The organism is Streptomyces sp. NPDC000151 (assembly GCF_040301705.1).
In the GTDB taxonomy this organism is placed as follows: Bacteria; Actinomycetota; Actinomycetes; order Streptomycetales; family Streptomycetaceae; genus Streptomyces.
Map to the genome: position 1 here is coordinate 1 of NZ_JBEPFC010000004.1, position 56,909 is coordinate 56,909.

The 56,909-nt window shown below is 72.0% G+C and carries 48 protein-coding genes (1 of these 48 running past the window's edge); 20 read left to right on the forward strand and 28 right to left on the reverse strand.

Going from position 1 to position 56,909, the window contains the following annotated elements; all coding sequences use genetic code 11:
* Positions 1-137 precede the first annotated feature (137 nt).
* On the reverse strand, positions 138-1,079 hold the full coding sequence (locus tag ABT381_RS02375) for an NADP-dependent oxidoreductase (RefSeq protein WP_351586724.1): 942 nt from the start codon (positions 1,077-1,079) through the stop codon (positions 138-140).
* 197 nt (positions 1,080-1,276) lie between these two features.
* On the opposite strand from ABT381_RS02375, the gene ligD reads away from it, so the two are divergent.
* Together ligD and ABT381_RS02385 are read left to right on the forward strand one after the other, a co-directional pair.
* Complete coding sequence (gene ligD, locus ABT381_RS02380) at positions 1,277-2,251, forward strand: non-homologous end-joining DNA ligase (protein WP_351586726.1); 975 nt, start codon at positions 1,277-1,279, stop codon at positions 2,249-2,251.
* Positions 2,252-2,529: 278 nt separating this feature from the next.
* On the forward strand, positions 2,530-4,230 hold the full coding sequence (locus ABT381_RS02385) for a vWA domain-containing protein (protein ID WP_351586728.1): 1,701 nt from the start codon (positions 2,530-2,532) through the stop codon (positions 4,228-4,230).
* Positions 4,231-4,310: 80 nt separating this feature from the next.
* On the opposite strand, the gene ABT381_RS02390 is transcribed toward ABT381_RS02385, so the two are convergent.
* Positions 4,311-4,499: a DUF397 domain-containing protein gene (locus tag ABT381_RS02390; RefSeq protein WP_351586730.1), complete on the reverse strand. Its 189-nt coding sequence runs from the start codon at positions 4,497-4,499 to the stop codon at positions 4,311-4,313.
* A 193-nt stretch (positions 4,500-4,692) separates the two neighbouring features.
* Here ABT381_RS02390 and metG point away from each other — a divergent pair, with 193 nt between their 5' ends.
* Positions 4,693-6,402 carry a methionine--tRNA ligase gene (metG, locus tag ABT381_RS02395; protein WP_351586732.1) on the forward strand — a complete coding sequence of 570 codons (1,710 nt, stop codon included), beginning with the start codon at positions 4,693-4,695 and terminating at the stop codon, positions 6,400-6,402.
* 67 nt (positions 6,403-6,469) lie between these two features.
* Here the strand turns inward: metG and aspS are convergent, their stop codons facing one another.
* On the reverse strand, positions 6,470-8,233 hold the full coding sequence (aspS, locus tag ABT381_RS02400; RefSeq protein ID WP_351586734.1) for an aspartate--tRNA ligase: 1,764 nt from the start codon (positions 8,231-8,233) through the stop codon (positions 6,470-6,472).
* A 249-nt stretch (positions 8,234-8,482) separates the two neighbouring features.
* Between aspS and ABT381_RS02405 the strand changes: the two genes are divergently transcribed.
* A complete protein-coding gene (locus tag ABT381_RS02405) occupies positions 8,483-10,675 on the forward strand; it encodes an ATP-binding SpoIIE family protein phosphatase (protein ID WP_351586736.1) in 2,193 nt (730 codons plus the stop codon).
* Here ABT381_RS02405 and ABT381_RS02410 read toward each other — a convergent pair.
* From ABT381_RS02410 to ABT381_RS02420, 3 genes are all read right to left on the reverse strand, one after another.
* Entirely contained in the window at positions 10,582-11,721 is a 1,140-nt protein-coding gene (locus tag ABT381_RS02410) for an AI-2E family transporter (protein ID WP_351586738.1), read from the reverse strand. The two genes, ABT381_RS02405 and ABT381_RS02410, sit on opposite strands and share 94 nt — an antisense overlap.
* Positions 11,722-11,881: 160 nt before the next feature.
* Complete coding sequence (locus ABT381_RS02415; protein WP_351586740.1) at positions 11,882-12,835, reverse strand: pirin family protein; 954 nt, start codon at positions 12,833-12,835, stop codon at positions 11,882-11,884.
* A 189-nt stretch (positions 12,836-13,024) separates the two neighbouring features.
* Positions 13,025-13,498, reverse strand: coding sequence for an SseB family protein (locus ABT381_RS02420; protein ID WP_031050204.1), 474 nt, complete (start codon positions 13,496-13,498; stop codon positions 13,025-13,027).
* Positions 13,499-13,630: 132 nt separating this feature from the next.
* Between ABT381_RS02420 and ABT381_RS02425 the strand changes: the two genes are divergently transcribed.
* The 6 genes from ABT381_RS02425 (at position 13,631) to ABT381_RS02450 (ending at position 21,574) form a co-directional block, all read left to right on the forward strand.
* The gene (locus ABT381_RS02425; protein ID WP_351586742.1) at positions 13,631-15,457 is read left to right on the forward strand and encodes an acyl-CoA dehydrogenase; all 1,827 of its coding nucleotides are present in this window, start codon (positions 13,631-13,633) and stop codon (positions 15,455-15,457) included.
* Positions 15,458-15,749: 292 nt separating this feature from the next.
* Positions 15,750-17,066 (forward strand): M18 family aminopeptidase, encoded by a 1,317-nt coding sequence (locus ABT381_RS02430; protein WP_351586744.1) that lies wholly within the window; start codon positions 15,750-15,752, stop codon positions 17,064-17,066.
* Position 17,067: 1 nt separating this feature from the next.
* Positions 17,068-18,999: an AfsR/SARP family transcriptional regulator gene (locus ABT381_RS02435; RefSeq protein ID WP_351586746.1), complete on the forward strand. Its 1,932-nt coding sequence runs from the start codon at positions 17,068-17,070 to the stop codon at positions 18,997-18,999.
* Between the two features lie 103 nt (positions 19,000-19,102).
* Positions 19,103-19,330: a DUF6458 family protein gene (locus ABT381_RS02440; RefSeq protein ID WP_031050192.1), complete on the forward strand. Its 228-nt coding sequence runs from the start codon at positions 19,103-19,105 to the stop codon at positions 19,328-19,330.
* A 344-nt stretch (positions 19,331-19,674) separates the two neighbouring features.
* Positions 19,675-20,658 (forward strand): hypothetical protein, encoded by a 984-nt coding sequence (locus tag ABT381_RS02445; RefSeq protein ID WP_351586748.1) that lies wholly within the window; start codon positions 19,675-19,677, stop codon positions 20,656-20,658.
* Between the two features lie 91 nt (positions 20,659-20,749).
* The gene (locus ABT381_RS02450) at positions 20,750-21,574 is read left to right on the forward strand and encodes a helix-turn-helix domain-containing protein (RefSeq protein WP_467754740.1); all 825 of its coding nucleotides are present in this window, start codon (positions 20,750-20,752) and stop codon (positions 21,572-21,574) included.
* A gap of 18 nt (positions 21,575-21,592) precedes the next feature.
* Here ABT381_RS02450 and ABT381_RS02455 read toward each other — a convergent pair whose 3' ends face one another.
* Complete coding sequence (locus ABT381_RS02455) at positions 21,593-23,419, reverse strand: NHL domain-containing thioredoxin family protein (protein ID WP_351586752.1); 1,827 nt, start codon at positions 23,417-23,419, stop codon at positions 21,593-21,595.
* A 97-nt stretch (positions 23,420-23,516) separates the two neighbouring features.
* Here ABT381_RS02455 and ABT381_RS02460 point away from each other — a divergent pair, with 97 nt between their 5' ends.
* Positions 23,517-24,008: an LURP-one-related/scramblase family protein gene (locus tag ABT381_RS02460; RefSeq protein WP_351586754.1), complete on the forward strand. Its 492-nt coding sequence runs from the start codon at positions 23,517-23,519 to the stop codon at positions 24,006-24,008.
* A gap of 45 nt (positions 24,009-24,053) precedes the next feature.
* Here the strand turns inward: ABT381_RS02460 and ABT381_RS02465 are convergent, their stop codons facing one another.
* Positions 24,054-24,842 carry a carbon-nitrogen family hydrolase gene (locus tag ABT381_RS02465; RefSeq protein ID WP_351586756.1) on the reverse strand — a complete coding sequence of 263 codons (789 nt, stop codon included), beginning with the start codon at positions 24,840-24,842 and terminating at the stop codon, positions 24,054-24,056.
* 144 nt (positions 24,843-24,986) lie between these two features.
* Between ABT381_RS02465 and ABT381_RS02470 the strand changes: the two genes are divergently transcribed.
* Positions 24,987-25,811: a maleylpyruvate isomerase family mycothiol-dependent enzyme gene (locus ABT381_RS02470; RefSeq protein WP_351586758.1), complete on the forward strand. Its 825-nt coding sequence runs from the start codon at positions 24,987-24,989 to the stop codon at positions 25,809-25,811.
* Between the two features lie 43 nt (positions 25,812-25,854).
* Here the strand turns inward: ABT381_RS02470 and ABT381_RS02475 are convergent, their stop codons facing one another.
* The 6 genes from ABT381_RS02475 to pdhA (ABT381_RS02500) all read right to left on the reverse strand — a co-directional run bounded on the left by ABT381_RS02475 (position 25,855) and on the right by pdhA (ABT381_RS02500) (position 32,119).
* On the reverse strand, positions 25,855-27,168 hold the full coding sequence (locus tag ABT381_RS02475) for an MFS transporter (RefSeq protein WP_351586760.1): 1,314 nt from the start codon (positions 27,166-27,168) through the stop codon (positions 25,855-25,857).
* The gene (locus ABT381_RS02480) at positions 27,165-27,833 is read right to left on the reverse strand and encodes a GntR family transcriptional regulator (protein WP_351586762.1); all 669 of its coding nucleotides are present in this window, start codon (positions 27,831-27,833) and stop codon (positions 27,165-27,167) included. Before ABT381_RS02480 ends, ABT381_RS02475 begins: the two co-directional genes overlap by 4 nt.
* Before the next feature lie 80 nt (positions 27,834-27,913).
* Positions 27,914-28,354 carry an NUDIX hydrolase gene (locus tag ABT381_RS02485; RefSeq protein ID WP_351586764.1) on the reverse strand — a complete coding sequence of 147 codons (441 nt, stop codon included), beginning with the start codon at positions 28,352-28,354 and terminating at the stop codon, positions 27,914-27,916.
* 81 nt (positions 28,355-28,435) lie between these two features.
* On the reverse strand, positions 28,436-29,935 hold the full coding sequence (locus ABT381_RS02490) for a dihydrolipoamide acetyltransferase family protein (protein WP_351586766.1): 1,500 nt from the start codon (positions 29,933-29,935) through the stop codon (positions 28,436-28,438).
* 23 nt (positions 29,936-29,958) lie between these two features.
* Positions 29,959-30,942, reverse strand: coding sequence for an alpha-ketoacid dehydrogenase subunit beta (locus ABT381_RS02495; RefSeq protein WP_351586768.1), 984 nt, complete (start codon positions 30,940-30,942; stop codon positions 29,959-29,961).
* A gap of 1 nt (position 30,943) precedes the next feature.
* Complete coding sequence (pdhA, locus tag ABT381_RS02500; RefSeq protein WP_351586770.1) at positions 30,944-32,119, reverse strand: pyruvate dehydrogenase (acetyl-transferring) E1 component subunit alpha; 1,176 nt, start codon at positions 32,117-32,119, stop codon at positions 30,944-30,946.
* A 327-nt stretch (positions 32,120-32,446) separates the two neighbouring features.
* Between pdhA (ABT381_RS02500) and ABT381_RS02505 the strand changes: the two genes are divergently transcribed.
* The 3 genes from ABT381_RS02505 to ABT381_RS02515 all read left to right on the forward strand — a co-directional run bounded on the left by ABT381_RS02505 (position 32,447) and on the right by ABT381_RS02515 (position 34,745).
* Positions 32,447-33,106 (forward strand): response regulator, encoded by a 660-nt coding sequence (locus ABT381_RS02505; RefSeq protein ID WP_351586771.1) that lies wholly within the window; start codon positions 32,447-32,449, stop codon positions 33,104-33,106.
* Positions 33,107-33,233: 127 nt separating this feature from the next.
* Positions 33,234-33,647 carry a pyridoxamine 5'-phosphate oxidase family protein gene (locus ABT381_RS02510; RefSeq protein WP_351586772.1) on the forward strand — a complete coding sequence of 138 codons (414 nt, stop codon included), beginning with the start codon at positions 33,234-33,236 and terminating at the stop codon, positions 33,645-33,647.
* Positions 33,648-33,704: 57 nt separating this feature from the next.
* Positions 33,705-34,745: a phosphotransferase gene (locus ABT381_RS02515; protein WP_351586774.1), complete on the forward strand. Its 1,041-nt coding sequence runs from the start codon at positions 33,705-33,707 to the stop codon at positions 34,743-34,745.
* Positions 34,746-34,795: 50 nt separating this feature from the next.
* Here the strand turns inward: ABT381_RS02515 and ABT381_RS02520 are convergent, their stop codons facing one another.
* Complete coding sequence (locus tag ABT381_RS02520) at positions 34,796-36,343, reverse strand: protein kinase domain-containing protein (RefSeq protein WP_351586776.1); 1,548 nt, start codon at positions 36,341-36,343, stop codon at positions 34,796-34,798.
* 451 nt (positions 36,344-36,794) lie between these two features.
* On the opposite strand from ABT381_RS02520, the gene ABT381_RS02525 reads away from it, so the two are divergent.
* The gene (locus ABT381_RS02525) at positions 36,795-38,441 is read left to right on the forward strand and encodes a protein kinase domain-containing protein (RefSeq protein ID WP_351586778.1); all 1,647 of its coding nucleotides are present in this window, start codon (positions 36,795-36,797) and stop codon (positions 38,439-38,441) included.
* A gap of 123 nt (positions 38,442-38,564) precedes the next feature.
* On the opposite strand, the gene ABT381_RS02530 is transcribed toward ABT381_RS02525, so the two are convergent.
* Positions 38,565-39,125: a bacterial proteasome activator family protein gene (locus tag ABT381_RS02530; protein ID WP_351586780.1), complete on the reverse strand. Its 561-nt coding sequence runs from the start codon at positions 39,123-39,125 to the stop codon at positions 38,565-38,567.
* A gap of 203 nt (positions 39,126-39,328) precedes the next feature.
* Here ABT381_RS02530 and ABT381_RS02535 point away from each other — a divergent pair, with 203 nt between their 5' ends.
* Positions 39,329-40,186, forward strand: a complete 858-nt coding sequence (locus ABT381_RS02535; protein ID WP_351586782.1) for a hypothetical protein — start codon at positions 39,329-39,331, stop codon at positions 40,184-40,186.
* 60 nt (positions 40,187-40,246) lie between these two features.
* On the opposite strand, the gene ABT381_RS02540 is transcribed toward ABT381_RS02535, so the two are convergent.
* The 7 genes from ABT381_RS02540 to pdhA (ABT381_RS02570) all read right to left on the reverse strand — a co-directional run bounded on the left by ABT381_RS02540 (position 40,247) and on the right by pdhA (ABT381_RS02570) (position 48,991).
* A complete protein-coding gene (locus ABT381_RS02540) occupies positions 40,247-41,227 on the reverse strand; it encodes an NAD(P)H-quinone oxidoreductase (RefSeq protein ID WP_351586784.1) in 981 nt (326 codons plus the stop codon).
* Positions 41,228-41,327: 100 nt separating this feature from the next.
* Positions 41,328-42,512 (reverse strand): potassium channel family protein, encoded by a 1,185-nt coding sequence (locus ABT381_RS02545; protein WP_351586786.1) that lies wholly within the window; start codon positions 42,510-42,512, stop codon positions 41,328-41,330.
* Positions 42,509-44,383: a molybdopterin molybdotransferase MoeA gene (locus ABT381_RS02550; RefSeq protein WP_351586788.1), complete on the reverse strand. Its 1,875-nt coding sequence runs from the start codon at positions 44,381-44,383 to the stop codon at positions 42,509-42,511. The genes ABT381_RS02545 and ABT381_RS02550 overlap by 4 nt, the downstream gene beginning before the upstream one ends.
* Positions 44,383-45,252 (reverse strand): NTP transferase domain-containing protein, encoded by an 870-nt coding sequence (locus ABT381_RS02555; RefSeq protein ID WP_351586790.1) that lies wholly within the window; start codon positions 45,250-45,252, stop codon positions 44,383-44,385. The genes ABT381_RS02550 and ABT381_RS02555 overlap by 1 nt, the downstream gene beginning before the upstream one ends.
* A 108-nt stretch (positions 45,253-45,360) precedes the next feature.
* Entirely contained in the window at positions 45,361-46,761 is a 1,401-nt protein-coding gene (locus ABT381_RS02560) for a dihydrolipoamide acetyltransferase family protein (protein WP_351586792.1), read from the reverse strand.
* Positions 46,761-47,837 (reverse strand): alpha-ketoacid dehydrogenase subunit beta, encoded by a 1,077-nt coding sequence (locus tag ABT381_RS02565; protein ID WP_351586794.1) that lies wholly within the window; start codon positions 47,835-47,837, stop codon positions 46,761-46,763. Before ABT381_RS02565 ends, ABT381_RS02560 begins: the two co-directional genes overlap by 1 nt.
* A complete protein-coding gene (gene pdhA / locus ABT381_RS02570; protein WP_351586796.1) occupies positions 47,834-48,991 on the reverse strand; it encodes a pyruvate dehydrogenase (acetyl-transferring) E1 component subunit alpha in 1,158 nt (385 codons plus the stop codon). The genes ABT381_RS02565 and pdhA (ABT381_RS02570) overlap by 4 nt, the downstream gene beginning before the upstream one ends.
* A gap of 233 nt (positions 48,992-49,224) precedes the next feature.
* Here pdhA (ABT381_RS02570) and ABT381_RS02575 point away from each other — a divergent pair, with 233 nt between their 5' ends.
* Positions 49,225-49,713 carry an Lrp/AsnC family transcriptional regulator gene (locus ABT381_RS02575; protein WP_031050119.1) on the forward strand — a complete coding sequence of 163 codons (489 nt, stop codon included), beginning with the start codon at positions 49,225-49,227 and terminating at the stop codon, positions 49,711-49,713.
* A 46-nt stretch (positions 49,714-49,759) separates the two neighbouring features.
* On the opposite strand, the gene ABT381_RS02580 is transcribed toward ABT381_RS02575, so the two are convergent.
* Positions 49,760-50,353, reverse strand: a complete 594-nt coding sequence (locus ABT381_RS02580) for a TetR/AcrR family transcriptional regulator (protein ID WP_351586798.1) — start codon at positions 50,351-50,353, stop codon at positions 49,760-49,762.
* Between the two features lie 232 nt (positions 50,354-50,585).
* Here ABT381_RS02580 and paaN point away from each other — a divergent pair, with 232 nt between their 5' ends.
* Complete coding sequence (gene paaN, locus ABT381_RS02585) at positions 50,586-52,283, forward strand: phenylacetic acid degradation protein PaaN (protein WP_351586800.1); 1,698 nt, start codon at positions 50,586-50,588, stop codon at positions 52,281-52,283.
* 43 nt (positions 52,284-52,326) lie between these two features.
* Here the strand turns inward: paaN and ABT381_RS02590 are convergent, their stop codons facing one another.
* The 3 genes from ABT381_RS02590 to ABT381_RS02600 all read right to left on the reverse strand — a co-directional run bounded on the left by ABT381_RS02590 (position 52,327) and on the right by ABT381_RS02600 (position 55,201).
* The gene (locus ABT381_RS02590; protein ID WP_351586917.1) at positions 52,327-52,998 is read right to left on the reverse strand and encodes a TrmH family RNA methyltransferase; all 672 of its coding nucleotides are present in this window, start codon (positions 52,996-52,998) and stop codon (positions 52,327-52,329) included.
* A 68-nt stretch (positions 52,999-53,066) separates the two neighbouring features.
* A complete protein-coding gene (locus tag ABT381_RS02595) occupies positions 53,067-54,350 on the reverse strand; it encodes an HTTM domain-containing protein (protein WP_351586919.1) in 1,284 nt (427 codons plus the stop codon).
* Between the two features lie 161 nt (positions 54,351-54,511).
* A complete protein-coding gene (locus ABT381_RS02600) occupies positions 54,512-55,201 on the reverse strand; it encodes a DUF5819 family protein (RefSeq protein WP_351586802.1) in 690 nt (229 codons plus the stop codon).
* A gap of 231 nt (positions 55,202-55,432) precedes the next feature.
* On the opposite strand from ABT381_RS02600, the gene ABT381_RS02605 reads away from it, so the two are divergent.
* On the forward strand, positions 55,433-56,566 hold the full coding sequence (locus tag ABT381_RS02605) for an acyl-CoA dehydrogenase family protein (RefSeq protein ID WP_351586804.1): 1,134 nt from the start codon (positions 55,433-55,435) through the stop codon (positions 56,564-56,566).
* 86 nt (positions 56,567-56,652) lie between these two features.
* On the opposite strand, the gene ABT381_RS02610 is transcribed toward ABT381_RS02605, so the two are convergent.
* Positions 56,653-56,909 carry the 3' portion of a rhodanese-like domain-containing protein gene (locus ABT381_RS02610; protein WP_351586806.1) on the reverse strand. 88 nt of this gene lie beyond the right edge of the window, so 257 of the gene's 345 nt are visible here — the last part of the coding sequence; the start codon falls outside the window, past its right edge — the gene reads right to left on this strand; it ends in the stop codon at positions 56,653-56,655.

A 56,909-nucleotide genomic window follows, 5' to 3' on the forward strand; every position in this document is an offset into this window, starting at 1 on the left:
GGGCTCGGCGGTGTACGACACGCTCACCGCGCGCGCCCGGCTCGGCGGCGGGGCGCTGCTCGCCACGGGGCTCACCGCGGGGCTCGCCGCCGTCCTGTCGGGAATCCTGGCGAGGCGCGTGCGGGTCCGCCGGGCGCTCAGAGACCGATGACGGTCTTGCCCTGTGCCCGGCCCGTGCGGCTGCGGGCGAGGGCCGCCGGGGCGTCCTCCAGCTGCACCTCACTGGTGATCAGGACGGTGAGCCGGCCCGCGTCGAGCTGGTCGGCGAGGATGGACAGCAGCTGCGGCGAGGGCCGGTTGAGGAAGTTGAAGCCGCGCAGGTTGTGCTCGATGAGCATGTCCGTGTCGGCCGCGCCGACGGTGGACACGACCGTGCCCCCGTCCCGTACGACCTGCGTCATGTCCGCGAACGCTTCCGGGCCGCTGACCAGGTCGATCAGGATGTCCACGCCGTCCGGGTGAGCCGCCCGCACCTGCTGGGCCACCGGCCCCTCCGTGTGGTCCACCGTGACCGCCGCGCCGAACTGCCCCATCAGCTCCGCGCTGCCCGCCCGGGCCGTGGCGATCACCTCGGCGCCGCGCTGCGCCGCGAGCTGCGTGACGAACGTGCCGACGCCGCCGGTCGCGCCCACGACCAGCACCCGCTTGCCCTCCGCGACCCGGGTCTCCTCCACGAGGTTGTACGCGGACATGCCGGCCGTCGGCACCGCCGCCGAGGTCGCGTACGTGACGTTGCGCGGCGCGGGGGCGACCGCGTCCTCCGAGGCGACGGCGTAGTCCGCGTACGAACCACCGCCCCTGCCGACCAGCTGGAACTGCCCGAAGACCTGGTCGCCGACCGTGCAGCGGCGCACGTCGGGGCCGACCGCGACCACCTCGCCCGCCCCGTCGGTCCCGAGGATCAGCGGGAAGGAGTGCGGCACGGCGTCCTTCAGCATGCCGTCGGCGATCTTCCAGTCGACCGGATTCAGCCCGGCGACCGCCATCGCGACCAGCACCTCGCCGGGTCCCGGCTCGGGCTGCGGCAGGTCCATCAGCTCGGGCTCGGCCCCGAAGGCACTGACTGCTACGGCTCTCATCGTGGTGTTCCTTCCACCTCTCCGTACCCCGGCCCCTGTCCGGCCCCTGCCGGGGATCGTAAGCACGCCGGTGCCGCCCGGCGCGGCAGGCGAAAGGGCCATGCCCCGGAAGCAACTCGTACGGCCGTCCCCAAGGGCGGCCGCGGCGCGGCGGCGGTGGGTTTGGCACACGGCCGGTGCGGTTACTCCTCCCCCTCATGAAGGGCGACAAGGGCGACAAGAACGACGGGCGCCCCGGCAGCGGGCGCGCGAAGGGCGAGGAGACCGTACGGGCGGGCCGGCGCACCGTCGCGATCAGCCGCCCGGACAAGGTGCTCTTCCCCGACGACGGCATCACGAAGCTGGACGTGGCCGAGCACTACCGGGCGGTCGCCCCGCGCGCGCTGCCCCATCTGCGCGGCCGCCCCCTGATGATGGAGCGACACCCGGACGGCATCGGCGGCCGCCCGCTGATGCAGAAGAACGCGCCGGACTACTTCCCCGACTGGGTGCGCACCTCCGTCCAGGAGAAGGCCGGCGGCAAGGTGACGCACGTCGTCTGCGACGACGCCGCCACGCTCGTGTACCTCGCCGGGCAGGCATCGCTGACCCAGCACCGCTGGCTGTCCCGCGAGGACACCCCCAACGACCCCGACCTCCTGATCGTCGACCTGGACCCGTCGGAGGGCGCGGACTTCGAGGACGTGCGCTGGGCGGCGGCGCGGGTCTGCGAGCTGTGGGACGAAGTCCGGCTGCCCGTCCGGCTGATGACCACCGGCTCGCGCGGCCTGCACGTCATCGCGCCGCTGGACGCCAAGTCCGACTACGACGCGGTACGGGACTTCGCGCACCGCGCCGCGGAGCTGCTCGCCGACCGCCACCCGGACCGGCTCACCACCGAGCAGCGCAAGGCCGACCGCCCCACGAAGGGCGGCCGCGGCCGCATCTACCTCGACGTGCAGCGCAACGCCTACGCGCAGACCGCGGTCGCGCCCTACAGCGTCCGCGCCAAGCCGGGCGCGCCGGTGGCCATGCCGATCACCCGCGAGGAACTGGACGACCCGGAGCTGAACGCCCGGCGCTGGACGCTGCGTACCGCGCCCGAACGGCTGGCGGCGGCCGACCCGTGGTCCGGTGACGGCTGGCGCGGCCGGTCGGTGAGCGCGGCGGCGAAGCGGCTGCCCTCGGAGTAGGACACCACGCCCGCCCGGAGCGGGGTGGTGACGGTGCGTCGGGTGATCGGCCGCGACGGTACGGGGACAGGCCCGACACGCGGCGACAAAAAGATGAACCGACGGCGAATCCGGGTGGCTTCGGCTCGTACCGGCACACGGCACGCGGGGTCCCACGATGCGACAGGGGCAGGCCGCTACCCTTTGGTGTCCGTCCTGGTCAGCACGCGCCTCGCTCAAACGGACATTCGCCGCACCCAGCACATACGCACGCCACCACACGCACGAGAGGTACGCCGATGGGCATTCGGAGTCTGCTGCGCAACGCTTTCGGTCGCTCCAAGGCGGCCAGTAAGGAACCGGATGCCGTCGCGGCGACGGAGGCCACCGACGAGGCGGCCATCCCGGAGGCCCGCGAGGAGTCGGCCCCCTCGGCGGACGCGGTGACGGAGGCCGCGCCGACCGCGGAGACGGAGGTCCCGGCGGCCCGTACGGAACAGGCACCGGCCCGTCCGGAGCCGGCGTACGCGGAGACCGCGCCCGCGGCGGGCGCCGCGGTACTCGCGGCTTCGGCCGCCTCTTCGGATGCCGCCGACATCTCGGACCTGGTGAGAGAGGCCTTCGACCGCCCGTCGGCGGTGAAGCCGGAGGTGACGGAGCAGCGCTCCGCCGAGCCGACGCCCGCGGAAGCGGCACCTGCGGAAGCGGCGCCTGCGGAGGAGCCGCCTGCGGAGGCCAAGGCCGCGGCCACGACCGAGGTCGAGGCCGAGGTCGAGGTCGAGGAGCCGAAGGCCGCGACGAGCGCTGAGGTCGAGGCCAAGGACGAGGTCGAGGTCGAGCCTGAGATCAAGACGGAGCCCGAGGCGGCCGAGCCGGTGGCCGCTGAGCCGGTGGCCGCCGAGCCCGAGCCGGTGACCGCCGACGCCGAGCAGGTCACGGCCGAGGCCCCGGCCGACCAGCCGAAGGCCGAAGAGCCGAAGACCGAGGCCCCGGCCGAGGAGCCGAAGGCGGCGGAACCGCAGGCCGACGAGCCGAAGGCCGAGGCCCAGCCGGAGGCCGAGCCCGAGGTCGTCGCCGAGCCCGAGCCCGAGCCCACCCCCGCGGCCACCATCCCCGCCGCCCGCACAGAATCCCCCGCCGAGGCCACGACCGAGGCCCCCGCCGAGCCGGTCCCCGCGCCCGCAGAGGCAGCGGCGCCCGCAGCCGCAGACGCAGCCGCGCCCGCCGACGGCGAAGCCCGTCCCGCCCTCTCCCTCGCCAAGGTCGAGGACGTCGCGCCCGGGCTGGTCAGCCTGTACAAGGACGCCGGTGCGGCGCTGGAGAAGCAGGGCCTGACCGCTCAGCGCGCCGCCGTCTACCTCGCGCTCGACCGCTCCGGTTCGATGCGCAACTACTACAAGGACGGCACCGTCCAGCACCTCGCCGAGCAGGCCCTCGGCCTCTCCGCGCACCTCGACGACGACGGCACCGTCCCCGTCGTCTTCTTCTCCACCGACATCGACGGCACCGCCGACCTCGACCTGACCGGCTACGAGGGCCGCATCGAGGAACTGCACGCGGGCCTCGGCCACATGGGTCGGACCAACTACCACTGGGCGATCAAGGCCGTCGTCGACCACTACAAGAAGTCGAAGACGACCGCTCCCGCGTTCGTGATCTTCCAGACCGACGGCGCCCCCACCTCCAAGCCCGCCGCCGAGAAGGCGCTGTGCGAGGCGGCCGGGCTGCCGATCTTCTGGCAGTTCGTCGGCTTCGGCGACCCCGAGGCCAAGGGCTTCGACTTCCTGCGCAAGCTGGACGACCTCGCCGTACCGGAGAAGCGGAAGGTCGACAACGCCGGCTTCTTCCACGCCGGCCGCGACCCGCGCGCCCTGGCCGACGCCGACCTCTACGCGCAGCTGATGATCGAGTTCCCCGAGTGGCTCACCGAGGCCCGCGCCGCGGGCGTACTCAAGGACCGCAAGAACCGGAAGAACGGCAAGAACAGCAAGACCGGCTGACCCGGCACGACCGGCACACGGCCCGGCGGCTCCCACGCGGAGCGGCCGGGCCGTCGCGCTTCATACTTCAGCCCCGCGCCTCAGTCCGCCGTCGTGTACGCGATGAACAGCGACCATGCCGCCGACGAGAACGTCAGCCGCGGCGTCTCCGCGTCCACCCGCTTCGAATCCCGCACATGCACCGATCCAGCCGCGGCCGCGACCTCCACACAGGCGGCGTCCTCGTACTCGCTGTAGCTCGACGTGAACCACGTCAGCCCGTCACCCATGGCCCCTCCGCCACCCCTCGATGCCGCGCATCGCTTCCCCAGGTACTCACAGCATCCCCGGTCGCCTGCACACCATGCGTACAGGAGTCCACGAGCCGAAATGGGGCGCGGTGGCCCCCGTCCGGGCGAGTACGATATTGGCGTTCCGTAGTGCAAAAAATCACTCACCGTAGCGACTTGGGAGCAGCCGGCAATGGCTCGACACCTCATCACCAGCGCCCTTCCGTACATCAACGGGATCAAGCACCTGGGCAACATGGTGGGGTCCATGCTCCCGGCCGATGTGTACTCCCGGTATCTGCGCCAGCGCGGGCACGACGTGCTGTACATCTGCGCGACCGACGAGCACGGCACCCCCGCCGAGCTGGCCGCGAAGGACGCCGGCCTGCCCGTCGACGCGTTCTGCGCCGAGCAGCACGACGCCCAGAAGGCGATCTACGACGGCTTCGGCCTCGCCTTCGACCACTTCGGGCGCAGCTCCTCGCCGGAGAACGTCGAGCTGACCCAGCACTTCGCGCGCAAGCTGCACGAGAACGGCTTCATCGAGGAGCGGGCGATCCGCCAGGTCTACTCGAACGCCGACGAGCGCTTCCTGCCCGACCGGTACATCGTCGGCACGTGCCCGCACTGCGGTTACGACAAGGCCCGCGGCGACCAGTGCGAGAACTGCACCCGCGTGCTGGACCCGACCGACCTGATCGACGCCCGCTCGGCGATCAGCGGCAGCAGCGACCTGGAGGTGCGGGACACCAAGCACCTCTTCCTGCTCCAGTCCAAGCTGCAGGGCGAGGTCGAGAAGTTCATCGACGAGGCCGGTGAGGACTGGCCGACGCTGGCCTCCTCCATCGCCCGCAAGTGGCTGACCGAGGGCCTGCACGACCGCGCGATCACCCGCGACCTGGACTGGGGCGTGCCGGTGCCGGCCGACGTCTGGCCGGACCTGGCCGCCGAGGGCAAGGTCTTCTACGTCTGGTTCGACGCGCCGATCGAGTACATCGGCTCGACGAAGGAGTGGGCGGACGTCGACCCGGAGAACCGCGACTGGAAGTCGTGGTGGTACGAGGCCGACGACGTCCGGTACACGGAGTTCATGGCCAAGGACAACGTGCCGTTCCACAGCGTGATGTTCCCGGCGACCCAGCTGGGCACCCGTGAGCCGTGGAAGAAGGTCGACTTCCTCAAGGCGTTCAACTGGCTGAACTACTACGGCGGCAAGTTCTCCACCTCGCAGCGGCGCGGCATCTTCACCGACGCGGCGCTGGAGCTGCTGCCCGCCGACTACTGGCGCTACTTCCTGATGGCGAACGCGCCGGAGTCCGACGACACCTCCTTCACCTGGGAGCTGTTCTCCTCCTCGGTCAACAAGGACCTGGCCGACACCCTCGGCAACTTCGTCAACCGCGTGCTCTCCTTCTCGCGGAAGCGCTTCGGTGACGAGGTCCCGGCGGGCGCCGAGGCCGGCGAGGCCGAGGCGAAGCTCGGCGAGGAGATCGCCCGCCTCCTCGCCGAGTACGAGGAGCACATGGAGGCCATGCAGTTCCGCAAGGCCGCGGCGGCACTGCGCGCCCTGTGGAGCACGGGCAACTCCTACCTGGAGGAGAAGGCCCCCTGGCTGGAGATCAAGACCGACCAGGACGCGGCCGCGCTCACCCTCCGTACGGCGATGAACCTCATCCACCTGTACTCGGTGATCTCCGAGCCGTTCATCCCGTCCTCGGCGAAGGCCATGCGCGCCGCGTTCGCGCTCGCCGACGACACGGCCCTGTGGATCACCGCCGACGAGGCCCGCGCCCTGTCCACGGTCCCGGCCGGCACCTCCTTCACCGTCCCCCCGGTCCTCTTCGCCAAGATCACCGAAGACGACCTGACCTCCTACAAGGAGCGCTTCGGCGGCGAGGAGTAAACGCACACAGCACACGCCGAGGGGCCCGGAACCGTTTGGTTCCGGGCCCCTCGGGCGTATGTGCCGCCTACTTCGCCTGCGGCTTGCGCAGCGAGAGGTGGAGTTCCTTCAGGCGGGACTCGTCGACCTCGCTGGGGGCGCCCATGAGGAGGTCCTGGGCGTTGCCGTTGAGGGGGAAGGCGATCGTCTCGCGGATGTTCGGCTCGTCGGCGAGGAGCATGACGATGCGGTCGACGCCGGGGGCGATGCCGCCGTGCGGCGGGGCGCCGAACTTGAACGCGCGGAGCATGCCGCCGAACTCGGCCTCGACGGTGTCCTTGTCGTAACCGGCGATCGAGAAGGCCTTGTACATGACCTCGGGCTCGTGGTTACGGATCGCGCCGGAGGACAGCTCGACGCCGTTGCAGACGATGTCGTACTGCCAGGCCAGGATGTCCAGCGGGTCCTTGGTCTCGAGGGCTTCGAGACCGCCCTGCGGCATCGAGAAGGGGTTGTGGGAGAACTCGATCTTGCCGGTCTCCTCGTCCTTCTCGAACATCGGGAAGTCGACGATCCAGCAGAAGCGGAAGACGCCCTCTTCGAAGTGGCCCGCGCGCTTGGCGGCCTCGACGCGGACCGCGCCCATGATCTTGGAGACCTCGTCGAACTCGCCCGCGCCGAAGAAGACGGCGTGGCCGGGCTTCAGGTCCAGGGCCGTGACCAGCGCCTTGACGTCGTCCTCGGTGAGGAACTTGGCGATCGGGCCGGTGAGGGTGTTCTCCTCGCCGACGCGGACCCAGGCCAGGCCCTTCGCGCCCTGCTCGACGGCGTACTCACCGAGCCCGTCGAAGAACTTCCGCGACTGGTCGGCGGTGTCCGGCACGGCGAGCGCGCGGACGTGCTTGCCGGCGAACGCCTTGAAACCGGAGCCCGCGAAGACGTCGGAGACGTCCACCAGCTCCAGCTTGGCGCGCAGGTCCGGCTTGTCGTTGCCGTACTTGAGCATCGCCTCGCGGAACGGGATGCGCGGGAACGGCGAGGTGACCTCGCGGCCGCCGCCGAACTCCGTGAAGAGCTCGGTCATCAGCTTCTCGACGGGCTGGAAGACGTCCTCCTGCTCGACGAAGCTCATCTCGATGTCGAGCTGGTAGAACTCGCCGGGCGAGCGGTCCGCGCGGGCGTCCTCGTCGCGGAAGCACGGCGCGATCTGGAAGTACCGGTCGAAGCCCGCGATCATCAGCAGCTGCTTGAACTGCTGCGGGGCCTGCGGCAGTGCGTAGAACTTGCCGGCGTGCAGGCGGGAGGGGACCAGGAAGTCGCGCGCGCCCTCGGGGGAGGTCGCGGACAGGATCGGCGTCGCCATCTCGTTGAAGCCAAGCGTCACCATCTTCTGGCGGATGGCGGAGATGACGGCCGTGCGCAGCATGATGTTGCGGTGCATGCGCTCGCGGCGGAGGTCGAGGAAGCGGTACTCCAGGCGCTTCTCCTCGTTCACCCCGTCCTCGGCGTTGATCGTGAAGGGGATCTGCTCGGCGGCGCCGAGCACCTCGACCGCGGAGACCTCGATCTCGACCTCGCCGGTGGGCAGGTCGGGGTTGATGTTGTCCGCGCCGCGGGCGCTGACCTTGCCGTCGATGCGGACGACGGACTCCTTGGTCAGGGAGCCGAGCGCCTCGTTGGCGGGGGTGCCGGGGCGGGCGACGAGCTGCGTGATGCCGTGGTGGTCGCGCAGATCGATGAAGAGGATGCCGCCCAGGTCACGTCGATTGTGCAGCCAGCCGCTGAGGCGGACGTCCGTGTCGACGTCCGCGGCCCGGAGCTCGCCGCAGTTATGGGACCGGTACCGATGCATCGCTCATCCAAGTCGTCGCGAGTCGAGGTGGGGCAACGGGGGAAGGGAGGCCGGGTCGTCGGCTCCCGGTCGGCACCCGATGATCACCCCAGGATTGGCATAACCGCTCCAGGTTACCGCTCCGCCCCGCCGCTCCGGGTCGCCATATCCACGACAAGACCCTCGTGAGCCCCTCGTACGAACACCATGGGACCAGGGTCACGTCCTTCGCACTGGTGAGCCTCCGTGAAACCCACATAAAGTGATGCAATGCGCACCAAGGACGTCCTGGCCGCCATCGGCACCGGCCTGTGGCACTGGGACCACGCAGTGGGCAAGGTGAGGCTGGACGCCGAGGCGGCCAGGCTCCTCGGGCTGCCCGAGGAGCCCGCCGACTTCAGCGAAGCCTTCATCCGCTCCCGTTTCCACGCCGTCGACTTCGCAGAGATCAACGGCGTCGTCCACCTCGCGCTGACCGAGGGCACCCTCGCCGAGGGCCGGCTGCGGGTCATGGACACCGACGGCAAGGTCCTGCGCGTCGTCCGCTGCCGGGCGCGCGTCACGCCGCTGGACAACAGTTACGAGCTGGTCGGCACCCTCCAGGAGGTCCCCGAGGCGCAGCCGGGCACGTCCGCGGCGCGCACCCCCGTCACCGGCGACTGGCGCCGCTCCCGCGAGGCATTCCTGCTGGACGCGGGCCGCGCGCTGGCCGAGGCGCGCTCCACCGAGGAGGTGCTGCGGGTGGCGGCCGGCCTGTCCATGCCCGGGTTCATGCCCGACGGACTGGCCGTCTTCGGCATCAAGGGCGACCGCATATCGGTCATCGGGCACCACGGACACCGCCCCGGGGACGAGCAGCCGTTCGTCGACATGTCCCTGAACACCGAATACCCGGCCGCCGAGGTGATACAGACCGGACGCGCCATCTACCTCCCCTCCCCGGAGGAGTACCGCCGCCGGTTCCCCGCGACCTGGCCGATGGCCGCGCACTTCGACCGCCAGTCCTGGGCCTTCCTGCCGCTGATCAGCGCCGGCCGGACGGTCGGCGCCTGGATGGCCGCCTTCGCCCACCGCGTCGCCTTCACACCCGACGAGCGCTCCGTGCTCACCACCGTCGCCCGGATGCTCGCCCAGGCGCTGCACCGGGCCGGCGACCAGGAGTCGCAGCTGGAGCTGACGACGGGCCTGCAGCGCAGCATGATGCCGACGGTGCAGCCGGACATCCCCGGCATGGCGGTGGCCGCGCGGTACGTCCCCACCGGCGGCGGCCTGGAGGTCGGCGGCGACTGGTACGACATGATCACGCTGCCCTCCGGCCGGATCGCCCTGGTCATCGGGGACGTACAGGGGCACGACGTACGGGCGGCGGGGCTGATGGGCCAGCTGCGGATCGCGCTGCGTGCCTACGCCTCGGAGGGCCACCACCCCGACGCCGTGCTCTCCCGCGCCTCCCGCTTCCTCTCGGGCCTGAACGACGCCGAGGCCGAGGGGCTGGACCCGCGCTTCGCCACCTGCCTCTACATCGAGGTCGACCCGGCCACGGGGCTGCTGGACATCGCCCGCGCCGGCCACCCCGACCCCGCCATCCGGATGACCGACGGCACGATGCTGGTACGGCCGACCGCCGGCGGGCTCCCGCTGGGCATCCATCCGGACACCGACTACCCCACCACCCGGCTGGTCCTGGAGCCCGGCGAAACGATGCTGGTCTGCACGGACGGGCTCATCGAGACCGGCGGGCACGACCTGGAGAGCGGCTGGGCGCGGCTGCGGGACATCATCGAGAGCCACGAGGAACCGGAGTCCGGTGACAGCCTCGAAAAGCTCGCCGACGCGCTGGTACAGGCCGTGCACGGGCCGTCCTCGCACCACACCACCGGGCGGCTGGCCGACCGCCGCGAGGGCGGCAGCTGCGCCATCGGCACCGGCGGGCTGGAGCCGCGCGCGCCCGTGCGCCGCACGGTCCTGACCATCGCGCAGGCCGAGCCGGAGCGGATCTCCGAGGCCCGCGGCCAGATCCGCGACGTGCTGCACGACTGGGCCGACGAGGACCAGATCGACTCGGCAGCGCTGATGGTCTCCGAGATGGTCACCAACGTCCTGCTGCACACCGACGGCGACGCTCTGCTGATCGCCGAGATCTCCGGCGTGAAGGGCTCCCGGTGCGTCCGGGTGGACGTGGCCGACAGCAGCGACGAGCTGCCGCACCGCCGCCGCCCCGGCGAGCTGGCCTCCTCCGGGCGCGGCCTGGTGCTGATGGAGCTGCTGGCCGGCGCGTGGGGCGTGAATCCGCGCGGGGACGGCAAGTCCATCTGGTTCGAGCTGTACGAGGACGCGCAGGACCGGGCCGGCGCGGCAGCGGACGCGGCTCAGGCCGGGGCGCCGCCGGACGTGTCCCCGGAGGAACCGCCGGACGGCGGCCCCTCGCTGCCCGGCTCCTCGCTCTCCGAACCAGCCGCGTAGTGCTCGTGCAGCTCTGACAGGATGCCGGTCGCCGCCGCCGTCAGCGGCACGGCCAGCAGCATCCCGAGGATGCCCGCCACGCTCGCGCCCGCGGTGATCGCCAGCAGCACCACGGCCGGGTGCATGTGCACGGTACGGCTCTGGATCATCGGCTGCAGGACGTGCCCTTCGAGCACCTGCACGGCCAGTACGACGCCCAGCGCCCACAGCGCGATCACGAACCCGCGGTCGGCCAGCGCGACCAGTACCGAGACCGCGCCGGAGATGAACGCGCCGAGGTACGGGATGTACGCGCCGACGAAGACCAGCGCGCCCAGCCCGACCGCGCCCGGCACCCCCAGGATCAGCAGCCCGACCGTGATGCAGATGGCGTCGATCAGCGCGATGACCGTGGTCCCGCGCATGAAGCCCTCCACGGCCTCGAAGCCGCGCCGCGCCATCCGCTCCAGCTGCGGCCCGGACCCGCCCGGCGCCCAGGACCGCAAGACGCCCACCGCCCGCTCCGCGTCCCGCAGGAAGAAGAACGTCAGCAGCAGCGCCAGCACGCCGGCGGCCACCGTCTGGCCGACCAGGCTGAGACCGGAGAGCAGCCCGGTCGCGGCCCGGCCGCCGAACTTCTGCACCAGTTGCTTGGCGTTCGCCGTCAGGTCGCCCAGCGAGGTGCCGGTGGCGCCCAGGTGCTTGGTGAGCTCCCGGGTCGCCCGCTGCACCGAGGACACGATCTGGTCGCCGGTGTCGACCAGCGCCGACACCACGATGTACCCGGCGCCGCCGACGACCACCAGCAGTACGACGCAGGTCAGCCCGGACGCCAGCGACCGGTTGAGCTTCATCGCGACCAGCCGCCGGTACACCGGCCCGAGCAGGGCGCTGCCCAGCAGGGCCAGCAGGACGGGCGTCACGGCCGCCTTCAGGGTCACGGTCAGCCATACGGCGACCGCGACCACCGCCGCGACCAGCAGCAGCAGTCCGCACCAGGCCGCGGCCCGGCGAGCTCCAAGGGGAAGCAGCGCTTCCCGTTCATCCGTCTTCGTCCGCTTCTGCACGGGACCAGTCCACCACGTGCCCCGCAGGGGCGCGGGGAACTGCGCGCCCGGCCGGACACGGCCGGCACTCGACCGGCGGCCGGATCCCGGCGCCCGCACAGCACGAAGCCGTGCCCGGCGTTTCACGTGAAACGCCGGGCACGGCCGTGGGTGAGTCGGATCAGCCGGCGGCAGCCGGGATCGTGCCGAGGCGGCCGGCCTGGAAGTCCTCGAACGCCTGGGCAAGCTCGGCGTGCGTGTTCATCACGAACGGGCCGTAGTGCATCATCGGCTCGCGGATGGGCTGCCCGCCGAGCAGCACGACCTCGAAGTTCGGGCTGCGGGACTCCTGGGTCGCGTCCGCCTTGATGGTGAGCGAGTCACCGGCGCCGAAGACGACCGTCTGGCCCATGCGGAACGGACGGCCCTCGGGGCCCGCCGTGCCGCGCCCGGCCAGCCCGTACGCCAGCGCGTTGAAGTCGGCGCGCCAGGGCAGCGTCAGCTCGGCGCCCGGGTTGAGCGAGACGTGCATCATCGTGATCGGCGTGTGCGTGATGCCGGGGCCCTCGTGCCCGCCGATGTCGCCCGCGATCAGCCGCAGCAGCGCACCGCCGTCGGACGAGGTCAGCAGCTTGACCTGGCCGCCACCGATGTCCTGGTAGCGGGGGGCCATCATCTTGTCGCGCTTCGGCAGGTTCACCCACAGCTGCAGGCCGTGGAAGAGACCGCCGGACATCACCAGCGACTCCGGCGGCGCCTCGATGTGCAGCAGGCCGGAGCCCGCCGTCATCCACTGGGTGTCGCCGTCGTTGATGGTGCCGCCGCCACCGTGCGAGTCCTGGTGCACGAAGGTGCCGTCGATCAGGTACGTGACCGTCTCGAAGCCGCGGTGCGGGTGCCAGGGCGTGCCCTTCGGCTCGCCCGGCGCGTACTCCACCTCGCCCATCTGGTCCATCATGATGAACGGGTCGAGGTGCTTGTAGTCGATGCCGGCGAAGGCACGACGCACGGGAAAGCCCTCGCCCTCGAAACCGCTGGGCGCGGTCGATACGGCGAGTGCGGAGCGCTGCCGCCCCTCGGCGGGCGCCGCGACGCGCGGCAGGGTCAGCGGGTTCTCAACGGTCACTGCGGGCATGACGGCCTCCTCGGTCGTTCCACGTTCAATTTAGTTGAACACTGAACAACCCGCAAGCCGCACTTCATTCCCGAAGGTGTCTCCGCAGGTCAGCGAGGTGAACAAACCGGTGGGCCGGTCGCGTACCCACGCGACCGGCCCACCGGATCAAGTACTGGACGGGATCAGCCGTACACAGAGCGACGGCGGTCAGCCATACATCCGCCGCATCGCGAAGTCGACCATCTGCTCCACCGCCTTGGCGTCGAACACCATGCGGTGCTCGCCCTCCATGTCGAGCACGAAGCCGTACCCCGTCGGCAGCAGGTCGAGGACCTCGGCGCCGGTGATCACGAAGTACTTCGACTCCTTGCCGGCGTAGGCGCGCAGCTCCTTGAGCGAGGTGAACATCGGGATCACCGGCTGCTGGGTGTTGTGCAGCGCCAGGAATCCCGGGTTGTCACCCCGCGGGCAGTACACCTTGGACGTCGAGAAGATCCCCTGGAAGTCCTCGGCCGACATCGAACCCGTGGTGAAGGCGCGCACCGCGTCGGCGAGGGAGGGAGGGGACGGCTCCGGATACAGCGGCTGCCCGCCGTAACCGCCAGGAGCCTGCTGCGGCGGGGGCGGCGCAGCGCCGTAACCCTGCTGACCCGCGCCCACGTTCTGGTCGTAGCCGTACATAGCTGCAAAGCGTACTGAGTCACAGATGGGCCGTTAGGGGTTGCTTCTTATTACCGACGGGTAGCATCCTAGATGCTACTACCTGGTATGTGTTTGAGGATCTCCTCACGAAGGATTACGGGAGCCGTCGCCATGGGGCACTACAAGTCGAATCTCCGCGACATCGAGTTCAACCTCTTCGAGGTGCTCGGCCGCGACAGCGTGTACGGCACCGGCCCGTTCGCGGACATGGACGTCGACACCGCCAAGAGCGTGCTGTCCGAGATCGCCCGGCTCGCGGAGAACGAGCTGGCCGAGTCGTACACCGACGCCGACCGCAACCCGCCGGTCTTCGACCCCGAGACCAACACCGCGCCGGTCCCGGCGTCCTTCAAGAAGAGCTACCAGGCGTACATGGACGCCGAGTGGTGGCGGCTGGGCGTCCCGGAGGAGATCGGCGGCACCACGACGCCGCGCTCCCTGCTGTGGGCCTTCGCCGAGTCCATCCTGGGCTCGAACCCGGCCGTGTGGATGTACGCCTCCGGCCCGGCCTTCGCCGGCGTCCTCTTCGAGGAGGGCACCGAGCAGCAGAAGCACATCGCCAAGGTCGCCACCGAGAAGGGCTGGGGCTCCACGATGGTGCTGACCGAGCCCGACGCGGGTTCGGACGTCGGCGCCGGGCGCACCAAGGCGGTCAAGCAGGAGGACGGCTCCTGGCACATCGAGGGTGTGAAGCGCTTCATCACCTCCGGTGAGCACGACATGTCGGAGAACATCCTTCACTACGTGCTCGCGCGCCCCGAGGGCCACGGCCCGGGCACCAAGGGCCTCTCGCTCTTCCTCGTCCCGAAGTACGAGTTCGACTTCGAGACCGGCGAGCTGGGCGCCCGTAACGGCGTCTACGCCACCAACGTCGAGCACAAGATGGGCCTCAAGGCGTCCAACACCTGCGAGATGACCTTCGGCGACAAGCACCCTGCCAAGGGCTGGCTCATCGGCGAGAAGCACGACGGCATCCGCCAGATGTTCCGCATCATCGAGTTCGCCCGGATGATGGTCGGCACGAAGGCCATCGCGACCCTGTCCACCGGCTACCTGAACGCGCTGGAGTACGCCAAGGAGCGCGTGCAGGGCCCGGACCTGGCCGCCTTCACCGACAAGAAGGCGCCGCGCGTCACGATCACCCACCACCCCGACGTGCGCCGCTCGCTGATGACGCAGAAGGCGTACGCGGAGGGCATGCGCGCCCTGGTGCTCTACACGGCCACCGTCCAGGACGAGATCCTGATCAAGGAGACGGCCGGCGAGGACGCGTCCGCCGAGCACGCGCTGAACGACCTGCTGCTGCCGATCGTGAAGGGCTACGGCTCGGAGAAGTCCTACGAGCAGCTGGCCCAGTCGCTGCAGACCTTCGGCGGCTCCGGCTACCTGCAGGAGTACCCGATCGAGCAGTACATCCGGGACTCCAAGATCGACACGCTCTACGAGGGCACCACCGCCATCCAGGGCCAGGACTTCTTCTTCCGGAAGATCGTCCGCAACCAGGGCGCGGCGCTGACCACGCTCTCGGAGACCATCAAGAAGTTCCTGGCCGAGGCGGTCGGCGGCGAGGAGCTGGAGGGCGCACGCGGCGAGCTGGGCAAGGCCGCCGGCGACCTGGAGGCGATCGTCGGCGCGATGCTGACCGACCTCGCCGCCACGGAGAACGACGTCAAGTCCATCTACAAGGTGGGCCTGAACACCACGCGCCTGCTGCTGGCCTCCGGTGACGTCGTCATCGGCTACCTGCTGCTGAAGGGCGCCGCGGTGGCGCAGGAGAAGCTGGCGACCGCCTCCACCAAGGACAAGGCGTTCTACCAGGGCAAGATCGCGGCGGCGAAGTTCTTCGCGCACAACGTCCTGCCGGGCGTCGCCGTGCAGCGCGGGCTCGCCGAGTCCGTCGACCAGTCGCTGATGGAGCTGGACGAGGCGGCGTTCTGATCCGCCGCTGAGCCGGCGCCGGGCCCCGTGCCCTGCCTGCCGTTCCCGTGGCCCCGTCCGGTCCGTTCCGGGCGGGGCCACCGGCGGTTCCTGGCGGGACCGTCTGCGGTTCCTGGCAAGGCCATCGGCGGTTTTTGGCGGCGCCTTCGGTGTTCGAGCGGGTATGGCCGACTATGGCCGGTCACCTGAACCCCGTTGAGCACAGGAGTAACACCGGCCACACCGACGCCGGATTCCACTCATCCGTACGGCACAACACCCACCCGGTGCGACGCGTCCTTATGCTGAATCCATGAGCACATCTGTCCGCTTCGATCGCGGCCACACCGACGACCTGATGTCCTTCCTCGCCGCGAGCCCGTCGCCGTACCACGCGGTGGCGAACGCGGCCGCCCGGCTGGAGAAGGCCGGCTTCCGGCAGGTCGCCGAGACCGACGACTGGACCGAGGCATCGGCGGCCGGCGCCGCGGACTCGGCGGGCGGCAAGTACGTGCTCCGCGGCGGCGCCCTCATCGCCTGGTACGTCCCCGAAGGCGCGACCCCCGCGACCCCCTTCCGCATCGTCGGGGCGCACACCGACTCGCCGAACCTCCGCGTGAAGCCGATCCCGGACACGGGGGCGCGCGGCTGGCGGCAGATCGCGGTCGAGATCTACGGCGGCACGCTGCTCAACACCTGGCTCGACCGGGACCTGGGCCTGTCGGGCCGGGTGACGCTGCGGGACGGCAGCCATCGACTGGTCAACGTCGACCGGCCGCTGCTGCGCGTACCGCAGCTGGCCGTGCACCTGGACCGGTCGGTCAACGCCGACGGCCTCAAGCTCGACAAGCAGCGCCACATGACGCCGATCTGGGGCCTGGGCGAGGTCCAGGAGGGCGGCCTGATCTCCTTCGTCGAGGAGGAGGCGGGGCTCTCCGCCGGCGAGGTGCGCGGATGGGACCTGATGGTGCACAGCGTCGAGCCACCCGCCTACCTGGGCCGGGACCAGGAGCTGGTCGCCGGGCCGCGGATGGACAACCTGCTGTCGGTGCACGCTGGTACGGCCGCGCTCGCCGCCGCCTCCGCACAGGACGGCCTGACCTGCATCCCGGTGCTGGCCGCCTTCGACCACGAGGAGAACGGCAGCCAGTCCGACACCGGCGCCGACGGCCCGCTGCTGGGCACCGTGCTGGAGCGTTCGGTCTTCGCGCGCGGCGGCGGTTACGAGGACCGGGCGCGCGCCTTCGCCGGCACGGTCTGCCTGTCCTCCGACACCGGCCACGCCGTCCACCCGAACTACACCGAGCGGCACGAGCCGGGCCACCACCCGATGCCCAACGGCGGACCGATCCTGAAGGTCAACGTCAACCAGCGGTACGCCACCGACGGCGGCGGCCGCGCGGTCTTCGCCGACGCCTGCGAGCGGGCCGGCGTGCCGTGGCAGAACTTCGTCTCGAACAACTCCATGCCGTGCGGCACGACGATCGGCCCGATCACCGCCGCCCGGCACGGCATCACCACCGTCGACATCGGTGTCGCGATCCTCTCGATGCACTCGGCGCGCGAACTGTGCGGCGCCGAAGACCCGCATCTGCTGGCCGCGGCCCTGACAGCCTTCCTGGAGGGCTGAGTTGGAGTTCTCCCTGCTGGGTCCGGTCAGCGTCACCACCGCCGCGGGCGAACTCGCGCTCGGGCCCGCCAAGCGGCGCAGCGTGCTCGCGCTGCTGCTCCTGCGGCCCAACACCACCGTCCCGCTGGAGCAGTTGATCGACTCCCTGTGGGAGGACGAGCCGCCCGAGCACGCCCGTACGGTCGTGCAGGGACACGTGTCGCGGCTGCGCGCCACGCTCGCGGCGGGCGGCGCCGACGCGTACGGCGTGGAGCTGGCCACGCACGGCTCGGCGTACCTGCTGCGGCTTCCCGAAGAGCTGATCGACGCCCACCGCTTCGGTGAACTGGTCTCGCTGGCCCGGCCCGAGGCGGCACCGGCCGACGCCGTGCCGCTGCTGCGGGAGGCGCTCGGGCTGTGGCGCGGCCCCGCGCTGACCGGCACGGTCAGCAGCCCGCCGTTCGCCGCCGCCACGCACGCGCTGGACGAGCGGCGGTTGACGGCCGTGGAGACGCTGGCCCGCGCGCACAGCGCGCTGGGCGAGCACGCACAGGCCGCGTCCGTGCTGTACACCGCCGCGGTGCAGCACCCGCTGCGGGAGGGGCTGATCGCCGCCCTGATGCGGGCGCTGTTCCGTACGGGCCGCCAGTCGGACGCGCTGGACTGGTACCACCGCACCCGGCGGCTGCTCAGCGAGGAGCTGGGCGTCGATCCGGGTGCGCGGCTGCGGGGAGCGTACGAGGAGATCCTGCGGGCGGAGGAGGCGGCGCCGGGCACCGGCACGGTACCGGCAGCCCGCACGGCGGGCGCTCCGGGCGCCGGGGCCGGTACGGAGAGCGGTGCCGAACGGCCGGCGGCGGGGGTTTCACGTGAAACCGGGCCAACTGCCTCTGGCAGCACGGACGGTGGCGCCGGTACGGGCCCGGTCCCGCCCCGGCTGCTGCCCCGGCCACCGGCCCGCTTCCTCGGCCGCGGAGCGGCGCTTGACCGGCTCACCGCGGCGCTGACCGGCGACTCCGGTCCGGACAGCGACAGCCCGCTGGCGGTCGTGACCGGCCCGGCCGGGGTCGGCAAGACCGCGTGTGCCGTGCAGTGGGCACACCAGCACGCCGCCGACTTCCCCGACGGGCAGCTCTTCGCCGACCTGCGCGGTTTCGGGGAGGGCGACGCGACCGAACCGGCCGCCGTACTGCGCTTCTTCCTCACCGCACTGGGGACGCCGGAGGACGCCGTACCGTCGTCCCCCGCAGCCGCGTCCGCGCTGTACCGCTCGCTGGTCGCGGACCGTCGGCTGCTGGTCGTACTGGACAACGCCCGCAGCTCGGCACAGGTGCGGCCGCTGCTGCCCGGCGGCCCCGGCTGCGCCACCATCGTGACCAGCCGGAGCAGGCTGGACGGTCTCGTGGCCACGGACTGCGCCCGGCCGGTCGGGCTGCAGGTGTTCGGCGTGACGGAGGGCGTCGCGCTGCTGGGCGCGATGCTCGGCGCCGACCGGGTGGACGAGGACCCGGAGGCCGCCCGCGAGCTGGTCGAGCTGTGTGACGGGCTGCCGTTGGCGCTGCGCGCCGCGGTCGCCCAGCTGACCGCCCGGCCGCGCTGGCGGCTGGCCCGGCTGGCGGCCGCGCTGCGCGACGAGCGGCGCCGGCTGTCGCTGCTCTCCGCTGAGGACACCGGGATCGCCTCGGCGCTGCGGATGTCCGTGGCCCGGCTCTCGGCGGCCGACGCGCGGCTGCTGAGCGCGCTGGCGACCAGTACGGACGGACAGCTGAACGCCTCGGCGGCGGCGGCCCTGGCCGGCTCGGACCTGGAGCACACGCAGGACGGGCTGGCCCGGCTGGCCGAGATGCACCTGGTCGACGAGAAGGCCACGGACGTCTACACGATCAGCGCCCTGACCCAGCTCTTCGCCCGGGACGGTACGGGAGAGCCGGAAGGGACGGAGCCGAACAACTGAGGTACGGCACTGCTGGATTGACGGGCCGCTGATTGACGGTCCCGCGCCCGGGTACTCGGCGCGGGACCTGCCCGGAACCGCCGATCCAGAGGAGGCGCACATCATGGGCATCGGCTGGTGCATCGGTCTGCTCGCCGCCGGAGGAATCCTGACCTTCGCGGTGGACTGGCACATGGCCGGGGTCAACCTCGATCTCGTGGGTCTGATCCTGATGGCGGTCGGCATCATCGGTATCGCCGCTTACGTCAGCATCTTCAAGCGGCGGCGCATGCAGCCACCGCCGCCCGCGGCGCCCGTGATCGAGGAGACCCATCGGCACGGCTACGAGTGACGACACCGCGGCTCAGCAACCACCTCGACCGGCCCGGAGAACGAAGACCGGACCACCAAGGACTTGAAGGGGCGCCCGCGCGAGGACCGCGCGGGCGCCCCTTCTGTGTGCCTGCACGTCCCGTCATGTCCCGCACCCGCCCGGCCGACGTCTCGCGCGCGCCGTCCCACGCCGACGTCCTCGCAGGTCGGCACCGCTCCCGGGACGTCCTGGCGGGTGGGATGTCCCATGGGACACGACAGCCCCGGATTCCCCCTGTTCCCCGCCCAATGATGGTTCTCGTCGCCGAGGCGGCCGATCGGCACGACGCCCCGGCCGCCTCCGTCAAACGAGGGGAATCCATCATGTCGCAGACCGACGACACCACGTTCCGCACGACTTCCCGCACCCGGGGACCGGCCCGTACGCCCCGCAGGGCGGCGCTCCGCAGGGTCCTGCCCGCGATCGCCGCCGCGGGCATCGGCATCTCCGGCATCACGGCCTGCTCGGGCGGTGCCGCCAAGGCGGACACCGGTACCAAGGCCGCCGCGCAGACCACCGTCACGGCGCGGGACACCAAGGCCGACCTGACGACGCAGGGCGGCTCGGCCGCCACCATCACGAAGAACGCGGCCGGCAGCACCTTCCCGACCTGGGGGACGCGCTGGGTGGTGCACGCCTCGCCGGACACCAACTCGCCGTCCGTCGGCATGATCAACAAGGACGCGCCGGGCCAGGACAGGATCACGGCCGACTACCAGGTCAACACGGGCAAGAAGGTCTGCGAGGGCAGCTCCTGCTCGACCTACATGGCGCACCTCACCGGCCCGGTGACCGGCTTCCTCAGCGTCGTCGCGGTCGACATCCCGCAGGACTCGCTGCCGGGCGTGCCCGTACAGGGCGGCCCGCCGCCGGCCCCGACGCCCGGCGGCACCCGCGGCGAGGCGCTGCAGCGCGCGGCCACCTGGCTGACCGCCAACAACGGTGCGCAGGTGCCCTACAGCCAGGCGAAGAACTGGAAGGACGGCTACCGCCAGGACTGCTCCGGCTACGTCTCCATGGCGCTGAACCTGGGCGCCCCCGGCACCAACACCGTGGGCCTCACCAGCTCCAGGATCACCCGGCCGATCGCCGTCAACGACCTGAAGCCCGGTGACCTGCTCATCGACGCGGCGGGCGACAACAACACCCGGCACGTCGTGATGTTCGAGAAGTGGGACAACCCCGCGCACACCTCCTACACCGCGTACGAGCAGCGCGGCGGCCACGGCACCGACCACCGGTCCCTCACCTACGGGCTCAACGGCGGCGAGTTCAAGCCCTACCGCCCCGTGAAGTTCACGGACTGATCCGGGCGGTTTCCGGATCCTGTAACGAGAGGCACTTCCGCCGCAGGGGAGCGGAAGTGCCTCTCGCGGTGCGTGCCGCGGTTGTGCTGAAATGCCGTGCGTGCAAGGGAAACCGAACCGCACCACCAATCCCCGTCGCAAGCCGCTCGCACCCCTGCCCGACCAACTCGACGGACCGGTACGCGACTTCGTGTCCGGCCTGCGGCACATGCATGGCGAACTGGGTCTGAGCCTGAAGGACCTGGAAACCCGGCTGCCGGCCAGCAGATCCTCCCTGTCCCGTTACCTGCGCGGGCAGAGCCTGCCCGACGAGCGACTGCTCGTGCAGTGGTGCAAGCTCTCCTTCACCGGCGAGGACCGGCTGCCGGAGCTGGTACGGCTGCTGCACCTGGCCAACGAGGCAGCGGCGGGCGGCACGGAGAGCGCGGAGGTGTCCGGCAGCGCACCGATACAGCCGCCGAAAACCACACCCCGGCTGAAGCCGGTCCTCGTGGGCGCGGCCACGGCCGCGGTCCTCGCGGTCGCAGCCGTCGTGACGTGGAGCCTGATCGACGACAACGGCGCCTCGGGCCACGGTGTTTCACGTGAAACACCGGCGGCCAAGGGCACGGAGCGCATCACCGTCCACAACGTCGACAAGGAATGCCGGTCCAAGCACACGCGCGAATGCTCCATGGGGCTGGCCATGGACCCGTACCTGGCCTACCGGCCGTCCAACATCGGCGGTCACGTCTGGCACGGCGACCAGTTGACCGCCGAGTGCCGGATCGCCAACGGCGTCACCGTCACCGACGAGGTCGGCGGCCACAGCAGTATCTGGTTCGAGGTCCGGCAGGACGGCAAGGAGCTGTGGATGCCCGGCATCCGGATCGACCCCGACCAGCTTCAGTACTCGACGCTCGACAACTGCGAGTGATCGGGGTCCGCTCCCGGTTTACGCGTCGCTGTCCAGCCCCGCCAGGACGAGTCCGAGCCGGGCGGTCCCGTCCGCGGTGACCGTGACCGGCACGCCCCAGTCCTGCTGGTGCACATGGCAGGCCGGGTACTCGATGTCCGGGGCGTCGTCGCAGGACGCGGCCATGGCCGAGACGTGCAGCACGCCCTCGGTGACCCCGTCGGCGAGGACCAGGTCCCGGCCGAGGTCGGTGCCCGCGCCCTCGCCCTCCGCCAGCAGCTCCGGCGGGGTCGAGCTGACCAGCAGCCGGGTGGACGGGCCGTAGCGGGTGTCCAGCTTCTGCCCGGCCGGTGCCTGGAAGACCACGTCCAGCCGGAGCCGGCCGGGGGCCACCTCGGTGGCGGCGCGCTGGGTGCGGTGCGCGACCGACTCCACCCGTACCGCCTCCTCGGGCAGCCGCAGCCGGGTCAGCCGGTGCCGGGCCGACTCCACGACGACGATGTCGTCGCCGACGAGCACCGCGTCGGAGGGCTCGCGCAGATCGGTGGCGAGGGTCGTGACCTCGCCGGTCGCGCCCTCCTCAATCGGCGGAGTGAAGCGGCGCAGCGCGTGGTTGTACGTGTCCGAGACCGCGACCGAGCCGTCCGGCAGCGCGGTGACGCCCAGCGGGTGCTGCAGCAGCGCCTGGTCGGCGGCGCCGTCGCGGTGCCCGAAGTCGAAGAGGCCGGTGCCCACGGCCGTGTGCACGACGCCCTCGCGGTCGATCCAGCGCACCGCGCTGGTCTCGGAGTCGGCGATCCACAGCCGGTCCTCGGCGGCGGCCAGGCCCGACGGCTGCGCGAACCACGCCTCGGCGGCCGGCCCGTCCACCAGACCCTCGTTGGTGGTGCCCGCCGCGGCGCGTACGGTGCCCGTCTCCGGGTCGTACGTCCACAGCTGGTGCACGCCGGCCATGGCGATCCACACCCGGCCGTCGAAGTACGCCACGTCCCACGGCGAGGAGAGGTCCACCTCGCGGGCCGGGCCCTCGGTGGGCGAGCCCTGCCACCACTGCTTGCCGGTGCCGGCGACGGTCGCGACCTCGCCGGTGGCCGGGTCGAACGTGCGCAGCGCGTGGTTGACCGTGTCGGCGACGATCACCGTGCCGTCCGGCAGCAGCGCGAGGCCCTGCGGCTCGCTGAAGGCGGCCCGCTCGGCCGGGCCGTCCGCCAGGCCGCGCTCGCCGGTGCCGATCCGGCGCAGCACGCTCTCGCCGTCCTCGGCCAGCTCCACCAGCTGGTGCCGGGTGGTGTCGGAGACCAGGAAGGAGCCTGTGGGCAGCCGCAGCGCCTTGCCGGGGAAGCGGAGGTCGGTCGCGACCGGCTCGGGCGGTACGTACGGGCCGTCGCCGCGCCGCAGCGTGCCCTTCGCCTCGTGCTCCGCCTCCAGCTCCTCGACCAGCTTCTCGATGGCGTGGGCGTGGCCCTCACCGGCGTGCTGGGCGACGACGTAGCCCTCGGGGTCGATGACGACCAGCGTCGGCCAGGCGCGGACGGCGTACTGCTTCCAGGTGGCGAGCTCGGGGTCGTCCAGGACGGGGTGCTCGACCTCGTACCGCTCGACCGCGTCGACGACGGCCTGATGCTCCGCCTCGTGCACGAACTTCGGGGAGTGCACGCCGATGATCACGACGGTGTCGCGGTGCCGCTCCTCCAGCTCCCGCAGCTCGTCCAGTACATGCAGGCAGTTCACACAGCAGAACGTCCAGAAGTCCAGGACGACGATGCGTCCCCGCAGGTCGGAGAGGGTCAGATCCTTGTCGCCGGTGTTGAGCCAGCCGCCCTTGCCGATCAGCTCGGGGGCCCGGACGCGCGCACGTGAAGCCATGTGCACATTCAACGTCACGCGGCCGGGTGTGCATTCCGCCGGGGGGTGTGACGCTCGCCCAGGTGCACGGCGGCCCGGCGCGGGGCACAGATCCCGCATGAGATACCTGGTACGCGACCGGATCTTCGGGATCGGCGAGGACTACTGGATCGAGGACGAGACGGGCCGCAACGTCTACCTCGTCGACGGCAAGGCCCTCCGGATGCGGGAGACCTTCGAGATCAAGGACCGTGAAGGCCGGGTCTTGATCACATTGCGCAAAAAGGTGCTGAGCCTGCGCGACACGATGACGATCGAGCGGGACGACCGGGCCATCGCCACCATCCGGCGGAAGCGGCTGTCGCTGCTGCGCAACCACTACCGCGTGGAGCTGATCGACGGCACGGAGCTGGACGTCAGCGGCAAGATCCTGGACCGGGAGTTCGCGGTCGAGTACGACGGCGAGCTGCTGGCGGAGATCTCCCGGCGCTGGCTGACCGTGCGGGACACCTACGCGGTCAACGTGGTGCGGGAGGACGCCGACGCCGCGCTGCTCATCGCGATCGCCGTGTGCGTGATCCGGCTGGCGGAGCGGGAGCACGAGGACTGACCACCCGCGCTCCCCGCACCTCAGCCTGCGGCCGCCGGCCGCGGGTCACGGCTTCGGCAGCCCCAGCACGCGGTCCCGCAGCACGGGGAAGGAGTGCCGGGTCTTTCCCACCAGCTCGGGGTCCAGCTCGGCGCTGATGATCTCCTCGTCGGGCCCCGCCTCGGCGAGCACCTCGCCCCACGGATCGACGATCACACTGTGCCCGGCCTGCTCGACCCCGGCGTGCGTGCCGCCCGTGCCGCACGCGAGCACGTACGTCTGGTTCTCCACCGCCCGGGCGCGGGCCAGCAGCGACCAGTGCGCGCGGCGCCGCGCGGGCCAGCCGGCCGGTACGACCAAGGTCTGCGCGCCGGCGTCCACCAGCTGCCGGAACAGCTCGGGGAAGCGCAGGTCGTAACAGGTGGCCAGGCCGAGCGTGGTGTCCGGCAGCGCGACCGTCACCGGCTCGGTGCCGGCGCCCAGCAGCGTCGCCTCGCCCTTGTCGAAGCCGAAGCGGTGGATCTTGCGGTAGTGCGCGACGCGCTCGCCGTCGGGGGAGTAGACCAGCGAGGTGTTGTAGAGGACGCCGTCCCCGCCGCGCTCGATGATGGACCCGGCGTGCAGCCAGACGCCCGCGTCCCGCGCCGCCGCCGACATCGCCCGGTGGGTCGGGCCCGCGAGCTCCTCCGCGACCTCCTCGAACGCGTCGAAGGCGAAGGCGCCCACCGGCCACAGCTCGGGCAGCACGACGAGGTCCGCGTCCGCCTGGGAGCGCACGAGTGAAGCCACGCGCTCCCGGCGGGAATTGACCGGTTCCTGCTGGTCCACACCGACTTGGAGCAATGAAGCGCGCACAGTACCACCGCCTGGTCTTCCGAGCCCGGTCCGTCGTCAAAAAATGCCTACGATGGTCACCCGAAAGCACTGCCGGGGTGCCCGTGCGCAGCGTAACTTAACTGCACAGACAGCAGCCCGCGTACAAACCGTCCGAGGGGTCCCGTGACCGTCCACCCAGTCCTCCAGCCCTCCATCGACGCCTGGACGCACTCCATCGAAGCGATATCCGAGCTGGTGACGCCGCTCGTGGAAGGGGAGTGGAATCGCGCCACGGAATGCCCCGGCTGGTCGGTGCGGGACGTGGTGTCCCACCTCATCGGCCTGGACTGCGAGGCGCTGGGCGACCCCCGCCCCATCCACTCGCTGCCGCGCGATCTCTACCACGTGCGCAGCGAGTTCGCGCGGTACATGGAGATGCAGGTCGACGTCCGGCGGCACCACACGGGCCCGGAGATGACGGCGGAGCTGGAGTACACCGTCATCCGCCGCGCCCGGCAGCTGCGCAACGAGACGCGCGAGCCGGACGCGACGGTCCGCGGCCCGCAGGGCAAGGAGCAGACGCTCGAACACGCGCTGAAGGTGCGGGCCTTCGACACCTGGGTGCACGAGCAGGACATCCGCCGCGCGCTCGGCGAGCCCGGCAATCTCGACTCCCCCGGTGCCCACCTCACCCGCGATTTCCTGCTGCCGTCGCTGGCCAAGGTCGTCGCCAAGGACGCGGGCGCGCCGGCCGGCTCCGCCGTGGTGGTCGACGTGACAGGCCCGGTGGAGTTCATGCGGACCGTACGGGTCGACGAGCAGGGCCGCGGGACGGTCGACGGCAGCGTCTCGCTGGGCCCGGCCGTCACGCTCTCGATGGACTGGGAGACGTACGTCCGGCTGGCCTGCGGCCGGGTGCGGCCGGCGGCCGTCGCCGACCGGATCAAGACCGAGGGCGACCAGGAGCTGGCCGGGGCCGTGCTGGAGCACTTCGCGGTGACGCCGTAGGCACGGGGCGCGCGCCCGGAAGCGCACGCCCGGCCGGGGGCGGTCACACCGGTACGTGCACCGCCTCCACCCGGCTCGCCACCGTCCGCTCGCGCTCGCGGCGCGCCGCCCGCTTGCGCAGCCGCAGGATCTGGCTGAGGCCGAGCGCCTCCAGGACGAAGACCGTCGCGAACGCGATGCGGTAGTTGTCGCCGGTGGCGTCCAGCAGCACGCCGACCGCCAGCAGGGTCGTCATCGAGGCGGTGAAGCCGCCCATGTTGACGATGCCCGAGGCGGTGCCCTGGCGCTCCGGCGGGTTGGCGGGGCGGGCGAAGTCGAAACCGATCATCGAGGCCGGGCCGCACGCGCCGAGCACGACGCAGGTGAGAACCAGCAGCGCCATCGGCGCGTGCCCCGGCCAGCCGAGCATGGCGGCCCACAGCGTCGCCGTGGCGCCGACGGTACCGAGCGCCAGCGGCATCCGGGCCGCGTGGTGGCGGGCGATGACCTGCCCGTAGACCAGCCCGGAGGCCATGTTCGAGACCACGATGAGCGTCAGCAGCCCGCCGGCCGCGGTCTCGGTCAGCCCCTGCGCCTCGACGAGGAACGGCATCCCCCACAGCAGCAGGAAGAACATCGCGGGGAACTGCGTGGTGAAGTGCACCCACATGCCGAGGCGGGTGCCGGGCTCGCGCCAGCACTGGGAGATCTGCTGCCGTACGTAGCTTCCGCCGGCCGCCGACGGACCCGCGGGCGCCGGCTCGAAGCCCTCGGGGTGGTCCTTGAGGAAGAGCAGGACCAGCGCGATCACCGCGATGCCGCAGACGGCGCTGCCCGCGAAGGTCGGGGTCCAGCCGAGGGTGTCCAGCAGCCGGGCCAGCACGAGGGTGGAGACGAGGTTGCCGGACATGCCGATGAGCGCGGCGATCTGCGCGATCATCGGGCCGCGCCGGGCCGGGAACCAGCGCGTGCCCAGCCGCAGCACGCTGATGAACGTCATCGCGTCGCCGCAGCCCAGCAGCGCGCGGGAGATCAGCGCCATGCCGTACGAGCCGGACAGCGCGAAGCCGAGCTGGCCGACGGTGTAGAGCGTCGCGCCGAGGATCAGGACCTTCTTCGGGCCCATCCGGTCGACCATCAGGCCGACGGGTATCTGCATGCCCGCGTAGACCAGCAGCTGCAGGATCGAGAAGGTCGACAGCGCCGAGGCGTTGATGTGGAAGCGCTCGGCCGCGTCTAGCCCGGCGACGCCGAGGCTGGTGCGGTAGATGATCGCGACGAAGTAGACGGCGACGCCGATGCCCCAGACCCACATGGCCCGCCGGCCGCCGGGCGGGTCGCCGGGCAGCGACATCGGGGTGCTCTGCGCGGTACTCATCGCACGTCCCCCTGGGCGAGGTTGCGCACCCAGCTGACGTGCCGGTGCACGGCGGCGGTGGCCGCCTCGGGGTCACCGGCCCGCAGCGCTTCGAGGATCTCGGCGTGCTCGGCGATGTTCTTCGCGATCCGGTCCGGGTGCGCGTGCATCACCGCGACGCCCATCCGCAGCTGGCGGTCGCGCAGCTGCTCGTAGAGCCGGTCCAGGATCTGGTTGCCCGCGCTGCGCACGATGGCGGCGTGGAAGGCGCGGTCGGTGACCGAGACGGCGGCCAGGTCGCCGGCGGCGACCTGCTCCCGCATGGTCGCGAGCAGCGACTCCAGCTCCTCGATCAGCGCGGCCTGCGCGGGCACGGCCTTGCGCGCCGCGTGCTCCTCGACCAGCAGCCGGGTCTCCACGACGTCCGCGATCTCCTGCGCGGAGACCGGCAGGACCAGCGCGCCCTTCTTCGGGTAGAGCTTGATCAGCCCCTCGACCTCCAGCCGCAGCAGCGCCTCGCGTACGGGCGTCCGCGACACCCCGACGGCCTCGGCGAGCTCCCCCTCGGTGAGCAGCATGCCGCCCTCGTAGCGGCGCTCGAGGACGGCGTGCTTGACGTGCGCGTACACCCGCTCGGCAGCGGGCGGCTGCTTCACGGGGGCGGGAGAGGCTGAGGCTGATGGCATGCGCACAGGATAGATACAACAGGTATGCGTCCGCGACCGCGTCCATCATGCGGACCCGCGACGGCCCCGATCAGCGCGTTCTACAACCGGCCCGCCTCCGTGAGGCGGCGGACGACCTGGCGGAAGGCCGGGGCGCAGACGGCGAAGTCGTCGGCGTTGTGCCAGGCGACCTCGGCGATCTCGCGGCCGGGGACCGGGTCCACGGTGGCCGGGCCGCCCGTGAAGCAGGTCATGTGCAGGCGACGCCCCGCACGGCCGTGCGCCTCGTCGTGGACGGTGAACGCCTCGGTCAGCTCGCCCGCCGGAATCCGCACGCCGACCTCCTCGGCCAGCTCGCGGGAGAGCGCCTCCGCGGCCGTCTCGCCGGGCTCGTACTTGCCGCCGGGCAGGTAGAAGGTGTCGTTGCCGCGGGTGCGGACGCTCAGCAGGCGGCCGTCCCTGATGTGCAGCCAGGCGACGGACCGCAGGGGCGGAAGGCCGTCCGGGGCGGCGGTGTCAGTAGTGATCTGTGTATCAGTCATGACGGCGACGGTAGGCAGAGCGGCGCGGCGAGACCAATTTCTTTTCGCCGATGCCGCCCTGCCGGGCCGCTCGCTCGCGTACTACGACCAGGTGATCAGGCGCTTCGGGCGTTCCAGGATCGCGGCGGTGTCCGCGAGGACCTTGGAGCCCAGCTCGCCGTCGACCAGGCGGTGGTCGAAGGAGAGCGCCAGGGTCGTCACCTGGCGCGGCTTGACCTTGCCCTTGTGGACCCAGGGCTGTTCCTTGACCGCGCCGAAGGCGAGGATCGCGGACTCACCGGGGTTCAGGATGGGCGTACCGGTGTCGACGCCGAAGACGCCGACGTTGGTGATGGTGACCGTGCCGCCGGCCATGTCCGCCGGGGAGGTCTTGCCTTCCCGGGCCGTGGCGACCAGCTCGCCCAGCGACGAGGCGAGCTGCGGGAGCGTCCTGGCGCCCGCGTCCTTGATGTTCGGCACGATCAGGCCGCGCGGGGTGGCGGCCGCGATGCCCAGGTTCACGTAGTCCTTGCGGACGATCTCCTGGTTCTCCTCGTCCCAGGAGGCGTTGATCTCCGGGTGGCGCTTGATGGCGACCAGGAACGCCTTGGCGACGAGGAGGAGCGGATTGACGCGGACGCCCGCCATGTCGGGGTCCTGCTTCAGCTCCTGTACGAGCTTCATCGTGCGGGTCACGTCGACGGTGATGAACTCCGTGACGTGCGGCGCGGTGAAGGCGGAGCTCACCATCGCCTGTGCGGTGGCCTTGCGCACGCCCTTGACCGGGATGCGGGTCTCCCGGGCCGCGGCGACGGCCTCGGGGGCCGGCGCGGGCTCGTGCGGGGCCGGCGCCACGTCGTACTCCGGCACGGTGGCGGGCGCGGGCGCGGCCGCCGCGTGCACGTCCTCGCGGGTGATGATCCCGTCGGGGCCGCTGGGCACGACCGTGGCCAGGTCGATGCCGAGGTCCTTGGCGAGCTTGCGGACGGGCGGCTTGGCCAGCGGACGCTCGCCGCCCGCCGGAGCCGCAGGAGCGCCCGCCGGAGCCTCGGGAGCGGCAGAAACGCCCGCCGGAGCCCCGGGAGCGGCCGGAGCCGCGGGCCCGCCTGCCGGCGTTTCACGTGAAACCGGCGCGGGCTGCACCGCGTACCCGTTCAACTCCGCCTGCACGGCCGCCTGCGCGCCGTTCGCGGCACCGGGCTGCGCCTTGCGCGCGCGCCGCTTCGTCGAGGACGGCGCGGCGCCGTAGCCGACCAGGACGGCCTTGCGGCCCTCCTCGCCACCCTCGGCGGCCGGCTCGGCGGCTTCCGGAGCGGCCGCCGGGGCCTCGACGGGTCCGGCACCCGGATCGGTGTCCACGGTGATGATGACCGTGCCGACGTCGACGGTGGTGCCCTCGCCGAACCGCAGCTGGTGCACCACCCCGTCGTACGGGATGGGGAGTTCGACGGCCGCCTTGGCGGTCTCGACCTCGCAGACGACCTGGCCGTCGGCGACAGTGTCACCCTCGGCGACGTACCACTTGAGGATCTCCGCCTCGGTGAGTCCCTCGCCCACGTCGGGCATCTTGAACTCGCGGAAGCGCTGATCGGTTGCAGTCATGGTCACGACTCTCCTCAAGCCCTTCAGTACGCCAGCGACCGGTCGACGGCGTCGAGTACCCGGTCCAGGTTCGGAAGGTACTCGTCCTCCAGCCGGGACGGCGGGTAGGGGGCGTGGTAGCCGCCCACCCGCAGCACCGGCGCCTCCAGGTGGTAGAAGCACCGCTCGGTGATGCGGGCGGCGATCTCCGCGCCGGAGCCGAGGAAGACCGGCGCCTCGTGCACGACGACCATGCGGCGGGTCTTCTCGACCGAGGACTGCAGCGTGTCGAAGTCGATCGGGGAGAGGGAGCGCAGGTCGACGATCTCGATCGACTTGCCCTCCTCGGCGGCGACCTGCGCGACGTCCTGGCAGACCTTGACCATCGGGCCGTACGCGGCGAGCGTCAGGTCGCTGCCCTCGCGGGCGACGCGGGCCTTGTGCAGCGGGTGCGGCAGGGCTTCGGTGTCCAGCGCGGACTTGTCGTGATAGCGGCGCTTGGGCTCGAAGTAGATGACCGGGTCGTCGCCGGCGATGGCCTGCTGGAGCATCCAGTAGGCGTCCGAGGAGTTCGACGGGGTGATCACCTTCAGCCCTGCGACGTGCGCGAAGAGCACCTCGGGCGACTCGGAGTGGTGCTCGACCGCGCCGATCGCGCCGCCGTAGGGGATGCGGATGACGACCGGCATCTTGATCTTGCCGAGCGCGCGGGCGTGCATCTTGGCGAGCTGGGTGACGATCTGGTCGTACGCGGGGAAGACGAAGCCGTCGAACTGGATCTCCACGACCGGGCGGTAGCCGCGCAGGGCCATGCCGATCGCGGTGCCGACGATGCCGGACTCGGCGAGCGGGGTGTCGATCACCCGGTCCTCGCCGAAGTCCTTCTGCAGGCCGTCGGTGACGCGGAAGACGCCGCCGAGCTTGCCCACGTCCTCGCCCATGACGAGGACCTTGGGGTCGGCCTCCATGGCGGTGCGCAGCGATTCGTTGATCGCCTTGGCGATGGTGATCTTCTCGAAGACGGCCATGTCAGTTCTCCTCCGCGAACGCGGCCTGGTACGCGGCGAACTGGGCGCGCTCCTCGTCGACGAGCGCGTGCCCATCGGCGTAGACGTGCTCGAACATCGCCATGTCGTCGGGGTTCGGCATGGTGCGCACGGCGTCCCGCACGCGCTTGCCGAGCGCCTCGTCCTCCTTCTCGACGGACGCGAAGAACGCCTCGTCGGCCATCCCCTCGGCCTCGAGGTATCGGCGCAGCCGCAGGATCGGGTCCTTGGCCTCCCAGGCCAGCAGCTCGTCGTTGCCGCGGTAGCGCGTCGGGTCGTCGGAGGTGGTGTGGGCGCCCATGCGGTACGTGAACGCCTCGACGAGCATCGGGCCCTGGCCCGTCCGCGCGCGCTCCAGCGCCGCCTTGGTGACCGCGAGGACGGCGAGCACGTCGTTGCCGTCGACCCGTACGCCGGGGAAGCCGTAGCCGCGGGCGCGCTGGAAGAGCGGCACCCGGGTCTGCTTCTCGGTCGGCTCGGAGATCGCCCACTGGTTGTTCTGGCAGAAGAACACCACGGGCGCGTTGTAGACGGCGGCGAAGGTGAAGGACTCGGCGACGTCACCCTGGCTGGACGCACCGTCACCGAAATAGGCGATGACGGCGGAGTCGGCGCCGTCCTTCTGCACGCCCATGGCATAGCCCGTCGCGTGCAGCGTCTGCGAGCCGATCACGATCGTGTACAGGTGGAAGTTGTTGCTGTTCGGGTCCCAGCCGCCGTGGTTGACGCCGCGGAACATGCCCAGCAGGTTCGTCGGGTCCACCCCGCGGACCCAGGCGACGCCGTGCTCGCGGTAGGTGGGGAAGACGTAGTCGTCGTCGCGCAGGGCGCGCGCGGAACCGATCTGCGCGGCCTCCTGGCCCAGCAGCGAGGGCCACAGGCCCAGCTCGCCCTGGCGCTGGAGGGTGGTCGCCTCGGCGTCGAACTTCCGCGTGAGCACCATGTCGCGGTACAGGCCGCGCAGCTCGTCGGCGGACAGGTCGATCGCGTACTCCGGATGCTCGACGCGCTCGCCCTCCGGGGTGAGCAGCTGGACGAACTGGTCCGGGTCCTGCTCCGCTGAAGCCTTGGCCCGCGGCTTGGCCGGGGCTTTCTTCGCGGTCGTGCGCTTTCCGCTACCGCGTGTGGCTTTTCGTGCGGCACTGCTGTCCACGGTCACGTGCTGCTCCTCCGTCTGTCCGGCCCCCGGGGTCCGCCGGTGGCCGTATTGCGGCTCACCCGGTATCCGATACGGCGCACGGGGTGTGTGCGAACGCGGTCAGGCCCGGGTGGAACAAAACTGCCCCGGACGTGGCCTGCCCATGCACGTTACCCATTTCCCGAGCCTAAGCGAAAACGGCCCTGACCTGCGATTTTGCTTGGATTTCCAAGTAAATCGCGGAGGGTGGGAACAACTCCTGGTCACAGCGTCGCAGGCCGCCGGAACAACGGCACGTTATATCGGCGGGCCGGAGCACGGGAAGGGTCGGTGTGTGAGACTGAAGCCGTGCGCGAAGACGGAAAAATCACGGTATTCCTGCTCGACGACCACGAGGTCGTCCGGCGCGGTGTCCACGACATGCTCACGGTCGAGAGCGACATCGAGGTGGTCGGCGAGGCCGGTACGGCCGCGGATGCCCTGGTCAGGATCCCGGCGACGCATCCCGACGTGGCCGTGCTCGACGTCCGGCTGCCGGACGGCAGCGGCGTCGAGGTCTGCCGCGAGATCCGCTCGCAGAACGAGGACATCAAGTGCCTGATGCTCACGTCTTTCGCCGATGACGAGGCGCTTTTTGACGCGATCATGGCCGGTGCGTCCGGTTACGTGCTCAAGGCGATCCGCGGGAACGAACTGCTCTCGGCCGTCCGGGACGTCGCGGCCGGCAAGTCCCTGCTGGACCCCGTGGCCACCGCGCGGGTCCTGGAACGGCTGCGCGACGGCAATGCCCCCAAGGGTGACGACCGGCTCGCGAACCTCACCGAACAGGAACGACGCATCCTCGACCTGATCGGCGAGGGACTGACCAACCGCGCCATCGGCGAGCGGCTGCATCTGGCCGAGAAAACCATCAAGAATTACGTCTCCAGCCTGCTGGCCAAACTCGGCATGGAACGCCGTTCCCAGGCCGCCGCATACGTCGCCAGAATGCAGGCGGAAGGCCGCTGACCCCGTTTATGGAGACCTGTGTAGGGCCCTGACCTGCGGCGTAACGAATTTTGGGACCAACGTCCCCGGTGAACCAGGGGCTGCCGCCCCTACAGCCGCGCCCGCGCCGCCGGGCAGGCTGGTTCCCATGCCCGACGAATTCCGCGCACTGGAGCTGCTCAGCCGTACGCCCTACGGCCGGGTCTCGGCCAGCCAGCGGGCGCTGCCCTTCACCACGATCGCCCGGCACCTCGTGACCGGGGGCCGGCTCCTGCTGCGCCTGCACCGTGGCTACGGCTACCACCGCGCCCTGGACGGCAGCGTGGTCTCGTACCAGGCGGACAACCTCGCCGGCGGCGAGCCCGAGACCTGGGCCGTCCAGTTCACCGGCACGGCCCGCGTCGTACACCCGGAGCCGGCCGACCGCGACGCCTTCGGCCGCACCCCGGCCCTCGCCGACGGCGAGCCCTTCGACCCGGTGTTCCTGCACATCGAGCCGGTCTTCGCGAAGGTCCACACGTTGACCGATGTACCGGTGTTCCGGTACGCCGCTTCAGGCTGACCGATAGCCGACCGGTGCGGCGAAGCGGCCCCGGCCGTGTGATCTAACATCTGACGGGTGCTGCGCTCATCTGCGGTCCGGACGGCAACGGCGCCCGACGGACACACCCTCGGCTCCCTGCTGCGCCGCTACGAAGGCGCCGGGGAGCCGCTGACGTGCGAGCCGGTCGCCGAGGGCCTGCTCAACCACGGCTACCGGCTGACCACCACGCGCGGCCGCTTCTTCCTCAAGCACCACCTCGACGCCGACCGCGGCGCCCTGGTCCGGCAGCACCGCGCCACCCGCCTGCTGGGCGCCATGGGACTGCCCGTGGCGCCGCCCGTACGCGCCGCCGACGGCCGCACCGTCGCCGTCATCGACGGCCGCTGCTACGCGCTGCACCCGTGGGTCGAGGGCCGGCACCTGGACGGCGCGGCCCTCACCCCCACCCAGTGCCACCGCCTCGGCACGCTGCTGGGCCGCGTCCACGTGTCCCTCGCCCAGGTGATGCCCGACGAACCGCCACAGCCCGGCCAGGAGAGCGCCGACCCCGCAGCGACCTTCGTGGGCATCGACGAGCTGCTGGCGCTGGCGCGCGACGCCCGCCCGCACGACAGCTTCGACGCGCTGGCCGAGCACCGGCTCCTGGAGCGGCGCGCCCTGCTGGCCGCGCACGCGCACCACCGGCCGGCCCGCGCGGCGCCCGCGGGCTGGGTGCACGGCGACTTCCACCCGCTGAACCTGCTCTACCGGGGCGCCGAGCCGACCGCGATCGTCGACTGGGACCGGCTGGCGGTCAAGCCGCGCGCCGAGGAGGCGGTACGGGCCGCCGCGATCTTCTTCGTACGGCCGTCGGGCAGCCTGGACCTGGCGAAGGTGGCGGCGTACGCGCGGGCCTACCGGAGCGCCTCGGGCGTCGGCCCGGAGGAGCTGGCGGCCGCCGTGCACCGCGTCTGGTGGGAACGCCTGAACGACTTCTGGATGCTGGACTGGCGGTACCGGCTGGGCGACCGGCGCGCCGACAGCCTCTTCCCCGCCTCGGCCGCGCTCGCGGTGTGGTGGACGGACGAGTACGCGGCCGTACGCGGGGCTTTCACGGGCGGGGCCTTCACGGGCTGAGGGCCGCCGGGGACACAGTCCCGGCGGCCCTCAGTGGCCTTGTGCGGCGCCTACTGCCCGCTCTCGCCGTCCGCGGGCGGGATGATCGGCGACTGCTCGTCGGTCGGCTCCTCGGTGGGCTGCGTCGGCTCCCCCGTCGGCTCGTCCGTCGGCTCCTCGGTGGGCTGCGTCGGCTCCCCGGTCGGCTCGTCCGTCGCCGTCTGGGTGTCCGTCGGCGTCGGCTCCCCGCTCTCCGTCGGCGTCTGGGTGTAGTCACCGGTGTTGCCGCCCGTGCCGCCGGGCAGCGTGGCCTCCGTCGTCGGCTCCTCCGTCGGCGGCTCGGTGGTCTTCTCTTCCTTGCTCTTCGTCGCCGTCGGCGTGGGCTTCGGCTTCTTCGGCTGCTCGTCGCCACCGGTGTTCTGCAGCGCGATGGCAACGCCGGCCACGATGGCGATCAGCGCGAGCGCCGCGATCAGCCAGACCTTGCCGCGGCCGCCCTTCGAGCCGCGCGGCCCGCCCTCGTACCCGCCGTCGTCGTCCCGCATCCCGGCCGGGAGGATCGGCTGCGCGGTCGTGGAGCCGTGCCCCGGGTGCGACATCGCCGTCGTGGACGCGACGCCCATCGCAGGCGTCGAGCCGCCCTCGTGCTCGGCGACCGCCCCGGTGCTCCACGTACCGGTGTGGCCGCCCTGCTCGTGCAGCATCTGCAGCGCGTACTGGATCAGGCCGCGCATCTCCTCGGCGGTCTGGAACCGGTCGTCCGGGTCCTTCGCCAGCGAGCGCATGACCAGCCCGTCCAGCTCCGGCGGCACCGCTTCCAGGACCTGCGACGGCGGTACCGGCATGTCCTGCACGTGCTGGTACACCACCGACAGCGGCGTCTCGCCGACGAACGGCGGGCGCAGCGCGAGCAGTTCGTACAGCAGGCAGCCGGTCGCGTACAGGTCGGAGCGGGTGTCGACGGTCTTGCCGAGCGCCTGCTCGGGCGAGAGGTACTGCGGCGTGCCCATGACCATGCCGGTCTGGGTCATGGTGTTCGACGCGCCGTGCAGGGCACGCGCGATGCCGAAGTCCATGACCTTGACCGCGCCGCCGTGGGTGATGATGACGTTCGCGGGCTTGATGTCGCGGTGCACGATGCCGTGCTGGTGGCTGTAAGCCAGCGCCTCCAGCACCCCGGAGACGATGATCAGCGCCTGGTCCGGCGGCGGCGCGTCGGCGTTGAGCAGCAGGTCACGGATGGTGTGACCCTCGACCAGCTCCATCACGATGTACGGGATGGTGTTGCCGCCGACCAGATCCTCGCCCGAGTCGTAGACCGCCACGACGGCGTGGTGGTTCAGCCCGGCGACGGACTGTGCCTCGCGGGTGAAGCGGGCCTTGGAGACCGGGTCCTCGGCGAGGTCGGAACGCAGCAGCTTCACCGCGACCGTACGGCCCAGCCGTACGTCCTCGGCGGCGAACACCTCCGCCATGCCGCCCCGGCCCAGACGGCCCGTCAGGCGGTAGCGCCCGTCACCGACCAGACCACCGTTGCCCCACATCTCCGGTGCGTCGGGGATATTGGAGCCGGTGGCTTCAGGATCGGACGGGCCCTGGGGGCTCTGCGTCTGTGCCATCGGTCCTCGCCGTCGAATCGATCCGCGTACAACGCGGCTTTACGTCTCGGTCTTCGCAAGAGCACGCTACAGGCTCCACGGCGCACACCGGTTTTGTAAGGGGACCGGCCATCAAACCGTTCACCGGCCACATGTGGCAAGTTCACTGCGAGTGACCGTTTTGCCCGGCGGCCGCTGACAGAGTCGTGACAAGGTTCTGACACGCTCGCGACAACCCGCCGCCGTCGGCCTGACAGGCTCCCGTCAGGTGACGCGGCCGTGCGGGGATGCTGCCCATCTGGTCACGGAACGGGCACGCAGCTTGACTGGTCGGAGCGCTGGGGCACACTTGGCTGCGGAATTCCGGATCCTGGCCGGCCGGTTCCGTACCGGACCGCGGCCAGCAACAGAACAGCCCGAACAGTGCCGCGTACGGGATGACGGGCAGTGCGCCGAGGGGGAAACGTAAAACATGAGCCAGGACGGCGCACAGGCCCATGGCGCGGGCCGTTCGGTGGGACGGGGACGCTACCAGCTCCGTGATCTTCTCGGCGCCGGCGGCATGGCCTCCGTCCACCTCGCGTACGACAGCGTGCTGGACCGCGAGGTCGCGATCAAGACGCTGCACACCGAACTCGGCCGCGAGCAGGCGTTCCGCGAGCGCTTCCGGCGCGAGGCGCAGGCCGTCGCGAAGCTCTCGCACACCAACATCGTCTCGGTGTACGACTCCGGCGAGGACGAGCTGGACGGCGGCATGACGCCGTACATCGTCATGGAGTACGTCTCCGGGCAGCCGCTGCGCTCGGCGCTGGACGCCGATGTCGCGCAGTACGGCGCCATGCCCACCGAGAAGGCGCTGAAGATCACCGCCGATGTGCTGGCGGCCCTGGAGACCAGCCACGAGATGGGCCTGGTCCACCGGGACATCAAGCCCGGCAACGTCATGCTGACCAAGCGCGGCGTCGTGAAGGTCATGGACTTCGGCATCGCGCGCGCCATGCAGTCCGGCGTCACCTCCATGACCCAGACCGGCATGGTCGTCGGCACCCCGCAGTACCTCTCGCCCGAGCAGGCGCTGGGACGCGGCGTGGACGCCCGCTCCGACCTGTACTCCGTCGGCATCATGCTCTTCGAGCTGCTGACCGGGCAGCTGCCCTTCGACGCGGACTCGCCGCTGGCCATCGCGTACGCGCACGTGCAGGAAGAGCCGCCGGTGCCGTCCAGCATCAACCGGTCGGTGCCGCCGGCGGTGGACGCGCTGGTGGCCCGCGCGCTGAAGAAGAACCCCAACGAACGCTTCCCCACGGCCCAGACGATGCAGGACGAGTGCCTGCGCATCGCCCAGTCCGGGCAGTCCGGCTCCTCGCCGGTGATCATCGGCGGCCAGGGCCCGCGCACCAGCGGCGCGTCGGTGGCCTCCGCGGTCTTCCCGTCGGCGACCGGCAACCCGGCCACGGGCGCGCCGAACGTGCAGCAGCCGTACACGCCGCCGCCGGCGAACGGCCAGTTCGGCGGCTTCGGCCCGTCCACCCCGCCGCCGCCCAGCCACGGTTACCAGACCCCGGCGCCCGGTCCGTACAACGGCGCCATGCAGACCCCGCCGCCGTACACGATCTCGCCGCAGAGCGGCGGGCCGGGGACCGGCGGCGGCAAGAGCAACAAGCCGGTGCTGATCGGCTCCGCGGTGGTCGCCCTGATCGCCGTCGTCGCGGTCGTCATGGTCATCGCCCTCAGCGGCGGCGACCCCGACACCCCCGGCCCGCAGGCGAACGGCTCCGGCAGCCCCCAGCCCTCCGTCTCCGCCACCGAGGACGCCGCCGACAAGGTCCAGCCGGAGCAGAAGGACCGCATCATCGACCCCAAGGAATGCACGGACGCGGTCAAGAGCTTCGACGACAAGTCGAAGGTCATGATGCCGAACTTCTACAGCAAGAACCTCTCCTCGGTGAAGGCGTGCATGCGCGACGCCGGCTGGCAGTGGGACATCTCCTACGAGAACAGCGAACCCATGTGGGGCAAGAACGCCGTCATCCGCCAGACGCCGGGCGAAAGCGACGACTACGACCCCAAGGGCGACCAGAAGATCCAGCTGGTGGTCTCGACGGGCAAGTCCGGCTGAGACGCGGGGTCTGCGGCCGGGCCCCGGACACACCTGCACCGAGGGGCCCTTCGCGCGGCGTGCGCGCAGGGCCCCTCGGTGCAGGTTTCCGACGTCCCGTCCGCCCTCCGGCGGCGGTGACCGTCAGAGGTAGGGGCCGGAGCGGGCGCCGCCGCGGCCGGGGTGGTCGTCGTCTTCATCGGCACCCGCCGCGCCGGGCGGGAGGGCGCGGCGCATCTGCTCCAACTGGGCGCGCGCGGCCATCTGCTGGGCGAACAGGGCGGTCTGGATGCCGTGGAACAGGCCCTCCAGCCAGCCGACCAACTGGGCCTGCGCAATGCGCAGTTCGGCTTCGGTGGGCACGGAGTCCTCGGTGAACGGCAGCGACAGCCGCTCCAGCTCCTCCACCAGCTCGGGGGCCAGCCCGTCCTCCAGCTCCTTGACGGAGCCGGCGTGGATCTCCTTCAGGCGGACCCGGCTCGCCTCGTCCAGCGGGGCGGACTTCACCTCTTCGAGCAACTGCTTGATCATGCTGCCGATGCGCATGACCTTCGCGGGCTGTTCGACCATCTCCGTCACCGGAACCTCGCGTGGCTCATCGCCGCCTCCACCACCGGAGCCTGCGCTGCCGAGAGCCATTCCGTCCGGGCCGACAACCAGGACGTGCGGGCTCTCCTGCGACCGTTCGTTCATCGGCATATCCATGCCGCCATTCTCTCGTACATGCAGTAAGAACAGTTGTGCCCCGTGGAACTAGTGATCCACCCTCGTGACGCGTCCCGTCACAGTACTTCGCCGCAGTTCAGGGCTTTTCACGGTACATCGGGGAATTTTCCCGAGATGCCGCAATTGTGGGCTCATGTGACGCTGATGACGTCACTCGACGGCACGGCACGGGAGGACACGGCGTGGTTCCAGGACTCCGCTCACTCATCGCCGCCGGCCTGCTGACGGCCACCACGCTGCTCCCCACCGCCGTACCCGCGGCCGCCGCCACCACGCAGCCACCCGTACGGGCGCACACGCGGGCCGCGGCGGATCCCCCGCAGCCGCAGTCCACCGACGGGCTGCCCGCCGACGACCGGCTCCCCGAACGCGCGTCCGGCCGGCCGCAGCCGTCCGTGCAGGACCAGACGGACACCGGCACCACCGGGCACCGCCCCCAGGACCCCGACACCTCGGTGCCCGCAGGGACCCCGGAGGCCCCGACGGAACCGGACGACAGCCCCTCGCCGTCCTCGACCGCCGCCGGCCCGAGCCCGTCCGCCGACGCGAGCGACTCCGCCACGGCGTCACCCGGACGGCCCACCCCCAGCCACTCGGCCTCCGGCTCCGGCTCCGGCGGGCCGACCAGCCGGCCGGCGACGCCGTCCCGGACCGGCGCCGCCACCCCGTCCGGTACCGACGGGACGAGCGGGCCGGGTACGCCGCCGCGCGCCTCCGGTACCTCCGACAGCGCCGGCACGGCGCTGAAGGACCCCGGTTCGACCGACCGGCCGAGCACCGGTGGCCACTCGGAGCGCCCGTACGCGCCGCTCTCGCCGCACAGCCGGGGGACACACGCATGGCAGACGCTGCGGCCGCCGCACCAGCCGGCGGCCGCCGGGCCCTCCGCGACGAACCGCGAGACCGCCGGCGCCGTCCGGCCGCCCTACACCCCCACCGAACGCGCCGCCCGGGTCGCCCGCGTCCTCCCCTTCGGCGCCGGGCTGGCGCTCACGGGGCTGGGGCTGGCGTTCATCGGGCTGCGGCTGCGGCGGCGGTGAGAGGGCGTCAGGGGAGCGTCAGTGCGCGTCAGGGCCCATCAGGGCCGGTCGGCTGCCGGCTCAGCCGACCGTCAGGACGACCTTGCCGATGTGGCTGCTCTGCTCCACGATGCGGTGCGCCTCGGCGGCCTCCGCCATCGGCAGCGTGCGGTCCACGATCGGCCGCACCTGGCCGTTCTCGATCAGCGGCCAGACGTGCTCCCGTACGGCGGCGACGATCGCGGCCTTCTCCTCGACCGGCCGGCCGCGCAGCGACGTCCCGGCGACCGCGGCCCGCTTGGTCAGCAGCGCTCCCAGGTCCAGCTCGGCCTTCCGGCCGCCCTGCAGGCCGATGACGGTCATCCGCCCGTTGGTGGCCAGCGCCCTGACGTTGTCGGCCAGGTACTTCGCGCCGATGATGTCCAGGATCACGTCCGCGCCCCGGCCGTCGGTGGCCTTGCGGATCTCCTCGACGAAGTCCTGCTCGCGGTAGTTGATGAGCACGTCGGCGCCCAGCTCGGCGCAGCGCTCCAGCTTGTCGCCGCTGCCGGCGGTCACCGCGACCCGCGCCCCGACCGCCTTGGCCAGCTGGATCGCCATGGTGCCGATGCCGCTGGACCCGCCGTGCACCAGCAGGGTCTCGCCGGGCCGCAGGTGGGCCACCATGAAGATGTTCGACCAGACGGTGCAGGCCACCTCGGGCAGCGCGGCGGCGGCCGTGAGGTCGAGGCCCTTCGGCAGCGGCAGCAGCTGACCGGCCGGCACGGCCACCTGCTCGGCGTAACCGCCGCCCGCCAGCAGCGCACAGACCTCGTCGCCGACCGCCCAGCCGCTCACGCCCGGGCCGACCTCGGTGATCATGCCGGCGCACTCCAGGCCGGGGTAGGGGGAGGCGCCGGGCGGCGGGTCGTAGAAGCCCTGACGCTGCACCACATCGGCGCGGTTGACGGCACTGGCCGCGACCCGCACCAGCACCTCGCCTTCGGACAGTTGCGGCGCGGGCACCTCGGCCCACACCAGGGCCTCGGGTCCGCCGGGTTCGGTAATGGTGATCGCACGCATGGCCGCGAGGCTACTCGCCTCGGTACCGGACGTACGAGAACCACCCGCTCCGTCCCCGGAGGGGCTGATGCCGCCCCGAAGATCCTGCCCGCCCTCGGTACTAGTCCCCGAGGTCCTGTTCGTCCGCGCGGCGGATCACCCGGTCCTTCTCGTCCGCCCGGCGCATCGGCTGGACGCCGGAGCCCGGCAGTCCCTGCGCGGCCGGGCGGCCCAGCTCCGCCGCCTCCTCCTTCGGCACCGCGCGGACGATGGTGATCAGCCGGTCGGCGTGCTGCAGCGGGCTCGCCGCCGGGTCGTCGTACGCCAGCAGCCGATGGCCGCGCAGTACGGAAACGACCAGGTCACCGGTGTCCCGTACCGACTTGCCGACCTCCGCCTTCACCACCGGGCGCTCGATCAGGTCCAGCCCGCTGCCCTGCTGGATCAGGTCCTCCATGACCGTGCTCGCGCTCGGGCTGTTCACCGACAGGCCCAGCAGCCGGCCCGCCGCGCTCGCGGAGGTGATCACGGAGTCGGCGCCGGACTGCCGCAGCAGCGGCGCGTTCTCCTCCTCCCGCACGGCCGCCACGATCGTGGCCTTCTTGTTGAGCTGGCGGGCGGTGAGCGAGACCAGGACGGCGGTGTCGTCGCGCTGCGTAGCGATGATGATCTGGCGGGCGCGCTGCACCTCGGCGCGCAGCAGTACGTCGCTGCGCGTGGCGTCGCCCAGTACGCCCGCGAAGCCCTCGGCGACGGCCGTGTCGATCACCTTGGGGCTCGGGTCCACGATGACGATGCGGTCCCGGCTCGCGCCCGTGGCCCGCAGCGTCTGCACGGCCGACCGGCCCTTCGTACCGAAGCCGACGATGACGGTGTGGTCGCGCAAGGCGGTCCTCCAGCGGTTCAGCCGCCACTGTTCACGGGTCCGCTCGGTGAGGACCTCGAGGGTGGTGCCGACCAGGATGATCAGGAACAGGACGCGGAGTGGCGTGATGAGCAGGATGTTCAGCAGCCGTGCGCTGTCTCCGTACGGGACGATGTCGCCGTACCCGGTGGTGGAGAGCGTGACGGTCGCGTAGTAGACGCAGTCGAGGAAGTCGACCGAGCCATTGGCGTTGTCGTGGTACTCGTCGCGGTCCACCCAGACGATGAGGACCGTCAGCACCAGCACTATCAGCGCCATGACGAGCCGGCGCACCACCTGGCGCAGCGGTGCGGCGGGCGCCCGGCGGGGCAGCTGGACCCGGTGCGAGACGTCCTCGGGGAGCCGCTCGTGTGCCGCGGCGTCCTGCATGGGGAGCTTCACGCGCGGCCTCCAGTGGCACCGGTGTCCGGGGCCGTGGCGGCGGGGGACCAGGGGAGGTCGAGGAGCACGGCCGGCTCGCCCTCGGCGGCGCCGCCGGGCGGGATCACGGCCAGCGCGTCGGCGGCGGCGATGCCACGCAGCATGGCCGGGCCGTTGAAGTGCAGGGGGCGCGCCACGACGGCTCCCTTCTCGTCCGTGCGGCAGGCCACGGGGACCAGCCGGGTGTCGTGCGGATGACCGTGCACGCCGTCGGCGAGGCGTACCCGGCGGGGCGCGGAGCGCGTACGGCCCGAGAGCGTACCGAGCAGCGGTTCGGCGAGCGTCAGCAGCCCCGAGACGGCGGCGAGCGGATTGCCGGGCAGGCCGACCAGGTGCCGCGCGGGACGGTCGGCGGGGGTGTTGTCGTCGGTCGGGTCGAGCCGGGCGAGGAGCATCGGGTGGCCGGGGCGTACTTGTACGCCGTCCACCAGCAGTTCGGCTCCGAGGCGCCGCAACGCGGGGTGTACATGGTCGACCGGGCCCGCGGCCGTGCCGCCGGTCGTGATCACCACGTCCGCCGTCGACGAGGCGATGGCCTCGTACAACACTCCCTCGTCGTCCGCGAGATGGCGCGGACCGATGGTCTCCGCGCCCAGGGCGTGCAGCCAGGGCGCGAGCATCGGGCCGAGCGCGTCCCGGATGCGCCCCTCCTGCGGCAGCCCGCTGTGCAGCAACTCGTCGCCCAGGACGAGGATTTCCACCATCGGGCGGCGGTACGTCCACAGCTCGTCGTAGCCCGCGGCGGCGGCGAGGCCGAGCACGGCCGGGGTCACGAGCGCGCCGGGCGGCAGCAGTTGATCGCCGTTGCGGCACTCCTGGCCGCGCGGCCGGATGTCCTGACCGGGCGGCGCGCCGCCGGGTGCGGACAACAGCGCGCCGCCGTCGGCCTGTTCCGCGGTCTCGCCGTGCTCGGAACGGAGCACGGCCGAGGCACCGGGCGGTATCCGCGCCCCGGTGGCGATCCGGATCGCGTGCCCGTCGGGCAGCGGCCGGGCGGGGGCGTGACCGGCGAGGATGCCGGCCGAAGCGGCGGGCGCGACCGTACGGGGCGCGGTGACGCGCCAGGGGCCGGGGCCGGAGACGGCCCAGCCGTCCATCGCCGAGGTGTCGAACGAGGGCAGGTCCGTGAGCGCCGTGAGGGCACCGGCGAGCACCCGCCCCAGCGCCTCGGTCCCGAGCGGCACGGCACCGGCCTCCAGCGGCCCGGCCACGGCCCCGGCGGCGGCCACCCGCGCGACGTGCCAGGGCGAGTGGGCACCGGGGCGGGGGGTCGGGGAGGAGGGTGATCCCTTACGGGACGCGGAGGCGACCGGTTGGGGGGCGGCGGGCTCGGAGGCTGTGGGCTCGGAGGCTGTGGGCTCGGAGGCTGTGGGCTCGGGGGGCGGCTCCGGCGAGTACGACGGCGGGGGATCACCCGGGCCCGGGGCCGGGTCTTCGGCCGCGGCCGCCTCCGACCGGGCCGCGCGGTGGCCGTTGCCCCAGGGTGCGTGCCACGGGTCGATCCACGTGCGTTCGGACGAGCGCTCGCCGGTACGGGACGGGGTTCCCCGGGGGGCGGCGTCCTGAGAGGCGGCACCCTGCGGGTCGGCACCCGCTTGAGGCGGGGTGTCCGGTGTCCGGGGCGCGGCGTCCGTTGCTCGGGGCGCGGCGTCCGTTGCTCGGGGCGCGGCGTCCGTTGCTCGGGGCGCGGCGTCTGCTGCTCGGGGCGCGGCGTCCGTTGCTGGGGGTGCGGCGTCCGTGATCCGGTCGCCGCCGGCCTGGCCGTACCGCCCCGCGTTGGCGATGGCGAGCGCGTCGTCGAATTCGCCGGGGTCTCCGGTCAGACCGGGCATCATTCCTTCGCTTCCCCGGCTTCGCCGGACTCCGCGACGTCTGCCGCTTCCGCGGCCCAGCGGTTCGCCAGCGCCGCCGCGCGCCTGCTGACCTCCGCCACGTCGAGGCCCTGCTGGGCGGCCGCGTACCCGACGAGGAAGGTCGTCAGCGGCGCGGCCGGCCGGGCCACGCCGTGTGCCGCGTCCCGCGCCAGGTCGAGGAGGACGGCCGTGTCGACATCGAGTTCGATGCCCAGTTCGGCCTTGACTGCGGTGATCCATTCGTCCAACACGTGTCCATGCTCCCTGATCCGGGCGCGCGCCGCGCTGAGGGCCTCCCAGGTGTCGCAGTCGAACGAGGCCGCCGCCGTGTCGTCCCGGACCCGCCGCACCGTCAATTCGGCGAGCAGGGCCCGCAAGGGCAGCCCGTCGAGCCCGCCGCGCGCGGCCCGCAGCGTCTCCAGGGAACGACGCAGCGCCGCGGCCCGGTACGCCGCCACGAGCGGCTGATCCCGCCCGTCCCCGTCGATCAGCAGAGCCCCGTCGCCCCCCGCCGGCAGTGCCGCCGCCAGCAGCGCGTCCACCGTCGCAGTCGTGAGAAAGGGCAGGTCGGCGGAGAGGACGAGCACCGTGCCGGCCGTCGTGTGCCGCAGGCCCGCGTCCAGCGCCGCGACCGGCCCGGCACCGGGCGGGTCCTCGCGCGCCGTCACCACGGGGCGCGCGGTCGGCCGCTCCGGCCCGACGACCACGGTGCGCGCCGCACCGTGGCAGGCGGCGAGCACCCGGTCCAGGAGGGACCGGCCGCCGACCGCGAGCGCTGGCTTGTCCGCGCCGCCGAGCCGGCGCGCCGCGCCCCCGGCCAGCACGATGGTGTCGTAGTCGCTCGTCACCCTCCGAGTATCACCGCGCCGGGGCGATCAACACCCTTCCGTACCGTTACTTCGTGCACCGGCGGCCGGGGAGGCCGCCCGTGCCTCCGCGTACGCGGCGCCCGCCGCTCACAGCCCCCGCAGCAAGATCGCCGGCTGTTCCACGCAGTCCGCCACGAAGCGCAGGAAGCCGCCCGCCGTGCCGCCGTCGCACACCCGGTGGTCGAAGGTGAGCGAGAGCTGTACGACCTGCCGTACGGCCAACTCCCCTTCGTGCACCCAGGGCTTGGCGGCTATCCGGCCGACGCCGAGCATCGCGGCCTCGGGGTGGTTGATGATCGGCGTGGAGCCGTCGACGCCGAAGACGCCGTAGTTGTTGAGGGTGAACGTGCCGTGCGTCAGCTCGGCGGGCGAGAGCCGGCCCGCACGGGCGGTCTCGGTGAGCCGCACCATCTCGGCGGAGAGCCCCTCGACCGTACGGGCGTGCGCGTCCCGCACGACCGGCACGACCAGGCCGCGGTCGGTCTGCGCCGCGAACCCCAGGTGCACCTCCGGCAGCCGGACGATCTCGCGCGCCGCCGTGTCGACGGTGGAGTTCAGCTCCGGATACCGCGCGAGGGCCGCCGTACAGATCCGGGCCAGCAGCGCGAGCAGCGACACCTTCTCGCCACCCCCCGCGTTCATGGCGCGGCGGACGGCCAGCAGCTCCGTCGCGTCCGCGTCCACCCAGCAGGTCGCGTCCGGGATCTCCCGGCGGCTGCGGGCGAACTTCTCCGCCGCGGCGCCCCGCATCCCCTTCAGCGGCACCCGCTCGGCCCCCTCCGGGGCCACGGCGCCGGTCCCGGCGGCAGCGGCCACCGCTCCGGCCCCGGCCTGCTTTCCGCCGCGCAGCGCGTGCTCGACGTCGGACCGCAGGATCAGCCCCTCCGGACCGCTCCCCCGCACCGTGCGCAGGTCCACGCCGTGCTCCCGCGCCAGCCGCCGCACCAGCGGCGAGATCACCGGCACGGGCGACGGCCCGCCGACGCCCTCCGGTATCTCCCGGCCCGTCGCCGTCTCGGGGACCACCGCCGTCTCCGGGGCCGTCGCCGCCTCGGGAACCGGCGTCCCCGTCGTCCCCGTCGGACCGCCCGCCCCGGTCGTACGGGCCGCGCCCGTCGGCCGTACGCGTCGCCGGCGCCCCGCCGGTGCGCTCGTGCCGTATCCGACCAGTACGTTCCCCGAGCCCTCGGCCTCTCCGGCGGGCTCGCCGTCCGTGGCGCGCTCGGTGCCGGCGTCCTGCGACGCCCCCACCGCCACCGTCACCAACGGGGCGCCGACCGGCAGTTCGTCGCCCTCTGTGCCCATCCGGGCGGTGACGACGCCGCCGTACGGGCACGGCACCTCGACCATCGCCTTGGCCGTCTCGACCTCCACGACCGGCTGGTCGACGGCGACGACCTCGCCCACCTCGACCAGCCAGCGCACGATGGTCGCCTCGGTCAGCCCCTCGCCCAGGTCGGGCAACGGGAACTCGCGTACCTCGGCCATCAGCTGCCACTCCCCTCGGTGCCGCCGCCCTCAGTACGGCCCTCGGTCCAGTCGGACTCCCACTGCAGGCGCGCCACGGCGTCCAGTACCCGGTCGACGCCCGGCAGGTGGTGCCGCTCCAGCATCGGCGGCGGATACGGGATGTCGAAGCCGGCCACCCGCAGCACGGGCGCCTCCAGGTGGTGGAAGCAGCGCTCGGTGATCCGGGCGGCGATCTCCCCTCCGGGACCGCCGAAACCGGTGGACTCGTGGACGACGACCGCGCGCCCCGTGCGCCGCACCGAAGCGCACACCGTCTCGTCGTCGAACGGCACCAGGGAGCGCAGGTCCAGCACCTCCAGGTCCCAGCCCTCCTCGCGGGCCGCCTCGGCCGCCTCCAGGCACACCGGCAGCGACGGCCCGTACGTGAGCAGCGTGGCGCTGCTCCCGGGGCGGCGGATCTCCGCGCGGCCGATGGGCGCGACGGGCGCCGGGTCGTCGGGGGACCAGTCGGCCTTGGACCAGTACAGCCGCTTGGGCTCCAGGAAGACCACCGGGTCGTCGGAGGCGATCGCCGCCCGCAGCATCCCGTACGCGTCGGCGACGGTCGCCGGGGCGAGCACCTGGAGGCCGGGCGTGGCCATGTAGTACGCCTCGGAGGAGTCGCTGTGGTGCTCGACGCCGCCGATCCCGCCGCCGTACGGGATGCGGATCGTCAGCGGCATCGGGAGCGCGCCCCGCGTCCTGTTCCGCATCCGCGCCACATGGCTGACGAGTTGCTCGAACGCGGGGTAGGCGAATGCGTCGAACTGCATCTCCACCACGGGCCGCAGGCCGTACATCGCCATGCCGACCGCCGTGCCGAGGATGCCGGCCTCGGCGAGCGGGGTGTCCGTGCAGCGGTCCTCGCCGAACTCCTTGGCGAGGCCGTCGGTGATCCGGAAGACGCCACCGAGCTGCCCGACGTCCTCGCCCATCACATGGACGGTGGGGTCCTCGGCCATGGCGTCGCGCAGCGCTCTGGTGAGGGCCTGCGCCATCGTGGCCGGCTTGCGCCCGGTCGCGGTCGTGCTTCCGGCGGCGACTGCGGTGCTCATCGGTGCTCCCCTTCCGCTGCGATCTCGGCCCGCAACAGGTCCGCCTGCTCGCGCAGTTGGCCGGTCGGCGCGGCGTAGACGTGGTCGAAGAGATCCATCGGGTCCAGCACCGGGTCCGCGTTCATCCGCGCGCGCAGCGCGCCGGCCATCTCCTCCGCCGCGTCCTTCGTGGCGCTCACGTACGCGGGCGTCAGCAGGTCCCGCTCCGCCAGCTCGCGCTCCAGCAGGGCTATCGGGTCGTGGCCGCGCCAGGTCTCGACCTCGGCGTCGCTGCGGTAGCGGGTGGCGTCGTCGGCGTTGGTGTGCGCCTCCATGCGGTACGTCACGGCCTCGACCAGCGTGGGGCCGCCGCCGCGGCGCGCTCGCGCCACCGCCTCGCCGAGCACTTCGTGGAGCGCGGGCGCGTCGTTCCCGTCGACCAGCCGCCCGGGCATGCCGTACCCCACCGCCTTGTGGGCGAGCGAAGGGGCGGCCGTCTGCTTGGCGAGCGGCACGGAGATCGCGAAGCCGTTGTTCTGGACCAGGAAGACGACGGGCGCCTGCCATACGGCCGCGAAGTTCAGCGCCTCGTGGAAGTCGCCCTCGCTCGTGCCGCCGTCGCCGACCATGGCGAGCGCGACGACGTCGTCGCCCTTGAGGCGGGCGGCGTGCGCGAGGCCCACCGCGTGCGGCAGCTGGGTGGCGAGCGGGGTGCACAGCGGCGCCACGCGGTGCTCCCGCGGGTCGTACCCCGTGTGCCAGTCGCCGCGCAGCAGGGTGAGCGCCTGTACGGGGTCCAGGCCGCGGGCGACGGCGGCGAGGGTGTCGCGGTAACTGGGGAAGAGCCAGTCGCGCTCCTCCAGGACGAGCGCGGCGGCCACCTCGCACGCCTCCTGGCCGGTGGAGGAGGGGTAGACGGCGAGCCGGCCCTGACGGGTGAGGGCGGTGGCCTGGGTGTTGTACCGGCGGCCGCTGACCAGCTGCTCGTACAGCCGCTTCAGCAGGCCGTCGTCCAGCTCGCGCGCCGCGTCCGTACCGAGCAGGCGGTACGGCTCCTCGTCGGGCAGGAGGGGCCCGGGGTCGACGCGGGGCCGCCAAGCGGGCGGCGGGGCCGGGCGGTCGCCGGTCGCGGTGCTGCCGTGCCTGCTGCTGCCGGGCTGCTCTAGGACCGTCATGAGGGGCACCTCCTCGGTGGGAAGGGGTGGCGCTGTGCGCCGCGTACGGGGTGGTTACGGGCGGCTGAAGGGAAAACTGCGGGTGCGAGGGACCGGCCGGTGGGTCGGACCCCTCCCTACCGATTGTTCGGTTGCCGACACATTTTGGCTACAGGCGGGCCGAGCCTGTGGACAATCGGTTCTCCACAGCCTGGAATGGAGTCAGGACGTCCAAGAAGGGGAGACGGGACGGCATGCCGGACGAACAGATGGTCAATCCCGCCGGACGACACCCCGTCCGCCCACTGGACGCCGTCGACCGCGACATCCTGCGCATGCTGCAGACCGACGGCCGGGCGTCGATACGGTCCGTGGCCGACCGCGTGCACATCTCGCGGGCCAACGCGTACGCCCGGATAAACCGCCTGCTGGACGACGGCGTCATCCGCGGTTTCAGCGCCCGGGTGGACCAGGAGCGGGCGGGTCAGGGCGCGTCGGCGTACATCACGCTGAAGATCGTGCAGAACTCCTGGCGCACGGTGCGCGAAGCGCTCCAGGCGCTCCCGGGCGCCGCACACATCGCCCTGGTCAGCGGGGATTTCGACGTCCTACTGCTGGTCCACACGAAGGACAACAGGGCGCTGCGGGAGCTCGTCCTCACCCGCATCCAGTCGATACCGGAAGTACTGAGCACCCGGACCCTGCTGGTCTTCGAGGAGACCGACCTCGAACCGGAGGGGTGAGCCTTACGGCCCGTGTCGTGCGGGCCCCGGGTTCGGCGCCCCGGCTTCAGGCTTCGTTGCGCAGGCCCGCGAACGCCGTGAGGACCACCGCGTCGGCCACTTCCTCGGTACTCGCCGAGCCGCCGCGGCCCGGCCGGTACCACTCCACGATCGAGTTGATCATGCCGAAGAGCAGCCTCGTCGCCAGCCGGATGTCGGCGTCCGGGCGCAGGTCGCCCTCGGCGGCCGCCGCCTTCAGCAGCTCGGCGACCTCGTTGTCGAAGTCGCGGCGGCGCTCCATGGCCCACCGCTCGGTGTCGGTGTTGCCCCGCACCCGCAGCAGCAGCGTCACGTACGGCAGCTCCGCGATCAGCACCTCGACCTCGCGCCGGGCCACGTACTCCAGCCGCTCGATCGCCCGCCCCTGGGTCGCGCCCGGCTCCTGGAGGACGCCGAAGAGGCCGTCCAGCGCCCTGCTTATCGCCCGCCGCAGCAGCTCTTCCTTGCTGCGCACGTGATGGTAAATGGAGGACTTGGAGATGCCGGCCGCCTTGGAGAGGTGCTCCATGGACGTGCCGTCGTAACCGCGCTCGTTGAACACCTCGACGGCGACCGCGAGCAGCGAATCGGGCGTATAGGTGTCGCGCTTGGCCATGGTCATGATTACAGCAGCTTTCCGGACGGGGCCGCACAGCGGACCAGGGAGCGGGACGGGACCGGCGCCGGCGGACGCGGAGCGGGCTCCCGCCCCACGCGTCCCGCCGTGACGACCGGCGCTCCGACGGAGTTTTCCACAGGCTTTCCGGGGCCCCCTTGCCCCGACCGATCGTTCGGTTACTCTAGCTCCGATGCCCGTCCGCTCCCAGCCCTGATCGACGAGGAGTTGGTCCCCGATGGCCGCCGACCCGACCACCACGCAGTTGATCGAGAAGCACCTCTCCACGCTCGACCAGGCGCTGGAGACCATCCGCAGCCGTGCGTACTGGTCCCCGCACGCGGAGCACCCCAAGGCGTACGGCGAGGACGCCGCGCCCGAGGGCAAGGCCGCCTTCGAGGCCCTCCGCGGCACCCGCTTCGAGCTGGACCAGCCCGGCACCGACGGCTGGACCGGCGAGGAGATCTCGCCGTACGGCATCGAGCTGGGCATCACCTATCCGCACCCGGACCCCGATGTCTTGCTGCCGGTCATGCGCGCGGCGATCCCCGCCTGGCGGGACGCGGGGCCCGAGGCCCGCGCCGCGGTCTGCCTGGAGATCCTCTCCCGGATCAACGCCCGCACCCACGAGTTCGCGCACGCGGTGATGCACACCAGCGGGCAGGCGTTCATGATGGCGTTCCAGGCCGGCGGGCCGCACGCCCAGGACCGCGGCCTGGAGGCGGTGGCGTACGCCTACGCGGAGCAGACCCGCACGCCCGGCGAGGCCCCCTGGTCCAAGCCGCAGGGCAAGCGCGACCCGCTGGAGCTCAGCAAGACCTTCCAGGCCGTCCCGCGCGGCGTCGCCCTGATGATCGGCTGCAACACCTTCCCCACGTGGAACGGCTATCCGGGCCTCTTCGCCTCCCTGGCCACCGGCAATCCCGTGCTGGTCAAGCCGCACCCGCGGGCCGTCCTGCCGCTCGCCCTCACCGTCCGCGTCGCGCGCGAGGTGCTCACCGAGGCCGGCTTCGACCCGAATCTGGTCGCGCTCGCCGTGGACCGCCCCGACGAGGGCCTCGCCAAGATCCTCGCGCTCCGCCCCGAGGTGCGCATCATCGACTACACGGGCTCCACCGCGTTCGGCGACTGGCTGGAGGAGAACGCCCGCCAGGCGCAGGTGTACACCGAAAAGGCCGGCGTCAACACCGTCGTCATCGACTCGACGGACGACTACAAGGGCATGCTGGGCAACCTGGCGTTCTCGCTGTCCCTCTACAGCGGCCAGATGTGCACCACCCCGCAGAACCTCCTCATCCCCCGGGACGGCATCAGCACGGACGCCGGCCCGAAGACGTACGACGAGGTGGTCGCCGACCTCGCGGGCGCCGTCCAGGGCCTGCTCGGCGACGACGCCCGGGCCAACGCCCTGCTGGGCGCGATCGTGAACCCGCAGGTGGCCGGGCGTATAACGGCGGCTCCCGAGCTCGGCGAGGTCGCGCTGGCCTCCCGCGAGGTGACCCACCCCGACTTCCCCGGCGCCACGGTCCGTACGCCCGTGATGGTCAAGGCCGACGGCGAGCGGAAGCGGTGGGAGGGGGCGGACGCGGAGCCGCCCTTCCTGTCGGAGCGCTTCGGGCCGGTCTCCTTCGCCGTCGCCGTGGACTCCGCACCGGAGGCGGTGGAGCTGCTGCGCCGCACGCTGCGCGACAAGGGCGCGATGACCGTCGGCGCGTACACCACCTCGCCGGAGGTGGAGCGCCTGGTCGAGGACGCCTGCCTGGAGGAGTGCGCCCAGCTCTCGCTGAACCTCACGGGCGGGGTGTACGTCAACCAGACCGCGGCGTTCTCCGACTTCCACGGCTCCGGCGGCAATCCCGCGGCGAACGCGGCGCTGTGCGACGCGGCGTTCGTGGCCAACCGGTTCCGGACGGTGGAGGTGCGTCGCCAGGCGTGATCAGGCCCTGGGCCACACCCGAGGCTGGTCGGTAAGGCCCGTTCTAGGCGGGCGGCTCGATGTGGGCGTGGCGGCCGATCCAGGCGTGCATGGCGATGGCGGCGGCCGCCCCCGCGTTGATCGAGCGGGTCGAGCCGAACTGCGCGATCGAGCAGACCATCGAGGCGTGCGCCCGGGCCTCCTCGGTCAGCCCCGGCCCCTCCTGGCCGAAGAGCAGCACGCACCGCCGCGGCAGTTCCGTGGTCTCCAGCGGGACGGCGCCGGGGAGGTTGTCGATCCCGATGATCGGCAGCTCCTCGGCGGCCGCCCAGGCGGTGAGGTCCTCGGTGCCGGGGTGATGGCGCACGTGCTGGTAGCGGTCGGTCACCATCGCGCCGCGCCGGTTCCAGCGCCGCCGGCCGACGATGTGGATCTCCTTGGCCAGGAAGGCGTTGGCCGTGCGGACGACCGAGCCGATGTTGAAGTCGTGGCCCCAGTTCTCCACGGCCACGTGGAAGTCGTGGCGGCGGGTGTCCAGGTCGGCGACGATCGCCTCGCGCGTCCAGTAGCGGTAGTGGTCGACGACGTTGCGCCGGTCACCGTGCGCGAGCAGCTCGGGGTCGTACCGCTCGTCCTGCGGCCAGGGCTCCGGGTGCGGCCCCACGCCGACCACGGTCGCGAAGCCCTCGTCGTACTGGACGGGCTCGGCCGGCCGTGCGGACTCGTCGGGGAGGATCGTCGCCGGGCCGGTGGTGCGGCGGCCGGTGGTGTCCGTACCGCTGCCGGGGGCGGTTTTCTCGCTGCTCACCCCACGAGCGTATGGCCACCGCCGGACTCCCGCGTACGAGCCCCCGGCCCACCTGCCGGTTTCCCCTCGTCCCCCGGCCCGTCGGCCGACTTCTCCGCGTCCCCCGGCCTGCCGGCCGACTTCTCCGCGTCCGCCGCCGCTCCGGCAGCTCCGCCGGACGCGGGCCGCGCCGCGCCGCCCGGGAGCAGCCGGTCGCGTACCGCCGCCACCCGGCCACCGAGCCACCGCAGGAAGTTCGTCGGCAGGAAGACCGCGTCCGCCGTCACCATCGCGAGCGAGAAGAACGGCAGCCCGAGCAGCACGGCGATGGACAGGTGCTCCATGATCATCGCCACCAGCAGGACGTTCTTCACGCGCCGGTTGAAGACCGTGAAGGGGAAGGCGACCTGCACGATCACCGTGCCGTAGGTGGCCAGCATGATCAGCAGCCCGCTGCCCGCGAGCAGCCCCGACAGCTCGGGCCACGGCGAGAAGTAGTCCAGGTGCATCGGGTAGAAGACGGCGGTGCCGTCCTGCCAGCGGTTGCCCTGGATCTTGTACCAGCCGGCCGTGGCATAGATCAGGCAGACCTCGACCATGATGACCAGCAGCGCGCCGTTGTGCGCGAGGTCGGCGAGGGTGTTGAGGACCGTACGCGGCTCTCCCGGCGCGTAGCGCCGCGCCCACCACCACGCGCCGTGCGCCAGCCACAGCGCCCACAGCGCCAGGCCCCAGCCCACGTGCGGGAACGGCCCGTTGGCCGTCCACTCCAGCCCGTACAGCCCGAGCAGCTGGGCGAGGGCGAGGACCAATCCGAGGACGGACCACAGGAGTACGCCGGTCACGTCCCGGCCCGGCGCCCCGTCGGCGCCGGCCGCCGCCGCCCTCCGCGCGCGCCGGGCGTCCAGCGACCAGACCTGCCCGCAGCGGGTCAGGACCAGGTACATCGACATCAGGTGGATGACGTTGTCGCCACCGTCCCCGAGGAAGACGCTGCGGTTCTGCAGCGACAGCACGCCGATCATGAACAGCACGGACATGGTGCGGGTGCGCCAGCCGAGCATCAGCAGCGCGCTGGAGACGATGGCCAGCGCGTACACGAGCTCGAACCAGCCGCGGCCGTCGGACCAGACCAGGACGGAGAACGCGCCGTTGCTCCCGAGAAGCCGACGGGCCATGTCCAGGCTCCAGACGCCGTCCGGACCGTACAGCTCGTGGCGGTTCGGCCACTCGCGCAGCAGGAAGAACAGCCAGGTCGCGGCGAAGCCGATGCGGATCACGGCGGTCTGGTACGGAGCCATCGGACCGGCCGTGACGCGGGCGAAGCCGCGGCCGATCACGCGCTCTATCCAGGTGTCCCGCACGACGTAGTCCTGCGCTTCGGCGTCCTGTACGCCGGAGCCGCCGGTGTCCGTCGCGTGCGTCGGCTCCGTCGAACTCCGGTGCTCCGTGGGGTGCGTGGTCACTTGTTGCTCGCCCCCTCGGGCACGTCGTCGACGGTGACCGGCCACCAGGGCAGCACCCGGTACACGGGCTTGTCGCTGATCTTCTCGCCGCTCCACGGCGGCGTCCCGACAGGAGTCGTCACCGAGCGGAACTCCATCCGGTCGACCGTGCCGCCGTGCGCCGTCCACACCGCGCCGAGGCGGCCCATCGCGATCCGCCGCAGATAGCGTTCGGTCAGCTCACCGCGGGTGCCGTTCGGGCGGTTCTGCGCGTCGTGCGAGCCGACGAACGACTCCCAGCCGCGGCGCAGTTCGTTCTGCTGCGTGTGGCTGGGGAAGAGGTTGTGGTGGATGGCCCGGCCGTCGAGCGCGGTCAGGTCGGTCCACCCGGTCGTACGGGCACTGCCGCCGTCCCCGGGGCGTATCTCCGCCCGTACTTGTACGGAGATGTTCTGCTGCAGCGGATTGGGCGCGAACAGCTTCCAGTTCTGCTCGTACTCCGGATAGACGTAGTCGCTGACCGCGGCGCCGTGCGCCTTGGTGACCGTGTTGGACGGGGCGACATGCAGGAACATCATCGCGAGGTGGACCAGGGCGGCGACCGCGATGCCGCCCGCCGCGGTCGCCACCACGATCCGCGAGGGCAGGGAGAGCGCGGTGCCGGGTGGCGCCTGTGGTGGTCGCGTTTCCTCCGCGTATGACTGCATTCCTGCCCCGTTCCCCGGTCCTGTGCGGCTCCATCCCGCCACGGAACCGTACCCAGGCCACGTGCGCGGCGACAGCGATCCTCCAGTTGTGCACAGCCTCGCCACCTTCCCGACCGCCGCCCGCACCCGCTGGACCGCCCTCGCCGCACCTCGGCCGTCCGCCGCCATTCCCAATTCCTGCAACCTGTTCTACCTTGCAGGCCCCCAACGGTGCGTGCGGAAGGACAGCCAGTGGACTTCACCTTCACAGAGGAACAGCAGGCGGCCGCCGAGGCGGCCGGGGCCGTCTTCTCCCGGGTCGCCCCCGACGCCGTCCCGTCACCCGCCCTCACCAGCGGAGCCGTCGCCGACGACATCGACCGCGGCCTGTGGCGCACGCTGGCCGACGCCGACCTGCTCAGCCTGGTGATCGAGCCCGCGTACGGCGGCGCTGGACTCGACCCCGTCGCGCTCTGTCTCGTCCTGCGCGAAGCCGCCAAGGTCCTCGCCCGCGTACCGCTGCTGGAGGCCGGCGCCGCCGCACTCACCCTGCAGACCTACGCCGACCCCGGCCTGCGCGCGGAGACGCTGCCCCGCATCGGCCGCGGCGAGCTGATCGTCACCGTCGCCACCGCCGGACGCACCGGGCACGAACCGGCCGAACTGGCCGTCGAGGCACACGAGGAGGACGCGCACTGGACCCTGGACGGCACCCACAGCGCCGTGCCCTGGGCGTACAGCGCGGACCGCCTCCTCCTCCCCGCGCACACCCGCGACGGCAGCGCCGTCCTCGCCCTCGTCCCCCGCGGCCACCCCGGCGTCACCCTCGCCGAGCAGCTCTCCACCAACGGAGAGCGGTACGCCGAGGTCCGTCTGGACGCCGTACGGCTCACCGCCCGCGAGATGATCACCGACCCCGCCGCCTGGGAACGGCTGCGGCAGCTCCTCACCGTCGGCACCTGCGCCCAGGCCCTCGGGCTCGGCGAGCGCGTGCTCGCCATGACCGCCGAATACACCGGCACCCGCGAACAGTTCGGGCACCCGGTCGCCACGTTCCAGGCCGTCGCCGTGCAGGCCGCCGACCGGTACATCGACCTGCGGGCCATGGAAGCCACCCTGTGGCAGGCCGCCTGGCGCATCGGCACCGGCGCACCCGGCGCCCTGCCCCCGGCCGGGGACGTCGCCGTGGCCAAGATCTGGGCCGCGGAGGGCGTACGACGCGTCGTACAGACCGCGCAGCACCTCCACGGCGGCTTCGGCGCCGACACCGACTACCCGCTGCACCGCTACCACGCCTGGGCCAAGCAACTGGAACTCGCGCTCGGCCCGGCCCCGGCCCACGAGGAGGCGCTGGGGGAGCTGTTGGCGGCTCATCCGCTGGGGTGAGCGGGCGCTGCCACAACGCGGCGGCGCCCCGCTTCACGTTTCACGTGAAACAGAGCGCCGCCGTGCGAAAGACCTTCGGCCGAGGGTCAGATGACCGCGCCCGGCGCGCCCTGATCGGTGACCACGGGACGCCCGGTGGCCTCCCACGCCTGCATGCCGCCCTCGACATTCACCGCGTCGAGGCCCTGCTGGACCAGGTACTGGGTGACCTGCGCAGAGCGGCCGCCGACCCGGCACAGCACGTACACCTTGCCGCTCTCGGGCGCCTTCTCCGTCAGCTCGCCGTAGCGCGCGACGAAATCACTCATCGGGATGTGCAGGGCGCCCTCGGCGTGCCCGGCCT

Excerpts from the sequence above, each read along its gene's own strand:
- ABT381_RS02525 (WP_351586778.1), top strand. The coding sequence starts at position 36,795 with ATGAGCCAGGACGGCGCACAGGCCCATGGCGCGGGCCGTTCGGTGGGA.
- ABT381_RS02490 (WP_351586766.1), bottom strand. The coding sequence starts at position 29,935 with ATGACTGCAACCGATCAGCGCTTCCGCGAGTTCAAGATGCCCGACGTG.
- ABT381_RS02430 (WP_351586744.1), top strand. The coding sequence starts at position 15,750 with ATGAGCACATCTGTCCGCTTCGATCGCGGCCACACCGACGACCTGATG.
- ABT381_RS02520 (WP_351586776.1), bottom strand. The coding sequence starts at position 36,343 with ATGGCACAGACGCAGAGCCCCCAGGGCCCGTCCGATCCTGAAGCCACC.
- ABT381_RS02530 (WP_351586780.1), bottom strand. The coding sequence starts at position 39,125 with ATGGATATGCCGATGAACGAACGGTCGCAGGAGAGCCCGCACGTCCTG.
- ABT381_RS02445 (WP_351586748.1), top strand. The coding sequence starts at position 19,675 with ATGTCGCAGACCGACGACACCACGTTCCGCACGACTTCCCGCACCCGG.
- ABT381_RS02540 (WP_351586784.1), bottom strand. The coding sequence starts at position 41,227 with ATGCGTGCGATCACCATTACCGAACCCGGCGGACCCGAGGCCCTGGTG.
- ABT381_RS02480 (WP_351586762.1), bottom strand. The coding sequence starts at position 27,833 with ATGCCATCAGCCTCAGCCTCTCCCGCCCCCGTGAAGCAGCCGCCCGCT.
- ABT381_RS02405 (WP_351586736.1), top strand. The coding sequence starts at position 8,483 with ATGCGCACCAAGGACGTCCTGGCCGCCATCGGCACCGGCCTGTGGCAC.
- ABT381_RS02425 (WP_351586742.1), top strand. The coding sequence starts at position 13,631 with ATGGGGCACTACAAGTCGAATCTCCGCGACATCGAGTTCAACCTCTTC.
- ligD (WP_351586726.1), top strand. The coding sequence starts at position 1,277 with ATGAAGGGCGACAAGGGCGACAAGAACGACGGGCGCCCCGGCAGCGGG.
- ABT381_RS02600 (WP_351586802.1), bottom strand. The coding sequence starts at position 55,201 with ATGCAGTCATACGCGGAGGAAACGCGACCACCACAGGCGCCACCCGGC.
- ABT381_RS02415 (WP_351586740.1), bottom strand. The coding sequence starts at position 12,835 with ATGCCCGCAGTGACCGTTGAGAACCCGCTGACCCTGCCGCGCGTCGCG.
- ABT381_RS02450 (WP_467754740.1), top strand. The coding sequence starts at position 20,750 with ATGCCGTGCGTGCAAGGGAAACCGAACCGCACCACCAATCCCCGTCGC.
- ABT381_RS02575 (WP_031050119.1), top strand. The coding sequence starts at position 49,225 with ATGCCGGACGAACAGATGGTCAATCCCGCCGGACGACACCCCGTCCGC.
- paaN (WP_351586800.1), top strand. The coding sequence starts at position 50,586 with ATGGCCGCCGACCCGACCACCACGCAGTTGATCGAGAAGCACCTCTCC.
- ABT381_RS02420 (WP_031050204.1), bottom strand. The coding sequence starts at position 13,498 with ATGTACGGCTACGACCAGAACGTGGGCGCGGGTCAGCAGGGTTACGGC.
- pdhA (WP_351586796.1), bottom strand. The coding sequence starts at position 48,991 with ATGACGGTCCTAGAGCAGCCCGGCAGCAGCAGGCACGGCAGCACCGCG.
- ABT381_RS02510 (WP_351586772.1), top strand. The coding sequence starts at position 33,234 with ATGCCCGACGAATTCCGCGCACTGGAGCTGCTCAGCCGTACGCCCTAC.
- ABT381_RS02485 (WP_351586764.1), bottom strand. The coding sequence starts at position 28,354 with ATGACTGATACACAGATCACTACTGACACCGCCGCCCCGGACGGCCTT.
- ABT381_RS02580 (WP_351586798.1), bottom strand. The coding sequence starts at position 50,353 with ATGACCATGGCCAAGCGCGACACCTATACGCCCGATTCGCTGCTCGCG.
- ABT381_RS02560 (WP_351586792.1), bottom strand. The coding sequence starts at position 46,761 with ATGGCCGAGGTACGCGAGTTCCCGTTGCCCGACCTGGGCGAGGGGCTG.
- ABT381_RS02595 (WP_351586919.1), bottom strand. The coding sequence starts at position 54,350 with ATGGCTCCGTACCAGACCGCCGTGATCCGCATCGGCTTCGCCGCGACC.
- ABT381_RS02390 (WP_351586730.1), bottom strand. The coding sequence starts at position 4,499 with ATGGGTGACGGGCTGACGTGGTTCACGTCGAGCTACAGCGAGTACGAG.
- ABT381_RS02375 (WP_351586724.1), bottom strand. The coding sequence starts at position 1,079 with ATGAGAGCCGTAGCAGTCAGTGCCTTCGGGGCCGAGCCCGAGCTGATG.
- ABT381_RS02440 (WP_031050192.1), top strand. The coding sequence starts at position 19,103 with ATGGGCATCGGCTGGTGCATCGGTCTGCTCGCCGCCGGAGGAATCCTG.
- ABT381_RS02495 (WP_351586768.1), bottom strand. The coding sequence starts at position 30,942 with ATGGCCGTCTTCGAGAAGATCACCATCGCCAAGGCGATCAACGAATCG.
- metG (WP_351586732.1), top strand. The coding sequence starts at position 4,693 with ATGGCTCGACACCTCATCACCAGCGCCCTTCCGTACATCAACGGGATC.
- ABT381_RS02565 (WP_351586794.1), bottom strand. The coding sequence starts at position 47,837 with ATGAGCACCGCAGTCGCCGCCGGAAGCACGACCGCGACCGGGCGCAAG.
- aspS (WP_351586734.1), bottom strand. The coding sequence starts at position 8,233 with ATGCATCGGTACCGGTCCCATAACTGCGGCGAGCTCCGGGCCGCGGAC.
- ABT381_RS02460 (WP_351586754.1), top strand. The coding sequence starts at position 23,517 with ATGAGATACCTGGTACGCGACCGGATCTTCGGGATCGGCGAGGACTAC.
- ABT381_RS02385 (WP_351586728.1), top strand. The coding sequence starts at position 2,530 with ATGGGCATTCGGAGTCTGCTGCGCAACGCTTTCGGTCGCTCCAAGGCG.
- ABT381_RS02550 (WP_351586788.1), bottom strand. The coding sequence starts at position 44,383 with ATGCCCGGTCTGACCGGAGACCCCGGCGAATTCGACGACGCGCTCGCC.
- ABT381_RS02475 (WP_351586760.1), bottom strand. The coding sequence starts at position 27,168 with ATGAGTACCGCGCAGAGCACCCCGATGTCGCTGCCCGGCGACCCGCCC.
- ABT381_RS02455 (WP_351586752.1), bottom strand. The coding sequence starts at position 23,419 with ATGGCTTCACGTGCGCGCGTCCGGGCCCCCGAGCTGATCGGCAAGGGC.